The sequence below is a fragment of the Acinetobacter sp. ANC 4173 genome, from assembly GCF_004331255.1.
Lineage (GTDB): Bacteria > Pseudomonadota > Gammaproteobacteria > Pseudomonadales > Moraxellaceae > Acinetobacter.
Genome location: NZ_SJOF01000022.1, coordinates 1 through 41,074, shown reverse-complemented (window position 1 = coordinate 41,074; position 41,074 = coordinate 1). Strand labels below are relative to the sequence as shown.

At 40.3% G+C, this 41,074-nt stretch carries 45 protein-coding genes and 10 pseudogenes; 45 read left to right on the top strand and 10 right to left on the bottom strand.

Annotated features, from left to right (window positions below):
- The 8 genes and pseudogenes from E0H94_RS17735 to E0H94_RS17705 all read left to right on the top strand — a co-directional run.
- A partial coding sequence (locus E0H94_RS17735; RefSeq protein WP_131327697.1) for a cupin domain-containing protein occupies positions 1-185 on the top strand: 185 nt, incomplete at its 5' end.
- A 989-nt stretch (positions 186-1,174) separates the two neighbouring features.
- Positions 1,175-1,351, top strand: coding sequence for a hypothetical protein (locus E0H94_RS18545; protein ID WP_165495634.1), 177 nt, complete (start codon positions 1,175-1,177; stop codon positions 1,349-1,351).
- Positions 1,352-1,415: 64 nt separating this feature from the next.
- Positions 1,416-1,745: a hypothetical protein gene (locus E0H94_RS17730; protein ID WP_131327696.1), complete on the top strand. Its 330-nt coding sequence runs from the start codon at positions 1,416-1,418 to the stop codon at positions 1,743-1,745.
- Between the two features lie 79 nt (positions 1,746-1,824).
- Positions 1,825-2,299, top strand: a pseudogene (locus tag E0H94_RS17725) (hypothetical protein).
- Positions 2,268-2,900: pseudogene (locus tag E0H94_RS17720) on the top strand (putative metallopeptidase). Before E0H94_RS17725 ends, E0H94_RS17720 begins: the two co-directional pseudogenes overlap by 32 nt.
- 86 nt (positions 2,901-2,986) lie before the next feature.
- The gene (locus E0H94_RS17715; RefSeq protein ID WP_131327695.1) at positions 2,987-3,706 is read left to right on the top strand and encodes a hypothetical protein; all 720 of its coding nucleotides are present in this window, start codon (positions 2,987-2,989) and stop codon (positions 3,704-3,706) included.
- Between the two features lie 78 nt (positions 3,707-3,784).
- Positions 3,785-4,234: pseudogene (locus tag E0H94_RS17710) on the top strand (lysozyme); the annotation flags it as partial.
- A 217-nt stretch (positions 4,235-4,451) separates the two neighbouring features.
- Complete coding sequence (locus E0H94_RS17705) at positions 4,452-4,847, top strand: pilin (protein WP_131327694.1); 396 nt, start codon at positions 4,452-4,454, stop codon at positions 4,845-4,847.
- Between the two features lie 6 nt (positions 4,848-4,853).
- Here E0H94_RS17705 and E0H94_RS18815 read toward each other — a convergent pair.
- Positions 4,854-4,961: pseudogene (locus E0H94_RS18815) on the bottom strand (DUF159 family protein); the annotation flags it as partial.
- Between E0H94_RS18815 and E0H94_RS18575 the strand changes: the two are divergent.
- From E0H94_RS18575 to E0H94_RS17650, 11 genes and pseudogenes are all read left to right on the top strand, one after another.
- Positions 4,961-5,137, top strand: a pseudogene (locus E0H94_RS18575) (putative metallopeptidase); the annotation flags it as partial. The pseudogenes E0H94_RS18815 and E0H94_RS18575 overlap by 1 nt on opposite strands.
- 210 nt (positions 5,138-5,347) lie before the next feature.
- Entirely contained in the window at positions 5,348-5,620 is a 273-nt protein-coding gene (locus E0H94_RS17690) for a hypothetical protein (protein ID WP_131327692.1), read from the top strand.
- 118 nt (positions 5,621-5,738) lie between these two features.
- A pseudogene (locus E0H94_RS17685) lies at positions 5,739-5,963 on the top strand (DUF2280 domain-containing protein); the annotation flags it as partial.
- Positions 5,963-6,685 (top strand): annotated as a pseudogene (locus tag E0H94_RS17680) (DUF935 family protein); the annotation flags it as partial. The pseudogenes E0H94_RS17685 and E0H94_RS17680, both read left to right, overlap by 1 nt.
- Positions 6,682-7,335: pseudogene (locus tag E0H94_RS17675) on the top strand (phage minor head protein); the annotation flags it as partial. The pseudogenes E0H94_RS17680 and E0H94_RS17675, both read left to right, overlap by 4 nt.
- Before the next feature lie 23 nt (positions 7,336-7,358).
- Positions 7,359-8,156 (top strand): major capsid protein, encoded by a 798-nt coding sequence (locus E0H94_RS17670; protein ID WP_131327689.1) that lies wholly within the window; start codon positions 7,359-7,361, stop codon positions 8,154-8,156.
- Between the two features lie 10 nt (positions 8,157-8,166).
- Positions 8,167-8,316, top strand: a complete 150-nt coding sequence (locus tag E0H94_RS18540) for a hypothetical protein (RefSeq protein ID WP_165495633.1) — start codon at positions 8,167-8,169, stop codon at positions 8,314-8,316.
- Positions 8,292-8,540, top strand: a pseudogene (locus tag E0H94_RS17665) (hypothetical protein); the annotation flags it as partial. The gene E0H94_RS18540 and the pseudogene E0H94_RS17665, both read left to right, overlap by 25 nt.
- 69 nt (positions 8,541-8,609) lie before the next feature.
- Positions 8,610-9,200 (top strand): hypothetical protein, encoded by a 591-nt coding sequence (locus E0H94_RS17660; RefSeq protein ID WP_131327688.1) that lies wholly within the window; start codon positions 8,610-8,612, stop codon positions 9,198-9,200.
- 74 nt (positions 9,201-9,274) lie between these two features.
- A complete protein-coding gene (locus tag E0H94_RS17655) occupies positions 9,275-10,375 on the top strand; it encodes a hypothetical protein (protein WP_131327687.1) in 1,101 nt (366 codons plus the stop codon).
- Between the two features lie 2 nt (positions 10,376-10,377).
- Positions 10,378-10,908, top strand: coding sequence for a DUF6714 family protein (locus E0H94_RS17650; RefSeq protein ID WP_131327686.1), 531 nt, complete (start codon positions 10,378-10,380; stop codon positions 10,906-10,908).
- Positions 10,909-11,017: 109 nt separating this feature from the next.
- On the opposite strand, the gene E0H94_RS17645 is transcribed toward E0H94_RS17650, so the two are convergent.
- A complete protein-coding gene (locus tag E0H94_RS17645; protein ID WP_131327685.1) occupies positions 11,018-11,617 on the bottom strand; it encodes an XRE family transcriptional regulator in 600 nt (199 codons plus the stop codon).
- Between the two features lie 75 nt (positions 11,618-11,692).
- On the opposite strand from E0H94_RS17645, the gene E0H94_RS17640 reads away from it, so the two are divergent.
- From E0H94_RS17640 to E0H94_RS17570, 15 genes are all read left to right on the top strand, one after another.
- The gene (locus tag E0H94_RS17640; protein WP_131327684.1) at positions 11,693-11,884 is read left to right on the top strand and encodes a hypothetical protein; all 192 of its coding nucleotides are present in this window, start codon (positions 11,693-11,695) and stop codon (positions 11,882-11,884) included.
- Positions 11,885-11,907: 23 nt separating this feature from the next.
- The gene (locus E0H94_RS17635; RefSeq protein ID WP_131327683.1) at positions 11,908-12,747 is read left to right on the top strand and encodes a phage antirepressor N-terminal domain-containing protein; all 840 of its coding nucleotides are present in this window, start codon (positions 11,908-11,910) and stop codon (positions 12,745-12,747) included.
- Positions 12,748-12,840: 93 nt separating this feature from the next.
- Complete coding sequence (locus tag E0H94_RS17630; RefSeq protein ID WP_131327682.1) at positions 12,841-17,121, top strand: tape measure protein; 4,281 nt, start codon at positions 12,841-12,843, stop codon at positions 17,119-17,121.
- 3 nt (positions 17,122-17,124) lie between these two features.
- Positions 17,125-17,541, top strand: coding sequence for a hypothetical protein (locus E0H94_RS17625; RefSeq protein ID WP_131327681.1), 417 nt, complete (start codon positions 17,125-17,127; stop codon positions 17,539-17,541).
- Positions 17,531-18,988 (top strand): hypothetical protein, encoded by a 1,458-nt coding sequence (locus E0H94_RS17620; RefSeq protein ID WP_131327680.1) that lies wholly within the window; start codon positions 17,531-17,533, stop codon positions 18,986-18,988. The genes E0H94_RS17625 and E0H94_RS17620 overlap by 11 nt, the downstream gene beginning before the upstream one ends.
- A gap of 2 nt (positions 18,989-18,990) precedes the next feature.
- On the top strand, positions 18,991-20,604 hold the full coding sequence (locus E0H94_RS17615; protein WP_131327679.1) for a hypothetical protein: 1,614 nt from the start codon (positions 18,991-18,993) through the stop codon (positions 20,602-20,604).
- A 54-nt stretch (positions 20,605-20,658) separates the two neighbouring features.
- Positions 20,659-21,978: a hypothetical protein gene (locus E0H94_RS17610; RefSeq protein ID WP_131327678.1), complete on the top strand. Its 1,320-nt coding sequence runs from the start codon at positions 20,659-20,661 to the stop codon at positions 21,976-21,978.
- Positions 21,975-22,271 carry a hypothetical protein gene (locus E0H94_RS17605; protein ID WP_131327677.1) on the top strand — a complete coding sequence of 99 codons (297 nt, stop codon included), beginning with the start codon at positions 21,975-21,977 and terminating at the stop codon, positions 22,269-22,271. The genes E0H94_RS17610 and E0H94_RS17605 overlap by 4 nt, the downstream gene beginning before the upstream one ends.
- Positions 22,268-22,663, top strand: coding sequence for a hypothetical protein (locus tag E0H94_RS17600; protein WP_131327676.1), 396 nt, complete (start codon positions 22,268-22,270; stop codon positions 22,661-22,663). The genes E0H94_RS17605 and E0H94_RS17600 overlap by 4 nt, the downstream gene beginning before the upstream one ends.
- A gap of 12 nt (positions 22,664-22,675) precedes the next feature.
- The gene (locus E0H94_RS17595; RefSeq protein WP_131327675.1) at positions 22,676-24,505 is read left to right on the top strand and encodes a hypothetical protein; all 1,830 of its coding nucleotides are present in this window, start codon (positions 22,676-22,678) and stop codon (positions 24,503-24,505) included.
- Complete coding sequence (locus E0H94_RS17590) at positions 24,498-24,728, top strand: hypothetical protein (RefSeq protein ID WP_131327674.1); 231 nt, start codon at positions 24,498-24,500, stop codon at positions 24,726-24,728. The genes E0H94_RS17595 and E0H94_RS17590 overlap by 8 nt, the downstream gene beginning before the upstream one ends.
- A 60-nt stretch (positions 24,729-24,788) precedes the next feature.
- Positions 24,789-25,064 carry a hypothetical protein gene (locus tag E0H94_RS17585; RefSeq protein WP_227548671.1) on the top strand — a complete coding sequence of 92 codons (276 nt, stop codon included), beginning with the start codon at positions 24,789-24,791 and terminating at the stop codon, positions 25,062-25,064.
- Positions 25,051-25,566, top strand: a complete 516-nt coding sequence (locus tag E0H94_RS17580; protein WP_131327673.1) for a lysozyme — start codon at positions 25,051-25,053, stop codon at positions 25,564-25,566. The genes E0H94_RS17585 and E0H94_RS17580 overlap by 14 nt, the downstream gene beginning before the upstream one ends.
- Entirely contained in the window at positions 25,567-25,860 is a 294-nt protein-coding gene (locus E0H94_RS17575) for a DUF6527 family protein (protein WP_131327672.1), read from the top strand.
- A 2-nt stretch (positions 25,861-25,862) separates the two neighbouring features.
- A complete protein-coding gene (locus E0H94_RS17570; protein WP_131327671.1) occupies positions 25,863-26,240 on the top strand; it encodes a hypothetical protein in 378 nt (125 codons plus the stop codon).
- Positions 26,241-26,397: 157 nt separating this feature from the next.
- Here E0H94_RS17570 and E0H94_RS17560 read toward each other — a convergent pair.
- Positions 26,398-26,481: pseudogene (locus E0H94_RS17560) on the bottom strand (IS3 family transposase); the annotation flags it as partial.
- Positions 26,482-26,786: 305 nt separating this feature from the next.
- Here E0H94_RS17560 and E0H94_RS17555 point away from each other — a divergent pair.
- The 6 genes from E0H94_RS17555 (at position 26,787) to E0H94_RS17530 (ending at position 30,214) form a co-directional block, all read left to right on the top strand.
- A complete protein-coding gene (locus E0H94_RS17555; protein WP_131327669.1) occupies positions 26,787-27,002 on the top strand; it encodes a cold-shock protein in 216 nt (71 codons plus the stop codon).
- Between the two features lie 97 nt (positions 27,003-27,099).
- Positions 27,100-27,327: a hypothetical protein gene (locus E0H94_RS17550; protein ID WP_131327668.1), complete on the top strand. Its 228-nt coding sequence runs from the start codon at positions 27,100-27,102 to the stop codon at positions 27,325-27,327.
- 65 nt (positions 27,328-27,392) lie between these two features.
- Positions 27,393-27,590 (top strand): hypothetical protein, encoded by a 198-nt coding sequence (locus E0H94_RS17545; protein WP_131327667.1) that lies wholly within the window; start codon positions 27,393-27,395, stop codon positions 27,588-27,590.
- A gap of 88 nt (positions 27,591-27,678) precedes the next feature.
- The gene (locus tag E0H94_RS17540) at positions 27,679-28,149 is read left to right on the top strand and encodes a hypothetical protein (protein WP_131327666.1); all 471 of its coding nucleotides are present in this window, start codon (positions 27,679-27,681) and stop codon (positions 28,147-28,149) included.
- A gap of 420 nt (positions 28,150-28,569) precedes the next feature.
- The gene (locus E0H94_RS17535; protein WP_131327665.1) at positions 28,570-29,427 is read left to right on the top strand and encodes a 3'(2'),5'-bisphosphate nucleotidase CysQ; all 858 of its coding nucleotides are present in this window, start codon (positions 28,570-28,572) and stop codon (positions 29,425-29,427) included.
- A 52-nt stretch (positions 29,428-29,479) separates the two neighbouring features.
- Positions 29,480-30,214, top strand: a complete 735-nt coding sequence (locus tag E0H94_RS17530) for a phosphoglycerate mutase family protein (RefSeq protein WP_131327664.1) — start codon at positions 29,480-29,482, stop codon at positions 30,212-30,214.
- Between the two features lie 546 nt (positions 30,215-30,760).
- Here the strand turns inward: E0H94_RS17530 and rpsT are convergent.
- Entirely contained in the window at positions 30,761-31,027 is a 267-nt protein-coding gene (gene rpsT, locus E0H94_RS17525) for a 30S ribosomal protein S20 (protein WP_016167735.1), read from the bottom strand.
- Between the two features lie 215 nt (positions 31,028-31,242).
- Between rpsT and E0H94_RS17520 the strand changes: the two genes are divergently transcribed.
- The 3 genes from E0H94_RS17520 to E0H94_RS17510 are packed head-to-tail and all read left to right on the top strand — an operon-like array spanning position 31,243 to position 33,237.
- Positions 31,243-31,908 carry an NAD-dependent epimerase/dehydratase family protein gene (locus E0H94_RS17520; protein WP_131327663.1) on the top strand — a complete coding sequence of 222 codons (666 nt, stop codon included), beginning with the start codon at positions 31,243-31,245 and terminating at the stop codon, positions 31,906-31,908.
- Positions 31,909-31,920: 12 nt separating this feature from the next.
- A complete protein-coding gene (gene rraA, locus E0H94_RS17515; protein ID WP_131327662.1) occupies positions 31,921-32,433 on the top strand; it encodes a ribonuclease E activity regulator RraA in 513 nt (170 codons plus the stop codon).
- A 24-nt stretch (positions 32,434-32,457) separates the two neighbouring features.
- Entirely contained in the window at positions 32,458-33,237 is a 780-nt protein-coding gene (locus tag E0H94_RS17510) for a glutathione S-transferase N-terminal domain-containing protein (RefSeq protein ID WP_131327661.1), read from the top strand.
- 66 nt (positions 33,238-33,303) lie between these two features.
- On the opposite strand, the gene E0H94_RS17505 is transcribed toward E0H94_RS17510, so the two are convergent.
- Together E0H94_RS17505 and E0H94_RS17500 are read right to left on the bottom strand one after the other, a co-directional pair.
- Positions 33,304-34,002 (bottom strand): SIR2 family NAD-dependent protein deacylase, encoded by a 699-nt coding sequence (locus E0H94_RS17505; RefSeq protein ID WP_131327660.1) that lies wholly within the window; start codon positions 34,000-34,002, stop codon positions 33,304-33,306.
- 18 nt (positions 34,003-34,020) lie between these two features.
- A complete protein-coding gene (locus E0H94_RS17500; protein WP_131327659.1) occupies positions 34,021-34,989 on the bottom strand; it encodes a LysR substrate-binding domain-containing protein in 969 nt (322 codons plus the stop codon).
- 232 nt (positions 34,990-35,221) lie between these two features.
- Here E0H94_RS17500 and E0H94_RS17495 point away from each other — a divergent pair, with 232 nt between their 5' ends.
- Positions 35,222-36,436 carry an acyl-CoA dehydrogenase gene (locus E0H94_RS17495; protein ID WP_131327658.1) on the top strand — a complete coding sequence of 405 codons (1,215 nt, stop codon included), beginning with the start codon at positions 35,222-35,224 and terminating at the stop codon, positions 36,434-36,436.
- A gap of 111 nt (positions 36,437-36,547) precedes the next feature.
- Positions 36,548-37,774 carry a CaiB/BaiF CoA transferase family protein gene (locus E0H94_RS17490; RefSeq protein WP_131327657.1) on the top strand — a complete coding sequence of 409 codons (1,227 nt, stop codon included), beginning with the start codon at positions 36,548-36,550 and terminating at the stop codon, positions 37,772-37,774.
- 37 nt (positions 37,775-37,811) lie between these two features.
- Here the strand turns inward: E0H94_RS17490 and E0H94_RS17485 are convergent, their stop codons facing one another.
- From E0H94_RS17485 to E0H94_RS17470, 4 genes are all read right to left on the bottom strand, one after another.
- Positions 37,812-38,201, bottom strand: coding sequence for a hypothetical protein (locus tag E0H94_RS17485; RefSeq protein ID WP_131327656.1), 390 nt, complete (start codon positions 38,199-38,201; stop codon positions 37,812-37,814).
- A gap of 102 nt (positions 38,202-38,303) precedes the next feature.
- Entirely contained in the window at positions 38,304-39,080 is a 777-nt protein-coding gene (pcaD, locus tag E0H94_RS17480) for a 3-oxoadipate enol-lactonase (protein WP_131327655.1), read from the bottom strand.
- 44 nt (positions 39,081-39,124) lie between these two features.
- The gene (pcaF, locus tag E0H94_RS17475; protein WP_131327654.1) at positions 39,125-40,336 is read right to left on the bottom strand and encodes a 3-oxoadipyl-CoA thiolase; all 1,212 of its coding nucleotides are present in this window, start codon (positions 40,334-40,336) and stop codon (positions 39,125-39,127) included.
- Between the two features lie 453 nt (positions 40,337-40,789).
- The coding region (locus E0H94_RS17470) for a CoA-transferase (protein WP_319922787.1) at positions 40,790-41,074 on the bottom strand (285 nt) is incomplete at its 5' end.

Here is a 41,074-nt window from a genome sequence, read left to right as displayed (position 1 = left end):
ATCAGGATGAGAGTGAATGGATCATGCTTGTTGAAGGAAAAGCAACTTTAGAGTTTGAAAGCGGTTCAACATGTGAATTATCCGCGGGCGATTACATCAATATTCCTGCACATGTCAAACACAAGGTAGTTTGGACTGATCCCAATCAAATTACTATCTGGCTTGCGGTATTTTACACGCTCTAAGTAATTACATATGATATTTAAATAATTTACTCGATGCTCTAAAGATAATGAGCTGCTAATAAAATTAAATTATTGTAAGAAATGCTGAACTGGAATGGGTTGTTATTGATCATGACAACATTCAGGTTCATCAATATTCGACAATTAAGAATCAAGCCATTTCAAAAAGTATGGTGGTAATAATTTTAAGACCTATTTAGTCTTATATTGAATTTGAATGGCACTCCTATTCAATCACTGAGAATGGATAGAAAAGGCAATTAGGGGAAATACTTCAGAGGAATCCAATACATTGTCGAATAATGATTACATGAATTGATATTTATGTAAAATCAGATACTTAGTTGATAATACATTTGAACGTATCAAGTAACATAGTAAAATTATTAAAATAAGATAAAAATATGAATATTCAGTTGTTATATTTTTTGCTGGAACTATGGAGTTTTAAAATATTTAAAGTGATTTTGTTAATATAATTTTTATATTGTTAATTTATAAATAACCTTTCATTAAATCTCTTTCATAAATCAAAAAAAATATCATCTTTTTGATTTATATTTGTACCACAGATTTTTTGGCATTCGTGCATCATCTTTGGATGAAATACATCGATTTAAAGAAGCTTTCTGAAACACAGTTTAAGCGATATACAGGCATCTCAAACTCAACCTTCTATTTTAAAAACACATAATCTAGAAATTAATAAAAGAAGTCTAGTTTTAATCATCTATTTGAATTTTATTTTATATTTAATTATATGGTGATAATTTTTCACATTTTTATTTTAAAGGAGTTTGTTAAAATTTAAATGTATAGAGTTTATTTAAGTGTAATTATTAGCAAGGTTTTCCTTTTCTCATCTTGTTAGATTATCATCCCCAAAAATATTAGGGGATTTATGGAAAAGAAAACTTTAAAAAAAGATTAATAATGTTTGTTGGTGGGCGGTAGGATTAACTTTTATTTATTTTATTGTCGGCGCATTTTTGAAAAGCGATGGTCCAAAATTTGACCCAACTAAAAATTATGACTTGATTAAAGATACTTTGACTCTTACAGCAACTTTCCTTACTCCAGTAGCAGCGTTTGTGCTTTTTAGTGATTGGCGAGAAGAGCATGAGGTTAAATCTATATTTTCACTACTAGATTCGATAAAAAAATAAAGCGATTGAGGTTAAAGAGCTACTTGTAGAGTACAAAGAGAGAATTAGTAGCAGAAAAATTGAGGTGCAAGATGATCCTGATATATTAATTTATAATGAAAAAGTAACTAAGCACTTAATCCAACTGAGTATTTTTTACCGAGAACTTGATGATGGAAATGATCATATTTCGGAATACGTGAAAGCTGTCGAGAGGTTTTATGACACAGCAAAGTACGTAGGTAAATTGCTTTATATTATGGAAAACAAATCTGTAATTATAAGGAAATATGAAAGTCTAAACAGCAGTAGGAGTGTCGATGAACAAATTTATCCAATTCCCGAACAAGGTGCATATAATAAAAATTATCAAGAGTATTTGATACAAATCCAGAGAGTGGAGAGAATGATTTGATTGCTGAAAGCAAAAAAAATCAAAAAGAATAGTTAATTAAACCACCCACTGCGGTGGTTTTTTTAAATGGGCTTAATTTATGAATGAAAATGACTACTTCTAGAAAACAAAAAAGTACCCACCAAAAAAAATCTCGATCTAAGCGATTACCTAAAGTAAAAGATGCATATTTAGAAGCAGAAGAAGAATCCGAGCAGGCTTTAAATGTCTTAGGTATCAAGTACGAGAAGAAATTTCAGTTCAAATCTACCAAGCACTGGCGGTTTGATTTCCATTTAATTGAGCATCGGGTTTTAGTAGAGATTTCAGGTGGTCCTTGGTCGGGTGGACGTAAAGGGAAATTAGCGAATAAAGCTTAGAGCATGGATCGATATGATCATGCTGTAGAAAAGGGTTACACGATTGTTTGATTAGAGTCTGTCAATAGATACAAGATTGATGAATTTGGACCATCACAGATAGAAGCTCAGTTTGCATCTAAATGACTCAAAAATTTAAAGAGAGAACTATTCAATCGACTAGATCAGACTATTCCCGCCAACGGATCTGATTGATCAGGCATAGTAAGAAGAAGCGATCCGCCTTGCACCCGTTGTGGAATTAAAAGATTGGGAGATTAAAAACTTCTTAACACTTGGTGGTGAACTTCATAACCCTGATCATGGTCATATTGCTGAGTTACTTCATGATGACGAAACTTTCTTAGCATTTGCTTGGGCATCATCTGCATGTATGGCAAAGAAACGTATGTTACTTGGTCAATGTGAAAAAGTGATGTTTAACCAAGGTGATTGGAAGAACGCACGACAGGAACAGCAAATGCGAGATTGGTTCGATTTTGTCCCAGTGTATTTAATTATCATCGACGCCAGTTTTTGTGAAAACTCAAATGATCGTGACTTCTGTACTTTAATCGAGCATGAGCTATATCACATTGGTGTTGAGCGTGATGAGGATGGGGAAATCATCTATAGCGGCCATACAAGCTTACCTAAACAGCACTTGGCTGTTCATGATGTAGAAGAGTTCATTGGTGTGGTTAAATGCTGGGGAGCAAGCGAGAATGTGAAAAGGCTTGTTGAGGTTGCTAACCAAGCACCGTTTGTATTCGATTTTAATGTATCGGGGTGTTGTAGGAACTGTATGATTAATTGAACAACATAAATATTTAATTTAAATCATTCAGATGTTTAATGTATATTAAAGTCGCTTAATTTAAGAAACAAAGAAGAAAATAAACGATGAAATTACGAATAGTAACTAGCTCTATTTTATTATGTATTTGCAGCGGGTTTACTCAAGCGTGGAGTACATCACAAGCTGTGGCATCTTTGCCACACTATCAACAAGGAAATACTGGTAGTTCAACCAGCAAAGTAGATGATAAATACGCCTATACAAAAGAGTTAAGAATCATTACTCGTGGCACTAGAGCTAAAACCTCTACAGCTCAAGTAGCTAGACTACTCTTATTAGGTAGCAATACGGCAATTTATAAAGATGAACTGGTTGGAAATGTGATTGAAGATATTCAGGACAGATCTAAACTTCAAAACCCACAAGAAGATATTAAGAAAAATCTAAAGGACTATTTGGCTTCCGGCGCATATAAAAATATCCAAAAAACTGAAACAAATAGCATTAACAGTATAGGTATAGAGGCTGCTCGCCCTTACTGGTCATTGGTTTATGACTCAAGTGATAAGAATATAGAAAACGGTTATAGTATGAATTTTGGTGTGCTTACAAAAGCATTTGCTTCTTATAGTGCAGATAACTTTAGTGTGAATTTTGACGTGAATAACAAATCGTGCAGTTATAACAGCGAGCCGCAATCATTGGAGGCATGGAAAGAAAATGATTATGCACTTGTAAAAGTACATCGCGATAAAGCAATTGAATTTTGTACCAAAAACTATATTGAAGATATAGATACGGCTATACATAGAGCTGAAATCTAAAATGATTTGAGTAAAAGGGATTGGCAATCGCCGGTCATTTTTTGTCTATTTTGTTGTACCTAGCTGTACAAGGTGGAGGTTACAGGTTTACGCGATATATTAGAGCAAGGTTTTTCGATCATACGAGAGTTTGAAGGTTCTCGAGCAAATGCTTATCTCGACACTGGTGGGGTATGGACAATTGGTTACGGTACTATTAAATATCCTGATGGTACTAAGGTTAAGAAAGGTACTATCTACACCCAAGGACAAGCATATCTTTGGCTTAAAAACGATTACGAATGGGTTGATGTATGTCTGGACAAATATTTGAAGGTCAACATTAATCAAAATTAGTTTAATGCACTAGCGAATTTTGTTTACAATCTGGGAGAAACCGCTTTTTTCAAAAGTACGATGCTTACACTGATTAATCAAAATAATATGCCTTCTGCTGCAACTCAGTTTGATCGTTGGGTGTATGACAATCGAGTAAAAGTTAGTGGTTTAGCTATTCGTCGTACCAAAGAGAAAGAATTATTCTCAAAAAAAGTAGCTCACAATTGCAAATGCTCAAGATCCTCATTGATATTGAGCGTTTTAGTTATCAGCATAACCAAGATTTTTAATATTGAATAATTTATTACATATTAAATACCGATATAGCTAAATCTAGGGATATTAAAATAAATGCGATTCGGTAGGATTTTTATATAGAAAATAATTACAAAAAATTATTTAAGTAAGCTTCAAAGGGAGAATGCAAATGCGTGCTCAAAAAGGATTTAACTTATTAGAATTACTTGCAGTAGTGGCAATTGTCTCTATTTTGGCTTCAATGGCAATCGTATTTTTTCAAAATCATTTAGCAAAAGCACAAGTAACAGAAGTTTTGGTTTTAGCTGGTGGATTGAAAACCAAAGTCATGACAAGTCTAGAAAATAGTAGTTGTGGGAATGACATAGCATCAGGAAAATATGGCATAGCAATGGCTGGAGGGATGGCGCCAGATTGTACAATTACATTTACATTTAACAATACAAATGCATCATCTGCTTTGTCATCCAAAACTATAGGATTAGATGTGCTTTCTAATGGTACGTTAAAGAAAAATGCAGACACTGATGTTGATTCTAAATATTTGCCTAAAGCGATAGATTGATCACTTTTCATCAGTCCAGCTCGGCAGCAATCCGAACTTTGCAATATCAAGTTCCAAATGTTCTGGGCCATTTAAGATGATTGGGGCATGATAAGAAGGAAACACATGATCCTTATACAGGCTTGCCTAAGCATTACTTAGCAGGTCATGACGTTGAAGAATTCTACGGTGTAGTCAAACGCTGGGGTGCAAGCGATAGTGTTAAGCGATTAGTCGAAATCACGAAGCATGCGCCGTTTGTATCTGATTTTAATGTATCTGCGTGTTGTGGGAACTGTGTGATTAGTTAACATAAGAGCCATAAAGAATTCAAAACTAACGATGAATTATTTGACTATCTCTTGGTCTAGATTTATAAAGAATTCATAACACAAAATTATTATGGATTTTTTATGCGAAATACATATACAAAAGACCTCATAAAAGAACGTCAAAGAGTGATCTTATCTATCAATACTAGTTGATCGCTCTTTTTAGTAAATCAAAAAGAGGTCTTACCTATGAACACAATCGGTTCAATAATATCAAAATCAATGTTAATCGTTACAGCAACTGTTAGTTTTGAAACTTACCAAGTTTTAAAAGGGCTTTTAGGCAAAAGTTATAACGACCATGGTTTTAGTTTTTACTTGTTTCGAGTGTTTTTATTTGAACACTTACCAGTAGGAGCTAAATTCTTCATCAAGACTTTTTTAAATAAGCTTAAAAAAAGTTTAATTGACTCCTTTATGAGTGTGATAGAAACGAAATTTTGTATGTATCTAATCGCATAAGAAACAAAACTAAAAACTCACCGTAAGGTGAGTTTTTTTTGGGCTTAACTTTTCTCAAAGAATAAGAGTACATTTTTTTTGCCCACTATTCTTGATGAATCTTGATGGATGGTGATTTATGGCAAGGCTTAAAAAATCTGAAAAAGTCTTTATTGTACGGTCGCTTGCGCAGTTTATGACCCCCACAGAAGTGGCTAGGGACATCAAGGAAAAATTCGGTATTGATGTAACTCCGCAGCAAGTTGAATATTACGACCCAACAAAAGTAGCTGGCGCTAATTTAGCGCAAGAGCTTGTAGATTTATTTAATGAGGCTCGCAAAGAATATATAGCCCAGCCCCTGAAGATGTCGATATTGTTTCAGCATCATCTAATGGTAATGGTGGATCATCAGCATTTGAGAGTTTTGACAAGAAAATTGAGCGAAGCATTCAAAAGCTCGTGCTTGGTCAGACCTTAACGAGTGGTACAGATGGAGCAGGATCTAGAGCTTTGGGTGAGGTTCACTTGGAGGTTCAGAACAATAAGGTTGATGCTGATATTCGGATGATTACCTCAACCATCCAAGCCATGATTGATGCGATTTGTGCATTGAACAACTGGGAACGCCACATCATTGTTATTGGGGATGAGAAATCATTGAATGCCCCTAAAGCTGATCGTGACGTGAAGCTGAAGAATGCAGGCGCCAACCTGACGAATCAGTACTTTCAGAGAGAATATGGCTTACAGGATGGTGATGTTGCTGATGCACCTCAAATCGCCGTACCGTCACAGTTTAAAGCATTACCACACAGAGCCTTTAGCTTTGCCGCCAGTACCAAGAAACTCTCAGTAGAGCAGCAAGAAGTTGAAGAGCTTAGCGATGGGCAGCGATCAATTGATTTGCTGGATCAGAAGCAAGTGAATGAGCTGATTCAGTCCAGTGAAACGCCAGAGGCTTTGGCATTTAATCTGATGAAGCTTATGCCTGGTGCAAGTGAAAGCCAATTTACGGCCAATCTTGAAATGGCTTTGTATGCAGCGGATGTGCTGGGGTATGTCACGGCAAGTGGGGATAAATGAAACCAATCACTTTTTTAGAGGCTTTGCATTTCGCTCAGTCTCGTAAAATCGTCTTGCCTGATGAGTTCTACTCAATGGATCTCAATACACGACAATTGGCAACTACAGTGAGTTTTCTGTCTGGTATTGAGCAGATCGAGACAGTCATTAAATCACTCAATAAGACCTTGGCAGAGGGTGGAACATTCAACGACTTTCAGAAGTTGGTTGAAGAAAATGAGATCGTGCTGAGTAAGCATTATCTTAAGAATGTATTCCGCACAAATATCCAGACAGCTTATGGTCATGGACGTTGGCAGCAACAACAGAAGAATAAGGCTAAACACCCTTATTTGATGTATTCAGCTATTGATGACACACGGGTTCGTCCCAGTCATTTGGCTTTGAATCGAATCATCAGACACATCGATGATCCATTTTGGCTGAAATATTACGCTCCCTGGGCTTTCATGTGCAGATGTACTGTGATTGCCTTGACTGAGAAGGAGGCTCAAAAGCTCGGTATCACTTCTGATGAAGATCTACCGCAAATTGCAGAAGATATGGGGTGGTCTACCAGTCCATTAACATTCGGTGAGATGCAGGATGTAGTCGATCAAAAGATTACTGACTCAATTCTGGATAAGGAATATCTGCTCGAACAGAAGCAAGCAAGCCTGCTTACCTTAAGCCAATGGTAACGGTAACGCCTGCGGACGTTCAAAATGCTGCTTTGGTAACGCAGTTGCGTAAGTTTGGTGTGATTGCTACAGGTTCAAATCGTCTTTCTGATGCAGACTTACTTTTGATTGACCAAGCGCAGAAGGCGCTATACCTTCGCCAGTCTATTGAAAACCGTAAATTGCTGATTGCTCGTGATGTTCTTCTTTATGGAAAAACCACATTCGCTTCAGCAGACTTTCCAAAATATGAAGTGGACTACCGTCGTAATCCTGCTTGTAATTTCTCTCCATTAATCAAATGGGGACAATCAGGAGCGAAAGTCTTAGACGATATGCAAGCGATGATTGATTTATCCATCGAGCATGGTGGTTCATCTCCAAATATGATTTTAACAAGCTCAAAAGTATTCAATGCAATGAAACAGGATGCTGCTTTCGTTGCTAAATTTGTTGCGCCGTATGCAGGCATTAGTGTTCCACTTGCACCTACTTTTGATCATAAAGACAAAGCACAGTTCCGTGGCGTGGTCGATAACATTGAAATCTGGACTTATGACGTTCAGCACAATATGGATGGTGCAGCAGGTCGATTCATTCCAGAGGATTTTTTCGGGATGATTAATGATGCTAATGGTTGGATTGCTCACTGCGCTATTCAAAATCTTGAAGCATTTGGTCAGGCGCTTGAGTTTTTCTTAACTCAGGATCAGAAAAAGAATCCATCTAGCATTGAGATGTTAGCGGAGTCTTCACCTCTGGCAATTCCTAACAACAAGAATGGTCTTGTTGGTGGTCGTGGCTTTGTATAAGGAATAAATAATGCCAAAGTACATTGCAAAACAGTCGATTGGTCATTTTCGACCAGGACAAGAAATTACAGGGCTTGAAGCTAAACAACTTCAGGCCTTTTTAGCATCTGGGGCTATTGAAGAATATCAGGAGAGCGAACCACTGTGGCAACGCATCTAGGGCGCGAGTACGCATTACTATTCAAAGGGATTGATACTTACTCAGGTGACAAGCTGTCTGTTGAATTGTGGCGAGTTCAGTTCTCACCAGATACTGAATTTGAATTGATCAATGAAGACTTTGCATCATTCGATGTTGAAGGTGAGTGTTTAGCTGATTCATCCAAAGCGAATGACCCACAAGCGGGTCTATTTGGTTGTATTGATCGATTTTCCGTAGTCTAAGCTTCACAGGCACAAAGAATACCAGACGCACCAGCGTCTTTTTTTTGTGCCTGTTTTTAGGATTCCATCATGAATGATTTCTTTATTGCAGCGAATCGTAGCTTAAACCTCGAAGTAGATGATGTCTCTCTTGAGGTTCGGCAGATCCAAATGAGCCAGTTCGATTTATGGGTAGGAGCGGCTGATCCTATCAAGAGTGCACTGGGCAATGTGAGTGATTATTCAGATGAAATTCTTAAGGAAGTGATTCAAAAGCATTTGATTGAATGTGTTGTGATGCTAGAACTCATCACTGATTTGGATTATCAATCTATCTTAAAAACGGCTGAAGATCAGGACGTATTTATCCAATTGCTCGGAACAGCTTTAAAAGTAAATCAGCCATATTTTGTGGATAAAGAGCAGAAATCGAAACGCCGTAAGCGTACTGAAACAAATGATCAAGGTTCGACTTGGTTTGATTCATTCCAGTTGCTGGTATCGAATGGCCATAGCCATGAAAGTATCATGAATATGACTTATGGATCATTTAAGCTTTACTCTGAAGCAGTAGTGAAACGTGAAAAGCAGAATATTGCTACTCAATCCAATATCATTCGGATGGCTCATCATGCTGCAGCGAAACAATTTAAAAGTTTTATTGATGAGCTGAAAGAATAAAAAATCTTTAATTTCCTTCTATTTATTTTTACCTTTAATTAAAATATTATTCCCTGAGAATTAGAGGGGATAACATGAAAAAGATAATTTTATTAGCAATAATGCTGGGGCTGGTTGGGTGTGGGGAGAAAGGTTCATCTGATGTCACTTCAACCACAAACAATCAAAGCACAGAACTAACATCAAATAACATTCAACAAGCATCTGCTCGATCAATATCTACGTATTCAATGACAGTGCCTTTTGATGGGTGGCATTTATTTAATCCAAAGGCTCTGGGGGCATCAGCATTATATGAGGGTACTAAGGATGCACTCACATCATCGGCCGTACTTACAGCAGATGCTTCTCAGGTAGCGAAAGTATTAGGGAAAGGAGTTGCCGGTTATGCATTGTCGGTAGCCGTAGAGGAGTTGTTAGGAGCTGTTAATTGGGTGTTGGATCCTACCAACAATACTGTTAAATATTACGTTAATATTCGTCCAGATCTCGCTCAACCATACGATCAATACTATGTTATTAACTATGCTGACAACAAAAAATACGCTACTAATGACGGAGCTTGCCAGGCTTTGCTATTAGTTCATAAAAATCATTCCAAAGCTACTCTTTCATATTCTTCAAGTGCTTGGCGTTGTAAACTTGAAGGTTCTGGTGTTAAAGATATTCATTACACCCTCAAAACTTATGCTAACCCCGCATACGATCCAAATGCTGAACGAGAACAAAAAAACCTACACTTAGAAACTGTAGCCCAAAAAGTCATTGAAAATGCTGATGCTGGCAGTCTAGATGCTCAAATCGCGACAATGGCAGCAGCCGCACAGATTCTTGAAGATGCCGCAAATGATGAAGAGATAGAGCAAGAAATCGTTGATCAGTTAGAAAATAAATCGCAATGTCCAAGTGGTATTGTTAGAAATGGTAGCTGTTGGGTTTGTGATAGATCACAATTTATGCCGATAACCAGAGCGACAAGGGATGCTAAAACTGCCGCAAGAGGAAAGAGCTGCGAATATGTAACAGATCCAGTAATTAAGGCAACTAATGCTGTTTTTTGGAGAAATTTAATAAATGCAAGAATTCAGGAAAATGCTTGTTGGTCACCTGTTGATCCAAACCATCTTATAGAACTAAATAATAATCGAAATGCCCTAAGCCGATGCGAAAATTAATTATGAAAGTAAATACCAAAGAGCTTCTCGAAGAGATTTTCCCTCCTTTCCCATTAGGGGATAACCGCTCTCTACTTGAGTGTGATTTTTATGATACACATTATGGATATTTTGAACAAATTGATGATGATTACTTATCTTCAATAGGAGTGTCTGCAGAAGACTTGATTCTTGAATATAACTTTGACTGGCCTCAATTTTATTTAAAAATTGGATTAGAAGCAGCTTGTTCACGTAGCAGACCGCATGAGGGGATCAAAACATGGAAAGATGTAAGTTATGAATACTTGTATTACTTTGGGCAAAACTGTAGTTATTTAAGCTCAGAGGGCTTTAAATTCTTTTTACCTGCTGCATTCTATTATTTTCTATCAACTGATGAAAATAAAACTTACATGGACTCATTCGTTTTTAGGTTGAACTCACAATGGGAAAAAGATCAACACGTTTTTGACGATGACCAAAAAAAATTTATTATTGAATTTGTAAGTGACCATTATAAAGGATATGTATCCTGGATACCTGAACTTTAATAAAATTACCAGTAGTAGCTCAAATTTAACCTGACAGGCACACTAAAAAATGGGTAACTGTCAGATCGGGTTTGAGCTAGTACAGATTAAAGCACCCTAGGGTGCTTTTTTAAATCAAGCCTTGTCTGTAAACGATTTTTCCTAATACGATTATTTCGGACTCGTTTATTGATTCTTGATCAGAATATGATTTGTTATCTCTAACAATGTTAATCAACCCATCTTGACTTCGATAAAGGCGAACAGCCATTTTTTCGCCATAAAAGTAAATCAAGAAGAGTCTTCCGGAAATAATATCTCTAAATGTTGTATCAACCAAAACCAAATCCCCATCCAAAAGAGTTTCCTCCATGGCATTTCCTTGGATTTTATAAACACTCAAGTCTTTGATTGGGTGGAAACGGTTTTTAGTACAAAACTCTCGAGATAAGATGATTTTATCGCCACTATCATTCCGGAAAATGACTTGTTGATCATCCTCAAGATCATTTAAATCAAGAGAACATAAGTCACTATTGCTAAATACCTGATCGCTTACCTCAAGTGCATTTAATATTTTCATATAGGTTGATTGGCGTGGTTTAGATGAGCCAACTTCATAATCAGAGACTTGCTTACTAGATATACCAACGCGCTTTGCAAGCTCAACTTGAGAGAGGTCCCTCAAAGAGCGGAAATATTTTAAGCGGGTAGAAAAATCATTTTGCATAGGGATCCTATTTACACCTATATAAACTTATAGTAACTTATATAAACCAACAGAATATTATAGGAATCTATAAATATGTACACTTGCGCTTATGATGACGAATTAGCTGAGATTGTCAAGAAGGCAGCAGAAAGAGATGATAGGTCTATAAAAAGACAATTTACCTATTATTTAAAAAAGGTTTTGCGTGAAGAAGGTCTTCTGGAAAACCCAGACAATAAAAAAGCAGATTGCACTCGCCAAAGTAATCAATCTGCTTCTGTTTAACCCTAAGCAAAGGAATCAAACTCATGACAAGTTTAACTCAAATTGCAGTTCCTTTCCATAATGCCGAGCTTTATGTTGTAGAGCATAAAGGACAGCCTTACACACCATTGCGTCAAATTGTGCAGGGCATGGGATTGGATTGGGCTTCACAATTTGTGAAGATAAAACAGAAGTTTGAAAGCTGCGTTGTGGAAATCACAATGCAGATAATGGGTGATGATCAGGCACGCTCACACACATGCATCCCAGTGCGTAAGTTGACGGCTTGGCTATATTCTGTAAATCCAAACAAAGTAAAACCAGAACTCCGCGATACCGTGATTAAGTATCAAGAGGAATGTGACGATGTGCTTTGGGATTATTGGACAAAAGGACAAGCTGTAAACCCAAGAACGACGAAAGTTGAGCGAACTCCACTTCACGATGCACACGCCATGCTAGTTGCTAAAACCAAGCACTTAAACTCAAGTGATGCATGGAAGCTAATCCTTCAGCGATTTAATGTTAAAAGTATTAAAGAAATTCCATACGAGGCAATTCCTGTCGCCGTGGAATATGTTCATCATTTGATTGCCATGTTTAGCAATGCAGACAAGATGCAGTTAGCGGAACCATGGAGGGATCAAGATGTGCAATTCTTAATGTGGTATGTACCAAAAATAGCGAAGCTCATTAAAAATGAGTTTTATCCAGCATTGACGTTACTCAGAAGTGAGTATGCAGCGCAAATGATTGGTATGGCTCAAGAGATGGCTTGTCACGCAAACATACTGAACCAAGCGGCTATAAAAAATGGGATGACAACTTATAACTGTTTAGGTGGACAGGCAGTCCATACAATGGAGTGGTATTTAGAAAAGTGAATGAAACCACCTTCGGGTGGTTTTTTTAGCACTAAATTTTTAACAACCGACTCAAACGAGTCGGTTTTTTATTGTCCGTAATTTGAGGTTTCTATGTCTGGAAAAAATTTAACGTTTAAGTTGGTGATGGACGCAGACACCAAGGATTATGTATCAAATACAAAGCAAGCCAAAGATGTTACGGTTAAAGTATTTGAAGAAATTAAGAAAGAGGCTGAGGAAGTTAGAAAAGCTTCCGCTGAGACAGCAAATGAAATCAGTAAAATTGTGCCAGACAATCTGCAAAAGAAAGCTGATCAGGCTAAAGGTAATTTAAATGAAGTATCCCAAGCTGCGAGTGATTTGGGGAATCAGGCAACCAAGGTATCGGATAAAATTGATGGCTTAGGAAGCGAGCTACAGAATATTGCAACCAAGGCCAATAAGGCTGGATTTGAAATTGGTAGCGCTATTCCGGGTGATGCTGTTCAGTTAGCAGAGTTGCTGGGAAATAAGTTCTTTATTGCAGCAAAAGAAATCGAGGCTTTGGGCGATAAGTCCACTATTAGTGCTGGCGAACTCCGTGCAATGTCAAGTTCTGGAGAGCAGGGTCTTGATGCATTAAATCTAGCCTTAAAAGTATCTCAAGCTGAACTTGTTCGGCTTCAAAGCACTGATGGCACCTTAAAAGACATTGAAATCGCCAAGCAGCGCATTTTCAGTATTAAGGATGCAATTAACGAGGTATCTAGCGCATTTAATTATTATCAAGATGTTGCTATCAATGCCATGAAGGGTGTTGATAATGCAACTCAATCATCAATTAATAAGGTGCAGAAATTCAGCTCCGTAGATCTCACCTCTGTAGTGGGAGAAGCTCAAACTGCGAGCCGTGCGATTGAAAGCATGGGAGATGGTGCGGCCATTTCTTCAAAAGAATTGGAACGTGTTGGCTGGTTGGGAACTCAGGCCATTAATTCTCTAGAAAATGAGTTGCAGCAGGCAAATATAGAACTTAAAGCTCTCAATCAATCATCTGGTGCAGTATCACTTAATAAATTTAATGAAGCCACTGCAAAGGTTAATGCTTTAGAGGATGCATTATCTTTAACAAAAAATGCTTATACGGATTTTCAGGCCAAAGCTTCTACAGCAATGGGAAGTGTAAGCAGTAGCACAGATAAAGCTTCAGGCAGCGCTACACAAGCAGGGCATGCGATTTACGCTGCACTTGGTAAAGCACCGCCTACAGTAATTAATGATGCCATTGCCAATTTAAATCAGAAGCTTGAGGACTTTAAGAAAAACAGCAAACTTCCAGCGGAGGAAGTTGCACGAGTCACCAAGCTTACCGAACAGGAAATTGCACGGTTAATAAGTGAATTGGATGGTGTAGATACCTCTGCAAATAAAGCCAATATGGGGATGGGTGCACTATCCAAAGGGATAGATGTTACTAAGTTCGCCGTGACCGCACTTGTTGGTGCAATGGGTGCGCTTGGTATTGGCTTGGGTATTCGTGAACTTGCTCAGGCAGCCGATTCTTATACCAATCTCTCAGCGCGAATTAATATCGCTACCCGAGAGGGTGGAAATTTTAATCAAGCAATGGCTGGTGTACATCAAATTGCACTCGCTACAAATTCAAGTCTTGAGGCTACAGGTAATCTTTTTGCAAAGATTAATGATGCTGGTAAAGAAATGGGAATGACGCAGCAGCAAGCGTTAGATCTCACTAAAACCGTTAATCAAGCGATTAAAATCGGTGGCGGCTCAGCACAGGCCAGTGATGCAGCAGTACAGCAATTTATCCAGAGCCTCCAGAGCGGAATTTTAAGGGGGGACGAATTTAACTCCATCATGGAGCAAGCTCCTGGTCTAACCAGTGCTATGTCTAAAGGCCTTGGTGTGACTACAGGCGAACTCCGTAAAATGGCTGAGAATGGTGAGCTTTCATCAGAGCGACTCATCAAGGCTATTCAGTCTCAATCAGCATCAATCCAAGAAACGTACAACCAGTTCCCAACAACGATTTCCAATGCTTTACAAAAGATAGCCACTTCTTGGCAGACCTTGATTGGTGAAATGGATCAGGCAAATGGAGCATCGGCTACCGTTGCTCAATGGCTGTCTACACTTGCAGGTAATATGAGTCTGCTCAAGCCTATTATTGATGATATTGGGCAAGGGTTAGTCCGATTTGGTGACTATTACTCGAGCATCTACGATCAAGGTACTTTGGATTCACTTAAAACCGCATTAGTAAGTATCTACAACGCCATTAAAACCTTATTCAATACTGTGCTTGAGGTTGGTGAAGCAACAAATGATTTGTTCAGTGATGCTCTTTCTGCAGTACTAGGATTTACTGATGGACTGTATCCAGCAGGTCAGCAAGTTAGTGGATTTCAGAAATTTATTGATTTACTCAATATCGCGATTGGTTTGTTGAGTGATGGGTTTAAGTCTATTGGGATCGTGGTGAATTTATTCACGGGCACCTTGTATGGTTTAGCCTCAGCTTGGTACGAGCTAAAATCTGTATTTACTTGGGGTGATGTTAAAGATCAAGCGATTGCCAATATGGAGGCAATGAGGGCCAAGTCTCAGGAGTATTTTGATAAAGGTTTCGATGGCATTAAGAACTTCGAGTCTCAAACACTAAGTTCGATTGATAACATCAAGAAATCCGAGGAACAAAAGAATCAGGAACTTATAGCTAATAATCAGAAGAAACTTGATGAGCTAAAAGCTCAAGAATCGAAACATCAATCTGATTACAAAGCTATTAGTGATGAACGTCTTCACTTGGAGCAACAATTATTTGATGCTCGTAGGTCTGGCAATCAAGCCTCTATTGATCTAGCCACTAAAGGCTTGGCTGAACTTGATGTCAAGGAAAAAGCCTATCATGCTGAAAGTCAAAAAATCACGGATGCCAAGATTGAGTCAGCACAAGCAATTGCTACAGTAATGATTCAATCAGCTGATGCTGCAGGTATGGCTCAACTTAAAGTACTGAATGCAGAACTTGCTACTCAGGGTTTAAAGGCCGAGTTTGATAGCACTGGCAAAGTCATTGTCAGTGCTATGGCAATCAGCGTTGAATCTGTTGCTTCCTTAGAAGGAAAGCTGGCTGCGGGACGTAAGGCAGCTGATGCTTTGGGGCTGGATTTAGATAATATTTTAAATCGTGTCTCAGATGGCTTTTCTTCTAAGCAAACATCACTTGATAGTTTTACAAAAAGTTTAGAGTTGATGGGTGTTAAGGGAAAAGAGGCGGGTGAAGCGACATATTTAGCTTGGGCGAAATGGCTAGAAACAGCCAAGAACTCGGCTGAGGTGGATGCAGCTAAAGCCAAACTTTTAGAGTTTGAAAAACAAGGTGTATTTTCTACCAAGCAAGTAGAACTTGGTGTGGAGGCTATCCGCCGTGTTACTCAGCAATTACCTGATGACCTTGATCCTGTTGAGCAAGCTTTCGAGCGTTTAGGTATTAAAACCAAGGAACAGCTTAAGTTGGCTGCCCAGTCAGCCTTAGCAGATTTCAATACGATTCAATCAAGCGGCAAAGCTACTGCTGATCAATTGAAACAAGCTTATGAGCGGACCATGCAAGCTGCAGTTGCTTCCGGGGATCAAGTAACCATATCGGCAGCTAAAGCAAAGGCGGTTCAATCAGGGCTGAATGTTGAAGTTGATGAAACTGGAAACGTGACTGTACAGACTTATGATGAAATGAATAGGGCGGTTGAAAGCCATGCTCAGCGAGTCTCGGGAGGAGCTATTAGTGCTTATCGTGAGATGGGGCGTGTGATTCGTGAGGAAGCCAAAAGCTCAATCGAAGCGTGGAATGAGATGATGGATGCTCGATCCAAAGCAGAGAAAGAGAATAAGACGCAGCGCGTGGGTGCTGACTTTACGACTTATAACGTTATGGATATTCAATCCAAGCTATCTGGCATGGGATATAACGAAGCTGAGGCTGCCAAATTTGCTAAAAACATTCTGAATCAAGGCTTAGAGATTGATAAAGGCAAGGCGATGGATGCGCGTGCACGCGGTAATGAATACACCGCCAAGGCATTTGAAAAGCTTATTGCTCAAGGTCAAACTTCAGCATTCGGTACCAAAAAAGTTGAAGAACTCTTGGCACGATATATGTCAGGCCAAGGCTCAGCAAAGTCTGGTACCAAGAGTGCAGCAGTTAATGCTTTAGCACCTGAAGTGAATGTGGCATTACCAACAGCTACTGTTGAACAGCCATCTGCAAAGACAATCACCTACAACCTGTCAATTGGTGGAAAAACGGTAGAAGTCTCCGGAGATGAGTCATCTCAAGTCGATATGAATGCATTTATGAACGAACTAGAGCGGCTCAAAAAAGGTATGTAAACAATGAAACTAATACGCAAATCAACAAACGAAACCGTCACCTTGAGTGACGGTTTTTTATGGTCGGATGAATTTGACTGGAATGGCATTGAGCAAATAATTGAGCCTGCTATAGATGGCACTCCAATCATTCAAGAAGGGAAATGGAAATCTGGTCGGCCAATCTCTTTAACGGCCGATAAGAATATGGCTTGGTTAAAACGACATGTTGTGAGTCGCTTAAAAGATTGGTCTCTACTCCAAGATGAATTCTTTACTTTGAAATTTGAGTATTTAAATGATGCTCGAGAGTTTGATGTGAAGTTTCGGCATAAAGATACCGCGATAGAAGCCCAACCTGTTAAAGAGATTCCCTCTGTGTCGGAAGACGAGTATTACAACGTCACTTTAAGATTTGTGGAGTTAAGCGATGCCAATTGAGACCAATAACCTAGTTTTATATAAGTCCGAACGCTTAACCGATACAGATGATGGTGGTGGAAAATACTCTGGGCAAGTCATTGCTGATGGACAGAGTAACAATTTATTCAATGATGTATCTGAGATGGACCGTACCATGGGTCGCGTGTCGATGCGTAAAATCTTTCCTGCTGTGACCACTAACGATACTGATGCTTTGATGGGTGCTACGGTATTTATCTCGGAAAACCCACAAGATCCTAACGTATCGGCACTACTGTTTAGTACAGAAAACTGGACAGATGAGCGTCTGGCTGCACAGAACCGGGTGGAAAATTATTTAGCGAAGGGTGGGCAGACTGCAGGTATTCCGCTGGACACTTTGTGGAAAGGCATGAAAGTCATTCAGGTGGCTATGTTTAAGCAGGAAGTCGAAGCTAATGTTGGGGATACGATTGTCTTGATCTCGAATGAGGGCCTATCCAACCAGCAAGAGCAGTATCTGCGCATTACCAAGGTTGAAACCAGCACTGCAATTCTGGTAGTGAATAACCAGCCATTTGAGTACAAGATGGCAACCTACGATGTGAACAACCCTTTAGATCGGGATTTCGTTGGCCTGTCGGCTTTGCAGTGGTACAACGGCAATAAATCCACCACGATTAACTGGACTGGTGTGCTTGTGCCAATTCCTGCACCTGGTTCTCTGACAGTATCTTATATGTCGCAAGGCAAGTTCTACACGCTGAAAGACAATGGCAACGGCCAGCTAAAAGGCTCAAGTGATTCTTATGGCGCGGGTACGATCAATTACACAACAGGCTCATGGCTGCTGACTGCAGGTGCTCTGCCTGATGTGGACACACCGATCCTGTTGTTGTGGGGCTCACCCATTACTACATTCGAACGCGCCAATCTGGCGGTTTTGCCAGCTGCGATTGAGTTTGATTTGTTGCAAGCGGGGATTGCAGCCAGCAGCGTGACTGTTTCGTGGACACTGGATGGTGTGGCTAAGACAGCAACATCGAATGCGCAGGGCCATTTCACTGGTGATGCTACAGGAACGATTAACTATGCCGCTGGTACTGGCCGCATTGTGCCGAACAAGCTGCCGCAAAAGGCTACAGTATTCACCATCAATTACAGTTATGGCACGGCACTGACACAGACCGCATCTAACGTCACACCATCGGCAGGACAGCTCAGTTTCAGCATTGGCACAGGCGCAGCGATTCAGCCAAACAGTGTTGAGCTATCCATCCCAGTAGCGAATATTGAGCATAGTCTGGTTGGGGTGGTGACGCTGACGGATGTCCCAGTAAATGGCACTACTGGCAATCTGGTGGACCGACTTGGCACGGTGCAAGGCACGATTACCTACGCCACGGGTGCTGTTCAGGTTACTCCAGTGCTGAACCAGACCATCTATAACACCTCTTATCAATCTGTCAGTTATGTGGCGGGGTAATTATGTCTTTCTATCCACAAACTTCAAGTGTTGCATCATCATCCGTTCAATTAAAAGCAGTCACCAATACTAATATTGGAGTCAAATACCGTGATAGTTCTGGCGTTAACGCAGGCGTAAAACAGGTATCGGCGGATTCGCTCAAGTTTGACCTGACTAACGGCTTTAACGAGCAGATCCTGACTGGCTCGGTGCGTTTCAAGCTGGGCAATGATGTGTTTATTGACCGCAGCAGCACGCTGTACCGAAATATTGACCCAGCAACAGGGAGTGGTACCGCATCTGGTTCTGTGCAATATGGTACTGGTCTGGTTGAGCTGAACAGCTGGACGCCAAGCGTGGACAATGCGCTGACCTTGCAATCATTGACGACAACCACGGATTTGCCGCCAGTGAACCATATCAGTTTCAGAACGCCAACTATTCCAATCCGTCCTGGTTCTTTGAGTGTGGTGGTGTCATTTTTAAATGGTGGGCAGGCAACATTAACCAGCAATGCGCAAGGTGTGATTGAAACAACTAAGGCACATGGCAAAATTAATCATGATACAGGTTTTGTGGATATTTATTTCTACACTAAAACTGAGATTACCGCAGGCAACCGGGCCACGATAGAAGCTTATCCTTGGTATGACATTCCGCTGGAATATTCTGATTCCGGAAAGACCTACATTGATGTGCCGGAATGGATTGCAGCGGATTCCATCCGTTATAACGCCATCGCCTACACTTATATCCCATTGGATTCCGACATTCTTGGCCTATCTGCGACTCGCTTGCCACTGGATGGTCGTGTGCCGGTATTCCGTATCGGTGACATCGGCATCATCAGTGCATCCAAGTCGCAAATCTTGCCAAGTCATGTTGCAGGACAAACATATAATCTGAATGACCAACGCATTTCGTGGTGTGAGTTAGAGGACAGTCTGGGGGCTAAGGTTCCATTCACTGCATATACAGTGGATTATGACTATGGCCGCGTGACGCTGGGTGGTGACTTCGCTATTGGTTCACTTACAGCGCCACTGGTTGCCAGATACCGCTATCAGGATATGGGATTGATCAATGATGTGCAGATTAATGGCCAGATTACCTTTACCAAACCGCTAACACATAACTATGCGGCTGCTGATTCGATTGTCGGCTCTGCCTTGGTGGTAGGTGATATGCAATCCCGCTACACGAAAAAGTTTGCACAAACAACTTGGAGCAGCGTGTGGGCAGATGTAGCAAGCGGTGCGGCATTATCTGCCAATTACAATGATTCTCTATATCCGATTCAAATCACCAATAAGGGTGCAATTCAGGAACGATGGGCACTGGTCTTTACTGATACTACAAACTTCCGAATCATTGGAGAATATTCAGGCCAGATCGGGACAGGCAGCATAAACACAGACTGTGCACCGTTGAATCCAGTGACGAATGCACCCTATTTCACAGTGAAAAAAGAAGGTTGGGGTAGTGGTTGGGTCTCAGGCAATGTGCTGCGATTTAATACCATTGCCGCGAATTTCCCGATCTGGTGTATCCGTACAGTAAAACAGTCGGAACCGACGATCGTGTCTGATCAATTCCAAATCATGTTCCGTGGTGATATTGACCGCGTGATTTAAATATTTAATTCAGCTATGGCCGCTTTTTGCGGTCTTTTTATTGAGTAAAGAATTATGGCGACAGATGTAAATGTTCAATATTTTAGCCACCTGAATGGCTTGGTTTTAGGCAATAACTGGGGGGATTTGATCCGTTTACTTGATAAGGCTTTAGTGACAGGTATTGATTTAACGCAAATTACCAATGCTTCAATTGATGCTCAGGGCGATATTACGCTTAGTCTATATGCGGTACATAACTGCATGCTGTTTCAGATTATAGAATTATCTGGCTTTGCTGATGTCAGCGTTGATGGAGTCTCACGACAAATTAATGGCAAATATCGCATCAAGGGAGTTCCAGCAAATAATCAGCTAATTTTAAAAGGCGTTGTACGTACTGCTGATAATCCACCAGTTGTCAATATTTCAAGTCTTGGTTCAGCAAAGCTGGCTTCACTTGGCTATGACATAGTTTTCCGTGATACCAATGATGTAAAGCGCGTTTACAGAGCTAAGAATCCATCTGCAGCACATCCATTTATTAGGGTGGATGAGAGCCTAACTAGCCCTGACGGTGTAACCGGAGTTTACTCTTCTGCCTACTGTAAAGCGGCTATGGTTGGTTTAATCGAAAATATGACACATATTGATGATTACACTGATACCTCTAAGTTACAACTGCCCCTATCCGCAGCTAATGTAGCTCTTAATTTTGATATAACTGGTACTGGCACAGGGGTAACGCGGGGGTGGTCTAAGTGGTTTTGGACTCGATCTAACTCAGTAAATAACGCTTCAATCGAAATCTCCAATCAGGCGGTGGGTAATCGGGTATTCACAATTGTAGGGGATAAAGACGCTTTTTATTTCATACGACCGTCTGATACCTCAACAACCCTAAAAATGCTCTCTGGTTGCGGGTTGTTTGATACTGTTCATAAGAACGATGTGGTTCCAAACTGGTTCTTAATGACTACGTTGTACAGGGCGGCTGCAAGTGCAACTGTGGCTTTAAGCTCAACCGTACCTCATGGTGGGTTACCTCTTGCTCTTGGTGCAGCTATAAGTAGATGCTTTTTACCTCAGTTTAATGAGGCTGTTCGTATATCTGACCACGTTTATGCCACTCCACAGATGCCAGACTTTCGTAGTGGCAACAGTAATTTATACTCACCCAATAATCTAGCTGCACTACAAATACCTTTGGTAGATCAGCAGAACTATTTGCGTGGCACTTTGAAACACGTCTATTACAATGGTAAGAACTATGGTGCACTCGCACAGGCAACTCCAATCCTGTCAGACACTTCAATGTACGTAGCGGATGGGATATACATCAATGACTCTGGAACTATCGGGAGCCCTATATTTTATCTTGGAGAGATTGAATGAAACCTTGTGCTCGAAAAGCTGGACCATCATCAAATTTACTTCAAAATATTAATACTGGCCCTGTGATTGCGAAAGTTGCAGGGTCAGTGAAAAAGCTGGGTCAGCAATATAAAGATGCAACTTTAGTGCTGTACAACAAAGCCAATTTACAGCCAATTGCTGTACGCAAGCCCGACCAAAATGGTAATTATCAGTTTTTAGGGTTAAATACCAATTTAAAAACTTTTGTTGTGGCATTTGACCAAAAGCAGCAATTTAACGCAGTGATTCAAGATAGCGTGGTGCCAAAATGAGTGTAATTCCATCTTTAGCCGCTGGTCTTGCTCAGTTGCAAGCACTGAACAACTACATCGATCAAGGTAGCGCAAATGCTACCTTTGTTTTTTATGACGATGCCAAACCAGCAAGCACAGCAGTTACCGCCAATGATAGTGCAAAACTGGTGACATTAACCCTGCCAAAGCCAAGCCTGCTATCTGTTAATGCTGATGGCATTTCATTTGACTTAACGGATGCCGGAATGATCATTAAAACTGGAACAGCAATATGGGCGCGGCTATTCAATGGCGATGGGGTTGTTGTTGCTGACTTTTTGGTTGGTACGGACATCATTCCAAGCACTGCCGATTTAGCACTTGGCAGCACATTAAAACTTGATTCAATCACCTTTAGACCATCAACCTGATGAGGTGGCCATGTGGCAAACTACACACCGCCATCTGGCGATAATGTTGTTCTCAATTTTAAGGATCTGACCACAGGTAGCACAGAATTAAACTTCGGTGTTGATTCTGGCACCGAGCCTGTTGCCATAACAGCAACCTTGGATGCGGTAATTGATACCAGTTTTTTGAGTGCAATTAATGCATTGTTTGACATCAATTTTGTGCTCGGTGTGTCGCATTATCCGGTTTTCCAGTATCAAAAGGCAGCACCGATCAGGGTGGATCAAATTTATCTCTGGGCAAAACCCATATTTAAGGCGCATAACAGCGCCTTTATTTTTGAGCGGGGTTTAACACTTTCGAATACTGCATTGGCTGGATTTAATAACAGTTTAGTGCTCAGCCAAAGCATTCAACAGGTCTTTCAGCAAAGCCAATCTTTGCTACAAAACTGCTCAGCGATTTGGCAGGAAAACAAGCGAATCAGAACTTCAACGCGACTTGATTGGAATGAAAGTGTGAAATTGCGCATTGAATCCACACTTCATTACGAAGAATTAATTCGAAAGCGTAAGCAGATCACATTTAGTCATGAAGTGGCACAGCAGTCTGAAGTGCGCTATGGCTTTGAGTGGGATAAGGGTTTAGAGCTGACGACATTCGATTCAATTGAATGGGATAACGCAAAACCTATTCACTATCGCAAACATCCCATTCAACCATGGCCAGCACCTGAAATCCCTGAATACGTCAGCAATACTGATCTGGCTTTCAATTGTCTCTGTACAGATGTCGAGTCACACAACGTCATTCTGAATTTTGGCGTAGATGACTGTATTCCTGCATTTGCAGCAAAACCATGGTGGTATATCGTGAATGAAATTAGCGTAACGCGCCTTGATAATGGGCAAAACATTAAAGTATTGAGCGGGAACTATCGTACTGATCGGCAAAGTTGGTGCTGGTCATATACCTTAGTGATTCCAGCATTTGAACTTTCTAAGTTAGATCCTGTCGCAGGGCAACCCGTCATCTTGAAAATTATGGTCAACGGCTTTGAGCATTTGATGTTGCTTGAGAACCGCATGCGATCATGGCAGCTTGTCAAAAAAACCTATACTTTAACTGGTCGCAGTCCATCGGCTTTGCTAGATTCACCATCTTCACCCCCTCGGGCATTTTTACAAGAAAATGAACGTACGTCAGTACAACTGGCACAGGCTGAGATTGATCGATCTGCTTATCCTGATCTCGGTTTGAACTGGCAATTGATCGATGCATTGGGTTGGATTATTCCAACTGAAAGCTTCAGCTATTCAGGTTTGACGCCCATAAAAGCCATTCAGGAAATTGCTGCAGCAGCAGGTGGTTTTGTATATAGCGAAGCGAATAGTCAGGCGATTACGATCAAGCCACTTTATAAGAAAACCTTTTGGGATTCGATGAGTCTAGATGATTACGACATTCTGTTGTCAGAATCAATTGTCACTGAGCAATCTACTGACTATGAGACTTACCCAGACTATAACGGCATTAGCCTCACGAATGACAAAACAGGTGCTACGGGGCTGGTAAAGCGCACTGATACCAGTGGTGATGTCCTGCTAGAAACGGTTAACAACAAATTGTTCACATCGGCATCAGTGATGGGGAGTTATGGCAAGTCAGCATTGGCCAAAGCGGGAATGGTTGAGACGCATACTTTCAGCATGCCTTTAATTCAAGAAGTTGGTCAGTGCAAACCTGCAGACATTCTGGCATTTAATGCGGAATGGTGGGGGATTGTAGATTCTATCAGTGGTTCATTTACTTATAGCAAAGTCACTCAGACCGTCACAGTGGAGCGAGTCAATCATGAGTAATGCATATAAGCGCTTGCTGGATCTCATTCCGAAAGAGTCTGAGTTTGTGGGTACGGTTCAGACGGCTGAGCATCCTAACTATAAGGTGTTGGTTGTTGATGGATCTGGGTTGGTGGCCTGTACTGCTGCTACGGTATTTCAAATGGGTAGCCGAGTCTTTGTGAAAGGGCAATTAATTGTAAGGAGTGCACCGACTGGTGAAGTTATGAATATTGAAGTTTGAGTGAAAATAAATGAGTGCCGCATTAAGCGGTTTTTTTATGTCAAAAATTTGGGGAAGGACATGTCTGAAAGTAGTGTAGTTGCAACAGAAACAGCAACAGCAGTAGCAGGAAAAGTGACGACATACACAGGAACAGGGGTAACACTTGTATCTTGGGCGGCAACATGGGACTGGGGATTTTTAGTTGGTGTTGGGATTGGTCTGGCTGGTTTGATTATCAGCTTTATGAATTTCCTATCGAATCGCCAATTTCAGAAACGTAAAGATCAGCGTGAGCAAGAAATACATGAGCTAGAAAAGCGCAAATTAAATGGGGAGTGCTATGTCAAAGACTAAATACTGGGTGATGGGATTAGCAGCTTCGGCTGCTTTTTTTACGTCTTTAGAAATGAAAGAGGGTTACTCAGCAAAACCATACAAAGACAGTGGTGGGGTGATTACCCAAGGCATTGGCTCAACAATTAAACCTGATGGCCAAGTTATCAAAATGACCGATCCATCCATCACACGCAAGACTGCGATTGAGTGGGCAAAAGCGCATGTGGCCAAAGATGAAGTAGCTTTTCGGAAGTCTCTCCAAGGCGTGAAGTTGTCGCAGGTTGAATATGACCTGTATCTCGACTTCACATACAACTTTGGTCAAGCCAATTGGAATCAATCTTCCATGCTTCGTAACTTGAAAGCAGGGCAGTACGTGCAGGCGTGTAAGTCTCTTTTGATGTGGAAATATGTGAGCAAAGGTAAGAAAAAACTGGATTGCTCTATTCGATCCAATAATTGCTATGGCGTTTGGACTCGGCAGGTTGAGCGTCATTCGAAATGCATGGGAGCACAGTAGATGAGTGAATTTAAGAAAGTAAGCAATGTCTTGCCTGAGTCGAATGGTATTTATTTTATTGAATGCCCTGGATGTAAAACCTTACATCCATTTCATGTTGATCAGAAACATAAAATTCACTGGAGCTTTAATGGAAATTTAGAGAAGCCAACATTTAGCCCTAGTTTAATGGTGAATCAAGGTCATCCTAGTCAATGCCACTCATTTGTGACGGATGGAAAAATTCAATTCTTATCTGATTGCCATCATGGGTTAGCAGGTCAAACAGTTGATTTGCCAGAAGTAGAGGAATGATGATGCCAATACTTATAGCCTTATGGAAGTTCAAATACTGGATCGCATTTGCGGTCCTTTTTGTTTTATGGGTGTTCCAAATTGCATACAGCAATCACTTGGCGGGACAGTTGAAAGATGCGGATTCGAAGTGCATCGCCAAAATTCAAGAGATCGAACAGAAGCACTTAAAAGCCCTAGCAACTAAACAAGATCAAATTAATAAAGTGAGCACAGATTATGAAACAGAAAAATCAAAGCAGCGTGTCAAAGTCGAGCAAGTTACACGTAAAGTGCAAAAGATCATTGATCGTCCTGTGTATAACAATGTGTGTTTTGACGTTGACGGGGTGTCAGCAATCAACTCACTTATCGCCAACGATTCCAGCGAACCTCCTTGAGCCTTGTGCAGATTTGCAAAAGTTAGAGTCTGGACAAGGTAAAGAAGTTTTGCTTTGGTCGATTGATACAGTCGCTAAATATAATGACTGTAAGGCGAAACATGGTGCTATTGTGAAAGCTCTCAAGTGATCTAACCCCAAAAAGTTGGACAAGATATTAAGAGACTTTTAAGGGCTGAATTCTGTACTGTACAGGACTCAGTCCTTTTAATTTAACCTTGATTCTTTCATGGTTGGAATATGATGAAACCACATAAACACGATTAAATAATCATATGATATTGAATTAAATAAACTTTTTATAAATTTTTAATTTTTTTATAAGGAAAATAAATATATATATTTAAAAACTTGATTATTTCTATTTTTAGTGTATATTTAACTTAACTAGAAAAAAGTCTTGTTTCGGTAAATCTTCTTTAAGTATCGCAGTTTTATTCATAATCCTTCGTTTTTTTCAGATTTTAAGTCTCATTCTTTATTATTTCAAAGTTATAATCAGTCAATAAAATGACTAAAAATTATTAAAAATTAGTAGGATATATTATGTCAAACTCAAATGTTGTTAAAGGTACTGTTAAGTGGTTTAACGAAACGAAAGGTTTTGGTTTCATTCAACAGGAATCTGGCCCAGATGTTTTTGCTCATTTCAAAGAAATCACGGGTTCAGGTTTCAAAACCTTATATGAAGGTCAGCAAGTCGAATTCAGCGTAACTGAAGGTCAAAAAGGACCGAATGCTGTAAATATTGTTGCTATCTAAGTAATAATAAGCAGTGGTGAAAAGCACTTACGAGTGCTTTTTTATACTTTGAAATTTGTTTTCAAAAGTAAAAGATCTCTAAAAAATAGGATGTAAGTTGTTAAAAATAAATGATTTAATTGCAAAATCTACAAATGGTACTGAAATTATTGTTTCATTAATTCCCCTCAATAAAATGCAGAATACACGTCAAGGTTTTAAACCAATTGAAGTGGGTAAAAGAGTTCTGCTGGAATCTGGGATCGAGGTTGATTTGAATTTGGATGGCCGTACATTTTACGCTTCTCCAAATCAATTATTTAAATTAACCCATAAAGTCTCTTAGAGATAATAATTAATAAGCATCATAAATTTAAGTTTTTCTAATACAATTTTATTGAGGATATATATATGTTTAAACACAGTCTTTGCGTTAAAGATCAGTTTGGAGTTAAGCAAACGATTCAAGCAACAGTGGATCAACAGTTTGCCAATACGCAATGTCATTCGAATATAAAACATATCACTGTTGATGGTGAAGATATTCGCCCTAGTTTTGAAATGTTTTTTCAAAGTACTTTAAGTGGAAAAATTTTTAAAATTATATAAATAATAATTTGTGTTGATGGGCATGAATTTTTTACGCTCTTAGTGATATGATTAATGTCAACCCACAATTTCATGCAAAGAGCAGACAATGTGGTTATTACTCTTTTTTTTGCTCATCATAGCCATTACTTTTTTTGTGATGGTGAACTCAAGCGAAAACTTCAAGTTATCAGGCAAATTTAAGCATATTAAAAAAAATAAATTCCAGCATGAAATTATGAATGGCGCACCCTATCAAGGGGCTTTTATTGAAATAATTGGTCCTAAACTAGGCGATTCTGTAGAAAAAGAAGTTACAGCCTTTTTAGTAAGAGATTTTAGTAATCAAGATAATAAATGCCGAGTAATGGTCCTAGTGAATGACTTGAGGCTAGGCTATCTTTCTGAAGAAGATGCAGTTAAATTCACTAAATTATTAAAGTTAAATAATTTATCCAAAGACTCGGGCATCAATGTGCAGGCTTTAATATACGGTGATTGGTCCAAAGAGGGTTTACATGAAAATTTTAAAATTAACCTTAATATTTCCAAAGACCTATCTGATTCTGAAATTGAATAATTATGTCGTAAGTGATTTTAATTTTTCAATCCACTTTGCATAAGCTTCAGTCTATTGCGGCATGTACTTATAATAATCATATGTGCCTTGTTATATAGGCATAACATGGCCAATCATTAGCTTCGTATCTTACTACAAACCACAAAATTATATTTCAAACCAAGTTCTTTGTAGAATGATTCACCATATTTGATCGTATGTTCGATGTAGAAGTAGATCTATGTTTTCATTTTTTTATTCCCATCAAGCTATAATGTAAATAGCAGATTTTTCAAAGTGTACAAAAGCGTGTACATAAAAATCAGATAAAATATTTTAATTGAATTATTTTTAATTAAAACAATAGCTTGCTTTTTAAACCATCCATATCAAAAATGACTGGTGGTTTTTGAGAAAAGTTCGACATATATAAGGTGATCTATGTTTAAAACAACAACGGCACCGCAAGATGCAATGATCTTGCAGCTTGTGCCCATTGTGACACAAGCGTGTGAAATTTTGCGAGAAGAATATCAACGATATTGTGCTGGTGAACAGTTTGATATCACGAAGAAACATGATGATTCACCTGTTACGCAAGCAGACTTTAGAGTGAACCAATATATTGCAGAGGCTTTGGCACAGCAATCTGTAGATATTCCTTTACTGTCAGAAGAAGGTGAATATGATCAACGTCAGCAATGGCATCGGTTTTGGTTGCTCGATCCATTGGACGGAACCAAAGAATTTTTACATAAGCGTCCTGAATTCACCATCAATTTAAGTTTGGTTGAAGGTGTACATACGGTTTTTGCAGTATTGGCCATTCCAGCTGAACAGGTCGTGTACTTTTGTCCTCTGCAAGGGATGCCATTTAAGTTAAATCTAAGTACGCAGCAGTGGTATATGTATGAATTGGAACGCTCAATGGCTACGCCAGTGCATATAGGTCTAAGTCAGAGTTCACAGCATAAGTCTGAATATACGGCGTATTTAGATGTGTTGAAAGATATGACTAGCTATGATGTGTTTAAGGCGGGCAGTGCATATAAATTTTGTATGATCTTAGAACATAAGGTGGATATTTACCCCCGTTTTCACCCCACCAGTGAATGGGATACCAGTGCAGGACAATGTTTAATTGAGCGAATTGGTGGTGGATTGGTCGATTTTAGAGGGCGGCCATTTGTATATAATCAACGAGAGACCCTGTTGAATGGTGGTTTTATTGCTTATCGAAATGTAGAGATGAAAAAACTCGCATTACAAGCACTTGCAGCAATGCAGAGTAAGCATTGAGCAAAACAATTAAAATGTTATAGTGTAAACTCGACGGAAGAATGATGGTCTTATGGCATTAGAACGACTCCCACATAGTATGTTAAAAGCAATAGATTTATTGCCAGATACGCATACTCCAGTCACATTATTTACACGTCATTCCATTCGTGAAATGGTGAGTGGGCAAGGCTTGGCTGGTTATGATTTACAGCTAACACCACAAGGGCGTGATTTGGCACAAGCATGGGGAGGACACTTAATTGCTCAGACCGATCGGATTATTCAGCATTGTATTTCTAGCCCTATTCAGCGTTGTGTAGATACTGCTGCTTTAATGATTCAAGGGGCGGATTCAATCAGCCTGCAAAATAATACGCATCATATTGAAATAGTGCAGCAAGGACTCTTGGTTGAGCCGGGAAGTTTTGTGCTTGATATTAAACAGGCAGGTCCTTATTTCCGTGAACAGGGCGCTTTAGGCTTTATCAACAGCTTTGTAAATAATGCTTTACCTGGCATGAAACACCCCATACGAGGTGTGGTCGATGTGCTTGAATTAATTTATAACACGCATCCACAGCAGCATAATGGGCTTAGCTTAGCAGTGAGTCACGATACAATTATTGCTGCAATTATTGCTGTAATTTCGGGTCGAAATGTAATTACTCAAGAAGACTGGCCACAAATGATGGAAGGTTTATTTGTTTGGTTTGAAGGCGATGAGTTTTTAGATTCAAAACTAAAATGGATTTGGCGTGGTGAATTACACGAATTAAATATTCGACAGTTTAAACAACATCATTAGAATCAGAAATTCCGATATATTCTATTTTATCTGGCTGAATAGTTCTTTATATGTGTAGTCCTGCATAGGGTGGCGTAGATTCGTCGAAAACATAATACAATATTATATAATAGATCCTAAGATCATGTTTTTAATGGTTTATTCTACATATTTTAAGTCTATGTATCGCATCTATTTTATTGTCAGCATGTGATGGAGATGGCGGCTCTAGTGAGGGGGCTAATAATTCGGGATCTTCAACAAATACCACGACATCCAGTCAACCTCAATATCCAGAACCCACCAAAGATGTAGTGGATGCTCATGCTTTAGGCTTTTATGATTATGATGCAGTGTCTTCAATCCGTGTCATTTGTTCTGATTTAATGGGTTCATTTCAGGGCATGGTTCAATTTGTGCAAGCGCATGTAGTTGATTCAAATTCATGTACTAATGGCGCGAATCAGAAATGGAGAGTGTATTTGATATCTTGTTAGAATTTATACGTTGAATTATAAAGCTATAGATGTAAAAAAAGCCCAGATGGGCTTTTTTTAATACAACAAATTAGTTAGCTAACGCTTTAACTTGTGCATTTAAGCGGCTCTTGTGACGAGCAGCTTTGTTTTTATGGATGATGCCTTTATCAGCCATACGGTCGATTACAGGAACAGCCTTTTTGTAAGCTTCTGTAGCAACAGCATGGTCACCAGCAGCGATAGCAGCTACTGTGCGTTTGATGTAAGTACGAACCATAGAACGCAAGCTTGCGTTGTGTTTACGTGCTTTAACGTTTTGACGAGCACGTTTTTTTGCTTGAGCAGAGTTTGCCACTCGTGCACTCCTTGAATTAGATTGGTCTGGGCGGGCTGTAATTCATACTGAAAACCAACATCAGTAGAACTATCACCAGCCCGTAAACAAGTGGCATATTTTGATTAAACACGACCACGAAGTCAAGTCTTGACATGCTTTGACAACATTTTAGATGCAGAAAAATGTTAAAGAAAACGTTAGATTACCCATAAACCATGGAGAACGGTCAAAAAATGATAAATTCGATTCAAAATGCAATGGTGATCGGCGCGACAGGTCTTGTTGGCCGGGCCTTAATAAAACAATTAAATGAATTAAGTAGTTGTGAGCAAATTACTGCGGTGGTTCGACACTATGATGTCGAGTTAAGTCAATTGGAAAAAGTCCATCAATTTGTACTGGAAGATTTTTTGTTACTAAATGATGAAGATGTGCATGGTCATAGTCATGCGTTTAGTTGTTTAGGATCAACTTTAAAAAAAGCAGGCTCAAAAGCACAGTTTTATAATATTGATTATGAGATAAATGCACATTTTGCGGACTTATTTGAAGGATTGGAAACGCATTACTTGTTGGTCAGCGCACTGGGTGCCAATTCGAAGTCCCCAATTTTTTATAATCGCGTTAAAGGCGAGTTAGAACAGCATATTCGTGAATTGGCTTTAGCGAAGACGTCAATACTACAACCTTCTTTATTGCTAGGGGAACGGTCAGAACAACGGTTGCTAGAAGGTGCTACTCAGCGTTTATATCAAAAGATGTCGCATTTGGTTCCAGATTCTTTTAAATATAAGCCAGTGACTGCGGAACAAGTGGCTCATACTATGGTCGTGGCAGCTCAATATCAAACTGAAAAGTTTGAAATTTATGATAATTTACGCATACAAAAAGCCAAATAAATGGAGAATGATGTGGCAACTGTTCCTTTTGTAACTTGTGATTTATTGGATGATAACCCTGAAAAAGAACTTCAGGTGGTTACCCCATCGATGGATGGTAAATTCTTTAAAAGTTATGGTGCGCGTAAAACCTTTGGTGGTCAGGTGGTGACGGTCAAATGTTTTGAAGATAACTCGCGAGTCAAAGAGCTTTTAGCAACTGAAGGTACTGGTAAGGTGCTCGTTGTAGATGGGGGGGCTTCAATGCGCTGTGCCCTCATGGGGGATTTGATCGCTGAGTCAGCAGTCAAGCACCAGTGGAATGGCGTGATTATTTACGGATGCGTCCGTGATGTGGATGCCATCGCAGAGTTGGATTTGGGTGTACATGCATTGGCTGCAATTCCACAAAAAAGTAATCGTAAAGGCATAGGCGAAACGGATATTCCACTCTATTTTGGTGGAGTAAGCATTCAATCTGGCGATTACATTTATGCCGATAATAATGGCATTGTGGTGGCTAAAGAACCATTGGTCGAATTATAAGACCATTAAAAATAAGGACAAAAGATGGTGAATCATCAAATAAAAGTTATTCAGGCTTTGGCGTCATCATTCGCGGAAGGTGGTCGAGGAGTCTCTGGTACAGCATTTCCAAAGCAACCAGAGAAATCATTGAAACTCTATGAATTTGAAGGTTCTCCATTTTGTCGCCGTGTGCGTGAAGTTTTAACTTTATTGAATTTGGATTATGAAGTTTATCCATGTCCAAAAGGTGGAACAAAATATCGTCAAATCGTAAAGCAATTAGGTGGAAAAAAACAATTTCCTTTCTTCATTGATGAAAATACTTCAACGCAGATGTATGAGTCCCAAGACATTATTCATCATCTATTTGAACATTATGGGAGAACAGGGAAAACACCGAAAAAATTTGCACATTATCCCAAAATTCCTATCATGGCACTTGCTGGAACCATTATTAATGGTGCGCGTGGTGTGCGGGTGGATCAACGTATTGTCAACCGTGAAGCACCGCCACAGTTGCTTGAATTGTGGGGGTTTGAGGCGAGTCCATTTACCCGTGTCGTTCGAAGTGTGTTAACGGAATTAGAGCTGCCATTTATATTCCATAATGTGGCAAAAGAGCGCTGGCAAGATATGGGACCTGCTGTATTACGCTTAAAGCCAGGAAAGTATATCCCAATTAAAGAGGGTAAACGTGAAAAGGTGGTGGCGTTGATGGGACGTGATATTCAAGTGCCATATTTAGTTGACCCAAATACACAAGTAAAGATGTTTGAGTCGGCAAAAATCGTCAACTATCTTAAAAAGCAATATGGTGCTTAGAATCCTAGGTATAAAAACTGGAACTCGGATTAGATAATGGATAATCGCTTAATCCGAGTGGTTAGTTTAATTGGTCAATAGCTTGAATAATTGTTGCATGCCTTCAGTTGCGGTTTGTGCAATAAGTTGATACTGCAGAGGCATGCTTTGTTGATGCGCTTTAGGGTCAATATAATATGCTTTACAGTGTGGTGGAATTTCATGGATTAATCCTGCAACAGGATACACCTCTAAACTTGAACCGATCACAATAAAAATATCTGCGTGTTGCACAATTTTTTGTGCCTCGGCATAAGCCGGTACAGCCTCACCAAACCAGACCACATGCGGTCGTAGTGCGTAGCCTAAAGGGCAACGATCTGTTTCTAAATTAAGTTCCCAGCCTTCTATAGGGAAAAACTCAGTTGCATATTCGGCATGGGGTCCAGAACTCTTGGCGAAGCGAATATTTCCATGTAAATGCAGCACATTGTCATTACCTGCACGTTCATGTAGATCATCAATATTTTGTGTAATGACATTGAGATGATAATGCTGCTGTAATTGGGCAATCAGCTGATGAGCACGATTCGGTTGAGCATGTAGAATATGTTTACGTCGTTGGTTATAAAAATCTTGAACCAACTGCGGGTTTCTTGCCCATGCTTCAGGTGTGGCGACCTCTTCAATGTTGTAATTTTCCCAGAGTCCGTCGTGATCACGGAAGGTTTGAATGCCACTTTCGGCACTCATACCTGCACCTGAAAATACCACTAAGTTTTGCATGATTTCCTCATTGTTTACTTATTCTTGGGCCTGGGTATCAACTGGAGTGAAGTTTGAAATCATTTTTACTTCATGTTGAATCCAGTCGACAAACTTGCTCAAAATAGTTGATGGCGCTTGACTAGAATGCACCAAATAATATGCACGATTACTCGGTAATGGACTGCTACTAGCAATCACCAAAGTTTGATTTTTTAGTTCTTGTTCAATCAGCATTTGCGGAATTAAAGCAACGCCCATTGAATGCGATGCCGCTACAGCAAGCATGGAAAACAGCTCATGTCGTTGTCCTTCGTCGGCTCTAGGATGGTCGATTTGATGGGCTTGAAACCATTCCTGCCAAATAGTAGGTCGTGTGGTTTGCTGTAATAAAGGAAGTTGTGTAATTTGCTCTGGGTTTAAATGATAGCTATATGGGGTGAGTTTTTCAGCGTTTGGGAAATGTTGCAAAATAAGTGAAGGCGAGCAAACAGCGATGACATCTTCATGCATTAAAAAATGGGCTTGGATGCTTGGCCAGTGCTCAATTTGTTGTTGTGTTCCTGCATAAATGGCCGCATCGAACATATGTTCATTAAATAGAAAAGGCTTGGTACTGGTTTCCAAATGAATGGTAATTTCAGGATAACGCATATTAAAGACGTGCAGTTTTGGTAATAACCAACGAGTAGCAAAGGTCGGCACAACACCGAGTTTAAGTGTCCCCCCTAAACCTTTATGTGCCATGACTTCTTGTGTGGATTTTTCTAAACCGAGTAAATAGGGTTTTATCGCCGCATAATATTGTGTACCCGCAATGGTCAGTTCCATACCATGTCGTGTTCGTGTAAACAACTGAATATCTAAGAATTCTTCCAATTGCTGAATCTGACGTGACACTGCACTTTGGGTCATGGACAGTTCTAAAGCAGCATGCGTGTAACTGGCATGTTTAGCTGCCGATTCAAAGCAGAGTAAGCTCTGCATAGAGGGAATTTTTCTTCTCATTAGCCTTGTCATTCAGTCATTAGGATATTTTAAAAGTGCATAAAGCATGTAGATTGCATCATAAGAACATACTGTAGAAATGCTATTTTTAGCAACTTATTGTTTTTTTAATGTGAAAAAATTAAAGAAGATATGCGTTTTATGAATATCTGCATGCAAATTAATCGTTTGAATTATTTTGTGTTCAAGCATAGCATCATTACAGATAACAAGACCTAGCAGAGGATGCGTAATGAACCAAATGGTGAATACAAAAGCGGCACGTGTGCAATTTGATTGGAAAGATCCATTTTTAATTGAGCAGCAACTCACAGAAGAAGAACGCATGATTCGTGATACGGCATATGCCTATTGTCAGGAACAGTTAATGCCACGTGTATTGGAGCAGTTCCGTTATGAACGAACTGATGCTGGTATTTTCCGTGAAATGGGAGGACTTGGCTTATTAGGTCCAACGATTTCTGAACAATATGGTGGTGCAGGTTTAAATTATGTGAGTTATGGCTTAATTGCACGTGAAATTGAACGTGTAGATTCAGGTTACCGTTCTATGGCGAGCGTACAAAGTTCTTTGGTCATGGTGCCAATTCATGAATTTGGTACAGAACAACAAAAACAGCAATATTTACCTAAACTTGCATCAGGTGAGTACATTGGTTGCTTCGGTTTAACTGAGCCAGACCATGGTTCAGACCCAGGAAGCATGATCACACGTGCTAAAAAAGTAGCGGGTGGTTATCGCTTATCTGGTGCGAAAATGTGGATTACCAATAGCCCAATTGCTGATGTATTTGTGGTGTGGGCAAAAGAAGTGTCTGAAGAAGGACATGTGGGTGACATTCGTGGCTTTATTTTAGAAAAAGGCTGGGAAGGGCTTTCAGCACCTGCGATTCATGGCAAAGTGGGTTTACGTGCATCAATTACAGGCGAAATTGTGATGGATAACGTTTTTGTTCCAGAAGAAAATGCGTTTCCTGAAATTCGTGGTTTGAAAGGTCCATTTACCTGCCTAAATAGCGCACGCTATGGTATCGCTTGGGGCGCGATGGGTGCAGCAGAATTCTGTTGGCATACTGCGCATCAATATACAATGGATCGTAAACAGTTTGGTCGCCCTTTAGCAGCAAACCAACTTATTCAGAAAAAACTTGCTGATATGCAAACTGAAATTGCTTTAGGGTTGCAAGTTGCTTTGCGTTTTGGACGTATGAAAGATGAAGGTATTGCATCGGTTGAAGGAACCTCTCTAATCAAACGTAACAACTGTGGTAAAGCTTTAGATATTGCCCGTTTAGCCCGTGACATGATGGGGGGAAATGGGATTAGTGATGAGTTTGGTGTCGCACGCCATTTGGTCAATTTAGAAGTGGTGAACACCTATGAAGGCACCCATGACGTACATGCACTAATTCTTGGTCGTGCGCAGACGGGTATTACTGCATTCTAATTAAAAAAAATCATTTTGATCAAAATCGTGGTGCTCGAAAGAGCATCTTGAGGGCAAATGCATCTTTGAAAATCAAAAGTAAAACGAAGATGCACGATTGAGGAGCAAATAATGGGTGCGTTAAAGGGAATTCGGGTTTTGGATCTTAGCCGAGTATTGGCGGGCCCATGGTGTGGGCAAATTTTGGCAGATCTCGGTGCCGAAGTCATTAAAATTGAGCGTCCACAATGTGGTGATGACACTCGCATGTGGGGACCGCCGTGGATGCGTGATGCTCACGGTGAACTGACTCGTGAGTCGGGATATTATCAGTCAGCCAATAGAAATAAATATTCGGTTGCGATTGATATTACACGCTCAGAGGGACAGGCAATTCTGCATGAAATGGTCAAAACGGCAGACGTCGTGATCGAAAACTATAAAGCGGGTTCGTTACAGAAATATGGTTTGGATTATGAAACTTTAAGTGACATTAATCCGAATCTGGTCTATTGCTCGATCACAGGTTTTGGGCAAACAGGACCACGTGCCGCTGAACCGGGTTATGACTTTATCATTCAGGGTATGTCTGGACTGATGAGTATTACGGGTGAAGAGGAAGATTCAGGGTGTGGTGCACAAAAAGTGGGTGTCGCTGTGGTCGATATTCAAACAGGCTTATATGCCACGATTGCCATTCAGGCTGCACTATTGGCTCGTTATCAGATTGGACGAGGGCAACATATTGATTTGTCTTTGCTGGATGTTCAAGTGGCAGGTTTGGCCAATCAAGGCATGAATTATCTGACTACGGGTGTATCTCCAAAGCGTATGGGAAATAGCCATCCGAATATTGTGCCTTATCAGACTTTTAGCGCGAAAGACAAAGAATTTATTGTCGCTTGTGGTAACGATAAGCAGTTTAAAGATTTCTGTATTGCGATTGGTTATACCTCGCTATTGGAAGATGGGCGTTTTAATCGAAATCAGGATCGAGTGCGCCACCGTGAAGTGCTCATTGAATTATTGGCTGCTCATTTTTTACAGCAAAATGCAGAGTCGTGGGTGAGTGCGATTCATGCATTTAAAGTCCCTGTTGGGTTAATCAACTCTGTTGCTGAAGCTTTACAAGAACCCCAAATTCAACATCGGGAAATGGTGGTGAATATACAACACCCGCTTAACCCAGAGTTTCAGATGATTGGTTCACCTATAAAATTGTCAGAGACACCTGTTGAATATCATCATGCACCGCCACAATTGGGAGAACATACCATGTCTGTGTTATCTCAATTTAAGGCGGAACATGAATTACAGCTGTTAAAAGGTATGGGTGTGATTGATGGTAAAATAGCCTAAGCAAATAAATTATTAAAAATATTATCTAGAAGGGCATTTAATTCTGTTTGAGATCAAAAAAGTTTAACCAAGGTTTTCTTTGATTTGAATCGATGAGTTTGATGCTCTTTATAAAATAAAGCTCATCCTCATCACCAGGCCCGACAATACGTCCAGCATTAATTTCATAAGACAGATCGACTACGGCTTGGCGACCTTTGTATTGGTTTTTGAGTTTCTCACCCAGTGAGTCTTGATCAAAATCAAACCAATCACCACATTGCTGGCTACAATAGGCGTGATATTCTTTTCCTTGCTGATCTTTTAAACCGAGTCCGAGATCATCTACGCCGCCACCATAAATGATGGTGTAGGTTTCGAATTGTGAATTTGCAAAAGCGGGCATGATCGAAAGCATAAGAATACTACCGAGAAAGTATTTTTTCATTTTTATCAATTCTAAGATGTTATGAAGTGAGTGGATGGTATTTAAACAAACATTTTAGACAAAGAAAAGCCTCAACAATGTGAGGCTTTTGGGGCGGTATTCTTATACAAGAAACTGTTTTAAAGCCTGATTAAACGCCGTTGGCTGTTCCACATTAGAAATATGCGATGCATCAATTTCTACCAACTGACTCTTGGGAATCTGACTCAGCATAAACTCAGCATCCGCCACCGTTGTCACAGGATCTTGCTGTCCTGCAACAATCAACACAGGCACCGTAATCGTCTTTAATTGTTTCCGAACATCCGCTTTAGCCAAAGCCTCACAACAACTCGCATAACCTTCTGGGCTGCCAGCACCTAAGTCGTTTGAAAGCGTTGCAACCGTTGCTGCGTTGCTTTGGATAAAGGGATCTGTAAACCATCGCGAAGCTGCGCTGTCCGCAATAGATTGTAAACCTTGAGATCTGACTAAAGCCGCCCGATCCAACCACGCTTGCTCCTGACCAATTTTAGCCGCCGTATTACACACCACCACATGGCTAAAACGCTCAGGATAATGAATGGCCAACCATTGACCGGTTAAGCCTCCCATAGAAATCCCACAAAATGCAGCGTGTTGAATGTTTAAATGATCCAGCAAATGAATCACATCCTCACCCAACTGTTGCAGGCTGTAAGGACCTTGAGGCGCAGACGAAGCACCATGACCACGCGTGTCATAACACACCACAAAAAACTGCTCTTTTAAAGCATTAAACTGCTGCTGCCACATACCATAATTGGTGCCTAATGAATTGGAAAATACCAAAGCAGGATTGGTGGCATCACCAAAAGTTTGATAATGCAGTTGCACATCAGGTGTGGTTAAAATAGGCATACGGTTATTCCTTAAATTATCTTTTACTTAGCGATCTGTCTCAATTAGCCTTCAACCCGCTGAATAATCATTGCAATGCCTTGACCCACCCCAATACACATTGAACATAGCGCATAGGTTCCACCGGTTTGTTCCAATTGATTTAAAGCCGTGGTGACTAAACGTGCACCCGAAGCACCTAGTGGATGACCAATCGCAATCGCACCACCATTTGGATTCACTTGTGTCGTGTCATCCGCCAAACCAAGATCACGGGTCACTGCAAGCGCTTGTGCCGCAAAGGCTTCATTCAGCTCAATCACGTCCATCTGTTCGATGCTGAGATTGGCTTGTTTGAGGAGCTTCTTAATCGCAGGGGCTGGGGCAAAGCCCATAATGCGAGGTTCAACCCCCACAGCCGTAGACGCAATAATCTTGGCACGTGGTTTAAGCTGGTATTGCTGAATCGCTTGTTCTGAAGCAATCAGTACAGCAGCCGCACCGTCATTAATGCCTGACGCGTTTCCCGCTGTGACGGTGCCTTCTGCTGTGACGACTGGCTTCAGTTTTGCCAAACCTTCTAATGTGGTCGATGCACGTGGATGTTCATCCGTGTCAACCACAATCGGATCACCCTTACGCTGCGCAATACTTACAGGGATGATCTCATGTTTAAAAAAGCCTTGAGCTTGCGCGGTTGCTGTGCGCTGTTGACTCGTCAAGGCAAACTGGTCTTGATCTGCACGATCAATATTAAATTGTTGTGCCACGTTCTCTGCGGTTTGCGGCATGGTCTCTACACCATACATGGCTTTCAGCTTCGGATTGATAAAACGCCATCCCATGGTGGTGTCTTCAATCTTCTGGCTACGACCATAAGCCGTTTCTGATTTGCCCATCACAAACGGTGCACGTGACATGCTTTCCACACCACCCGCAATAATCAGGTTGGCTTCACCCGCTTTAATGGCACGCGCTGCCATCGCAATCGCATCCAACGATGAACCACATAAACGGTTCACTGTCGTGGCAGGAACTTCAACTGGTAAACCCGCCAACAATGCCGACATACGTCCGACATTACGGTTGTCTTCACCGGCTTGGTTGGCACAGCCGTAAATCACGTCATCAACCTGTTTCCAATCGACACTAGGATTACGTTGCATTAAGGCTTGAATCGGCACGGCACCCAAGTCATCGGCACGGACTGGGGCTAAACCACCCGCATAACGGCCGAATGGGGTACGGATGGCATCGATGATATAAGCGTCTTTCATTCTTACGTTTCCATTTTGAAATCTGTTGTTGTCACTGCCACAAATGATGGATTTATTCATTTTCCTTTGCGTAGGCAAAGCCTCACTTTTGATAGGGCAAAAGTGACAAAACCCTTTGTTACTCAGACACAACATCCCTGTTGTGCTGAGCAACGAGGCGACATCCATGTCGCCAGCCATGTGAGCAAATACAGTTTTAAATTTCTTTCCCAGCATTTGCTTGTCATCAACAACCTACTCAAATTCTGATCAGGATTGTTTTTGCAATCCAATTGGATAGATGCCCATAGTGAACAGGTTTTGTTGATGACAAAGTTTTTCTTGCGTGACGTTGTCACTCATTTTTTAAAAAAGTAACAAGCAAAACGAGCTGTTGGACTTTGAATCCCCCTTAGTCCCCCTTTAAAAAGGGGGAAACTCCTCCCTTTTTAAAGGGAGGTCGGGAGGGATTAATTATCCCTGTGTCGCATCCACCAACGGAGCACCGGTCATGGCCTGCAATTCTGCAAAGCTTAGACCGTCGACTTTCTCAATCACTTTTAAGCCTTCAGCAGTGACATCAATCACACACAGGTCGGTATAAATGCGGTCAACACACTTTTGTCCTGTGGCTGGGTAAGTCAGCTCTGCCACAATCTTCGGTTCACCGTTTTTGGTGACATGATCGGTAGTGATAAACACTTTTTTAGCACCAACGGCTAAATCCATCGCTCCACCTACTGATGGAATCGCATCGGG

What these genes read in the sequence shown, in the direction of transcription:
- E0H94_RS17715 (WP_131327695.1), top strand. Translation starts at nt 2,987, where the DNA reads ATGAAATTACGAATAGTAACTAGCTCTATTTTATTATGTATTTGCAGC.
- E0H94_RS17705 (WP_131327694.1), top strand. Translation starts at nt 4,452, where the DNA reads ATGCGTGCTCAAAAAGGATTTAACTTATTAGAATTACTTGCAGTAGTG.
- E0H94_RS17690 (WP_131327692.1), top strand. Translation starts at nt 5,348, where the DNA reads ATGAACACAATCGGTTCAATAATATCAAAATCAATGTTAATCGTTACA.
- E0H94_RS17670 (WP_131327689.1), top strand. Translation starts at nt 7,359, where the DNA reads ATGGTAACGGTAACGCCTGCGGACGTTCAAAATGCTGCTTTGGTAACG.
- E0H94_RS18540 (WP_165495633.1), top strand. Translation starts at nt 8,167, where the DNA reads ATGCCAAAGTACATTGCAAAACAGTCGATTGGTCATTTTCGACCAGGA.
- E0H94_RS17660 (WP_131327688.1), top strand. Translation starts at nt 8,610, where the DNA reads ATGAATGATTTCTTTATTGCAGCGAATCGTAGCTTAAACCTCGAAGTA.
- E0H94_RS17655 (WP_131327687.1), top strand. Translation starts at nt 9,275, where the DNA reads ATGAAAAAGATAATTTTATTAGCAATAATGCTGGGGCTGGTTGGGTGT.
- E0H94_RS17650 (WP_131327686.1), top strand. Translation starts at nt 10,378, where the DNA reads ATGAAAGTAAATACCAAAGAGCTTCTCGAAGAGATTTTCCCTCCTTTC.
- E0H94_RS17645 (WP_131327685.1), bottom strand. Translation starts at nt 11,617, where the DNA reads ATGCAAAATGATTTTTCTACCCGCTTAAAATATTTCCGCTCTTTGAGG.
- E0H94_RS17640 (WP_131327684.1), top strand. Translation starts at nt 11,693, where the DNA reads ATGTACACTTGCGCTTATGATGACGAATTAGCTGAGATTGTCAAGAAG.
- E0H94_RS17635 (WP_131327683.1), top strand. Translation starts at nt 11,908, where the DNA reads ATGACAAGTTTAACTCAAATTGCAGTTCCTTTCCATAATGCCGAGCTT.
- E0H94_RS17630 (WP_131327682.1), top strand. Translation starts at nt 12,841, where the DNA reads ATGTCTGGAAAAAATTTAACGTTTAAGTTGGTGATGGACGCAGACACC.
- E0H94_RS17625 (WP_131327681.1), top strand. Translation starts at nt 17,125, where the DNA reads ATGAAACTAATACGCAAATCAACAAACGAAACCGTCACCTTGAGTGAC.
- E0H94_RS17620 (WP_131327680.1), top strand. Translation starts at nt 17,531, where the DNA reads ATGCCAATTGAGACCAATAACCTAGTTTTATATAAGTCCGAACGCTTA.
- E0H94_RS17615 (WP_131327679.1), top strand. Translation starts at nt 18,991, where the DNA reads ATGTCTTTCTATCCACAAACTTCAAGTGTTGCATCATCATCCGTTCAA.
- E0H94_RS17610 (WP_131327678.1), top strand. Translation starts at nt 20,659, where the DNA reads ATGGCGACAGATGTAAATGTTCAATATTTTAGCCACCTGAATGGCTTG.
- E0H94_RS17605 (WP_131327677.1), top strand. Translation starts at nt 21,975, where the DNA reads ATGAAACCTTGTGCTCGAAAAGCTGGACCATCATCAAATTTACTTCAA.
- E0H94_RS17600 (WP_131327676.1), top strand. Translation starts at nt 22,268, where the DNA reads ATGAGTGTAATTCCATCTTTAGCCGCTGGTCTTGCTCAGTTGCAAGCA.
- E0H94_RS17590 (WP_131327674.1), top strand. Translation starts at nt 24,498, where the DNA reads ATGAGTAATGCATATAAGCGCTTGCTGGATCTCATTCCGAAAGAGTCT.
- E0H94_RS17585 (WP_227548671.1), top strand. Translation starts at nt 24,789, where the DNA reads ATGTCTGAAAGTAGTGTAGTTGCAACAGAAACAGCAACAGCAGTAGCA.
- E0H94_RS17580 (WP_131327673.1), top strand. Translation starts at nt 25,051, where the DNA reads ATGTCAAAGACTAAATACTGGGTGATGGGATTAGCAGCTTCGGCTGCT.
- E0H94_RS17575 (WP_131327672.1), top strand. Translation starts at nt 25,567, where the DNA reads ATGAGTGAATTTAAGAAAGTAAGCAATGTCTTGCCTGAGTCGAATGGT.
- E0H94_RS17570 (WP_131327671.1), top strand. Translation starts at nt 25,863, where the DNA reads ATGCCAATACTTATAGCCTTATGGAAGTTCAAATACTGGATCGCATTT.
- E0H94_RS17555 (WP_131327669.1), top strand. Translation starts at nt 26,787, where the DNA reads ATGTCAAACTCAAATGTTGTTAAAGGTACTGTTAAGTGGTTTAACGAA.
- E0H94_RS17545 (WP_131327667.1), top strand. Translation starts at nt 27,393, where the DNA reads ATGTTTAAACACAGTCTTTGCGTTAAAGATCAGTTTGGAGTTAAGCAA.
- E0H94_RS17540 (WP_131327666.1), top strand. Translation starts at nt 27,679, where the DNA reads ATGTGGTTATTACTCTTTTTTTTGCTCATCATAGCCATTACTTTTTTT.
- E0H94_RS17535 (WP_131327665.1), top strand. Translation starts at nt 28,570, where the DNA reads ATGTTTAAAACAACAACGGCACCGCAAGATGCAATGATCTTGCAGCTT.
- E0H94_RS17530 (WP_131327664.1), top strand. Translation starts at nt 29,480, where the DNA reads ATGGCATTAGAACGACTCCCACATAGTATGTTAAAAGCAATAGATTTA.
- E0H94_RS17520 (WP_131327663.1), top strand. Translation starts at nt 31,243, where the DNA reads ATGATAAATTCGATTCAAAATGCAATGGTGATCGGCGCGACAGGTCTT.
- E0H94_RS17510 (WP_131327661.1), top strand. Translation starts at nt 32,458, where the DNA reads ATGGTGAATCATCAAATAAAAGTTATTCAGGCTTTGGCGTCATCATTC.
- E0H94_RS17505 (WP_131327660.1), bottom strand. Translation starts at nt 34,002, where the DNA reads ATGCAAAACTTAGTGGTATTTTCAGGTGCAGGTATGAGTGCCGAAAGT.
- E0H94_RS17500 (WP_131327659.1), bottom strand. Translation starts at nt 34,989, where the DNA reads ATGAGAAGAAAAATTCCCTCTATGCAGAGCTTACTCTGCTTTGAATCG.
- E0H94_RS17495 (WP_131327658.1), top strand. Translation starts at nt 35,222, where the DNA reads ATGAACCAAATGGTGAATACAAAAGCGGCACGTGTGCAATTTGATTGG.
- E0H94_RS17490 (WP_131327657.1), top strand. Translation starts at nt 36,548, where the DNA reads ATGGGTGCGTTAAAGGGAATTCGGGTTTTGGATCTTAGCCGAGTATTG.
- E0H94_RS17485 (WP_131327656.1), bottom strand. Translation starts at nt 38,201, where the DNA reads ATGAAAAAATACTTTCTCGGTAGTATTCTTATGCTTTCGATCATGCCC.
- pcaD (WP_131327655.1), bottom strand. Translation starts at nt 39,080, where the DNA reads ATGCCTATTTTAACCACACCTGATGTGCAACTGCATTATCAAACTTTT.
- pcaF (WP_131327654.1), bottom strand. Translation starts at nt 40,336, where the DNA reads ATGAAAGACGCTTATATCATCGATGCCATCCGTACCCCATTCGGCCGT.